This is a genomic window from Streptomyces sp. NPDC054770 (assembly GCF_053611985.1).
Window position 1 is genome coordinate 1 of sequence record NZ_JBSHBL010000036.1, and the last position, 40,721, is coordinate 40,721.

36 protein-coding genes, 1 pseudogene and 1 riboswitch are annotated in these 40,721 nt (G+C 72.1%); of the genes and pseudogenes, 30 read left to right on the forward strand and 7 right to left on the reverse strand.

The features are described from left to right. The first annotated feature begins 544 nt into the window (after nucleotides 1–544). The 4 genes from fmt to ACWGKQ_RS27935 all read left to right on the forward strand — a co-directional run bounded on the left by fmt (nucleotide 545) and on the right by ACWGKQ_RS27935 (nucleotide 5,035). Nucleotides 545–1,477: a methionyl-tRNA formyltransferase gene (gene fmt, locus ACWGKQ_RS27920; protein WP_453294721.1), complete on the forward strand. Its 933-nt coding sequence runs from the start codon at nucleotides 545–547 to the stop codon at nucleotides 1,475–1,477. A gap of 82 nt (nucleotides 1,478–1,559) precedes the next feature. Then, the gene (locus ACWGKQ_RS27925; RefSeq protein ID WP_453294722.1) at nucleotides 1,560–2,987 is read left to right on the forward strand and encodes an RsmB/NOP family class I SAM-dependent RNA methyltransferase; all 1,428 of its coding nucleotides are present in this window, start codon (nucleotides 1,560–1,562) and stop codon (nucleotides 2,985–2,987) included. Between the two features lie 239 nt (nucleotides 2,988–3,226). Beyond that, complete coding sequence (gene rpe / locus ACWGKQ_RS27930) at nucleotides 3,227–3,913, forward strand: ribulose-phosphate 3-epimerase (RefSeq protein ID WP_453294723.1); 687 nt, start codon at nucleotides 3,227–3,229, stop codon at nucleotides 3,911–3,913. 78 nt (nucleotides 3,914–3,991) lie between these two features. Beyond that, nucleotides 3,992–5,035 (forward strand): sugar-binding transcriptional regulator, encoded by a 1,044-nt coding sequence (locus tag ACWGKQ_RS27935; protein ID WP_453294724.1) that lies wholly within the window; start codon nucleotides 3,992–3,994, stop codon nucleotides 5,033–5,035. Nucleotides 5,036–5,113: 78 nt separating this feature from the next. Here the strand turns inward: ACWGKQ_RS27935 and ACWGKQ_RS27940 are convergent, their stop codons facing one another. Together ACWGKQ_RS27940 and ACWGKQ_RS27945 are read right to left on the reverse strand one after the other, a co-directional pair. Continuing rightward, complete coding sequence (locus tag ACWGKQ_RS27940) at nucleotides 5,114–5,704, reverse strand: TetR/AcrR family transcriptional regulator (RefSeq protein ID WP_453294725.1); 591 nt, start codon at nucleotides 5,702–5,704, stop codon at nucleotides 5,114–5,116. 55 nt (nucleotides 5,705–5,759) lie between these two features. After that, complete coding sequence (locus ACWGKQ_RS27945; protein ID WP_453294726.1) at nucleotides 5,760–7,094, reverse strand: MFS transporter; 1,335 nt, start codon at nucleotides 7,092–7,094, stop codon at nucleotides 5,760–5,762. A gap of 643 nt (nucleotides 7,095–7,737) precedes the next feature. Here ACWGKQ_RS27945 and ACWGKQ_RS27950 point away from each other — a divergent pair. The 4 genes from ACWGKQ_RS27950 to ACWGKQ_RS27965 all read left to right on the forward strand — a co-directional run bounded on the left by ACWGKQ_RS27950 (nucleotide 7,738) and on the right by ACWGKQ_RS27965 (nucleotide 11,807). Next, nucleotides 7,738–8,703: a Dyp-type peroxidase gene (locus ACWGKQ_RS27950; protein WP_453294727.1), complete on the forward strand. Its 966-nt coding sequence runs from the start codon at nucleotides 7,738–7,740 to the stop codon at nucleotides 8,701–8,703. A 3-nt stretch (nucleotides 8,704–8,706) separates the two neighbouring features. Next, a complete protein-coding gene (locus ACWGKQ_RS27955) occupies nucleotides 8,707–9,375 on the forward strand; it encodes an alpha/beta hydrolase (protein WP_453294728.1) in 669 nt (222 codons plus the stop codon). A gap of 184 nt (nucleotides 9,376–9,559) precedes the next feature. Beyond that, nucleotides 9,560–11,002, forward strand: a complete 1,443-nt coding sequence (locus ACWGKQ_RS27960; protein ID WP_453294729.1) for a GuaB1 family IMP dehydrogenase-related protein — start codon at nucleotides 9,560–9,562, stop codon at nucleotides 11,000–11,002. A 352-nt stretch (nucleotides 11,003–11,354) separates the two neighbouring features. Continuing rightward, complete coding sequence (locus ACWGKQ_RS27965; RefSeq protein WP_453294730.1) at nucleotides 11,355–11,807, forward strand: Lrp/AsnC family transcriptional regulator; 453 nt, start codon at nucleotides 11,355–11,357, stop codon at nucleotides 11,805–11,807. Between the two features lie 177 nt (nucleotides 11,808–11,984). Here the strand turns inward: ACWGKQ_RS27965 and ACWGKQ_RS27970 are convergent, their stop codons facing one another. Then, the gene (locus ACWGKQ_RS27970) at nucleotides 11,985–12,725 is read right to left on the reverse strand and encodes a GntR family transcriptional regulator (RefSeq protein ID WP_453294731.1); all 741 of its coding nucleotides are present in this window, start codon (nucleotides 12,723–12,725) and stop codon (nucleotides 11,985–11,987) included. A gap of 234 nt (nucleotides 12,726–12,959) precedes the next feature. On the opposite strand from ACWGKQ_RS27970, the gene ACWGKQ_RS27975 reads away from it, so the two are divergent. The 10 genes and pseudogenes from ACWGKQ_RS27975 to ACWGKQ_RS28020 all read left to right on the forward strand — a co-directional run bounded on the left by ACWGKQ_RS27975 (nucleotide 12,960) and on the right by ACWGKQ_RS28020 (nucleotide 24,615). Continuing rightward, complete coding sequence (locus tag ACWGKQ_RS27975; protein ID WP_453294732.1) at nucleotides 12,960–14,120, forward strand: ABC transporter substrate-binding protein; 1,161 nt, start codon at nucleotides 12,960–12,962, stop codon at nucleotides 14,118–14,120. Then, nucleotides 14,117–15,016, forward strand: coding sequence for an ABC transporter permease (locus ACWGKQ_RS27980; RefSeq protein ID WP_453294733.1), 900 nt, complete (start codon nucleotides 14,117–14,119; stop codon nucleotides 15,014–15,016). Before ACWGKQ_RS27975 ends, ACWGKQ_RS27980 begins: the two co-directional genes overlap by 4 nt. Next, nucleotides 15,001–15,819 carry an ABC transporter permease gene (locus tag ACWGKQ_RS27985; protein WP_453294734.1) on the forward strand — a complete coding sequence of 273 codons (819 nt, stop codon included), beginning with the start codon at nucleotides 15,001–15,003 and terminating at the stop codon, nucleotides 15,817–15,819. Before ACWGKQ_RS27980 ends, ACWGKQ_RS27985 begins: the two co-directional genes overlap by 16 nt. Nucleotides 15,820–15,825: 6 nt before the next feature. Continuing rightward, nucleotides 15,826–16,890 (forward strand): ABC transporter ATP-binding protein, encoded by a 1,065-nt coding sequence (locus ACWGKQ_RS27990; protein WP_453294735.1) that lies wholly within the window; start codon nucleotides 15,826–15,828, stop codon nucleotides 16,888–16,890. A 68-nt stretch (nucleotides 16,891–16,958) separates the two neighbouring features. Continuing rightward, entirely contained in the window at nucleotides 16,959–18,410 is a 1,452-nt protein-coding gene (locus tag ACWGKQ_RS27995; protein ID WP_453294736.1) for an HAD-IA family hydrolase, read from the forward strand. 94 nt (nucleotides 18,411–18,504) lie between these two features. Next, the gene (locus ACWGKQ_RS28000; protein ID WP_453294737.1) at nucleotides 18,505–20,865 is read left to right on the forward strand and encodes a nitrate- and nitrite sensing domain-containing protein; all 2,361 of its coding nucleotides are present in this window, start codon (nucleotides 18,505–18,507) and stop codon (nucleotides 20,863–20,865) included. A gap of 271 nt (nucleotides 20,866–21,136) precedes the next feature. Next, nucleotides 21,137–21,514, forward strand: a pseudogene (locus ACWGKQ_RS28005) (roadblock/LC7 domain-containing protein); the annotation flags it as partial. 8 nt (nucleotides 21,515–21,522) lie between these two features. Further along, a complete protein-coding gene (locus ACWGKQ_RS28010; RefSeq protein ID WP_453294738.1) occupies nucleotides 21,523–21,900 on the forward strand; it encodes a DUF742 domain-containing protein in 378 nt (125 codons plus the stop codon). A gap of 152 nt (nucleotides 21,901–22,052) precedes the next feature. Beyond that, the gene (locus ACWGKQ_RS28015) at nucleotides 22,053–22,841 is read left to right on the forward strand and encodes a carbon-nitrogen hydrolase family protein (protein WP_453294739.1); all 789 of its coding nucleotides are present in this window, start codon (nucleotides 22,053–22,055) and stop codon (nucleotides 22,839–22,841) included. A 61-nt stretch (nucleotides 22,842–22,902) separates the two neighbouring features. Continuing rightward, nucleotides 22,903–24,615 (forward strand): flavin monoamine oxidase family protein, encoded by a 1,713-nt coding sequence (locus tag ACWGKQ_RS28020; protein WP_453294740.1) that lies wholly within the window; start codon nucleotides 22,903–22,905, stop codon nucleotides 24,613–24,615. Between the two features lie 9 nt (nucleotides 24,616–24,624). On the opposite strand, the gene ACWGKQ_RS28025 is transcribed toward ACWGKQ_RS28020, so the two are convergent. The 3 genes from ACWGKQ_RS28025 to ACWGKQ_RS28035 all read right to left on the reverse strand — a co-directional run bounded on the left by ACWGKQ_RS28025 (nucleotide 24,625) and on the right by ACWGKQ_RS28035 (nucleotide 27,823). Continuing rightward, nucleotides 24,625–25,554: an LLM class F420-dependent oxidoreductase gene (locus ACWGKQ_RS28025; protein ID WP_453294741.1), complete on the reverse strand. Its 930-nt coding sequence runs from the start codon at nucleotides 25,552–25,554 to the stop codon at nucleotides 24,625–24,627. Nucleotides 25,555–25,649: 95 nt separating this feature from the next. Beyond that, nucleotides 25,650–26,336 (reverse strand): DUF5995 family protein, encoded by a 687-nt coding sequence (locus ACWGKQ_RS28030; protein ID WP_453294742.1) that lies wholly within the window; start codon nucleotides 26,334–26,336, stop codon nucleotides 25,650–25,652. 107 nt (nucleotides 26,337–26,443) lie between these two features. Further along, nucleotides 26,444–27,823: a uracil-xanthine permease family protein gene (locus ACWGKQ_RS28035; protein ID WP_453294743.1), complete on the reverse strand. Its 1,380-nt coding sequence runs from the start codon at nucleotides 27,821–27,823 to the stop codon at nucleotides 26,444–26,446. Nucleotides 27,824–27,954: 131 nt separating this feature from the next. Between ACWGKQ_RS28035 and ACWGKQ_RS28040 the strand changes: the two genes are divergently transcribed. Both ACWGKQ_RS28040 and ACWGKQ_RS28045 read left to right on the forward strand, forming a co-directional pair. Next, on the forward strand, nucleotides 27,955–29,214 hold the full coding sequence (locus ACWGKQ_RS28040; RefSeq protein ID WP_453294744.1) for an alginate lyase family protein: 1,260 nt from the start codon (nucleotides 27,955–27,957) through the stop codon (nucleotides 29,212–29,214). A gap of 86 nt (nucleotides 29,215–29,300) precedes the next feature. Further along, complete coding sequence (locus ACWGKQ_RS28045) at nucleotides 29,301–29,759, forward strand: acyl-CoA thioesterase (protein WP_453294745.1); 459 nt, start codon at nucleotides 29,301–29,303, stop codon at nucleotides 29,757–29,759. On the opposite strand, the gene ACWGKQ_RS28050 is transcribed toward ACWGKQ_RS28045, so the two are convergent. Beyond that, nucleotides 29,719–30,924, reverse strand: a complete 1,206-nt coding sequence (locus ACWGKQ_RS28050) for an MFS transporter (RefSeq protein WP_453294807.1) — start codon at nucleotides 30,922–30,924, stop codon at nucleotides 29,719–29,721. The genes ACWGKQ_RS28045 and ACWGKQ_RS28050 overlap by 41 nt on opposite strands. Before the next feature lie 141 nt (nucleotides 30,925–31,065). On the opposite strand from ACWGKQ_RS28050, the gene ACWGKQ_RS28055 reads away from it, so the two are divergent. The 10 genes from ACWGKQ_RS28055 to ACWGKQ_RS28100 all read left to right on the forward strand — a co-directional run bounded on the left by ACWGKQ_RS28055 (nucleotide 31,066) and on the right by ACWGKQ_RS28100 (nucleotide 40,335). Then, nucleotides 31,066–32,373, forward strand: coding sequence for an ROK family transcriptional regulator (locus ACWGKQ_RS28055; RefSeq protein ID WP_453294746.1), 1,308 nt, complete (start codon nucleotides 31,066–31,068; stop codon nucleotides 32,371–32,373). Nucleotides 32,374–32,622: 249 nt separating this feature from the next. Next, nucleotides 32,623–32,753, forward strand: a riboswitch (FMN riboswitch). 156 nt (nucleotides 32,754–32,909) lie between these two features. Continuing rightward, nucleotides 32,910–33,515: a riboflavin synthase gene (locus ACWGKQ_RS28060; protein ID WP_453294747.1), complete on the forward strand. Its 606-nt coding sequence runs from the start codon at nucleotides 32,910–32,912 to the stop codon at nucleotides 33,513–33,515. Beyond that, nucleotides 33,512–34,162 (forward strand): nicotinamide riboside transporter PnuC, encoded by a 651-nt coding sequence (gene pnuC / locus ACWGKQ_RS28065; protein ID WP_453294748.1) that lies wholly within the window; start codon nucleotides 33,512–33,514, stop codon nucleotides 34,160–34,162. Before ACWGKQ_RS28060 ends, pnuC begins: the two co-directional genes overlap by 4 nt. After that, the gene (locus ACWGKQ_RS28070; RefSeq protein WP_453294749.1) at nucleotides 34,159–35,451 is read left to right on the forward strand and encodes a bifunctional 3,4-dihydroxy-2-butanone-4-phosphate synthase/GTP cyclohydrolase II; all 1,293 of its coding nucleotides are present in this window, start codon (nucleotides 34,159–34,161) and stop codon (nucleotides 35,449–35,451) included. The genes pnuC and ACWGKQ_RS28070 overlap by 4 nt, the downstream gene beginning before the upstream one ends. A gap of 49 nt (nucleotides 35,452–35,500) precedes the next feature. Then, nucleotides 35,501–35,986: a 6,7-dimethyl-8-ribityllumazine synthase gene (ribH, locus tag ACWGKQ_RS28075; RefSeq protein WP_453294750.1), complete on the forward strand. Its 486-nt coding sequence runs from the start codon at nucleotides 35,501–35,503 to the stop codon at nucleotides 35,984–35,986. A gap of 34 nt (nucleotides 35,987–36,020) precedes the next feature. Continuing rightward, entirely contained in the window at nucleotides 36,021–36,293 is a 273-nt protein-coding gene (locus ACWGKQ_RS28080; RefSeq protein WP_030946750.1) for a phosphoribosyl-ATP diphosphatase, read from the forward strand. A gap of 56 nt (nucleotides 36,294–36,349) precedes the next feature. After that, nucleotides 36,350–37,198 carry an ATP phosphoribosyltransferase gene (gene hisG, locus ACWGKQ_RS28085; RefSeq protein ID WP_453294751.1) on the forward strand — a complete coding sequence of 283 codons (849 nt, stop codon included), beginning with the start codon at nucleotides 36,350–36,352 and terminating at the stop codon, nucleotides 37,196–37,198. Between the two features lie 14 nt (nucleotides 37,199–37,212). Then, on the forward strand, nucleotides 37,213–37,668 hold the full coding sequence (locus tag ACWGKQ_RS28090; protein ID WP_453294752.1) for a PH domain-containing protein: 456 nt from the start codon (nucleotides 37,213–37,215) through the stop codon (nucleotides 37,666–37,668). Between the two features lie 256 nt (nucleotides 37,669–37,924). Beyond that, nucleotides 37,925–39,253, forward strand: coding sequence for a hemolysin family protein (locus ACWGKQ_RS28095; protein ID WP_453294753.1), 1,329 nt, complete (start codon nucleotides 37,925–37,927; stop codon nucleotides 39,251–39,253). Continuing rightward, the gene (locus ACWGKQ_RS28100) at nucleotides 39,250–40,335 is read left to right on the forward strand and encodes a hemolysin family protein (RefSeq protein WP_453294754.1); all 1,086 of its coding nucleotides are present in this window, start codon (nucleotides 39,250–39,252) and stop codon (nucleotides 40,333–40,335) included. The genes ACWGKQ_RS28095 and ACWGKQ_RS28100 overlap by 4 nt, the downstream gene beginning before the upstream one ends. The last annotated feature ends 386 nt before the right edge of the window (nucleotides 40,336–40,721 follow it).

Sequence of the window (40,721 nt, forward strand, 5' to 3'; positions counted from 1 at the left end):
CGTCGGGCGTCAACTGTCAGGGGCCAGCCGCCGTCAGCCGTCGGCGGTCGGGGTCAGCCGCCGTCAGGCGTCAACTGTCAGGCGTCATGCGTCAGCCGCCGTCAGCTGTCAGCAACCGCCGTCAGCCGTCAGCCGTCAGCCGTCAGCCGTCAGCCGTCAGCCGTCAGCCGTCAGCCGTCGGGCGTCGGGCGTCGGGCGTCGGGCGTCAACTGTCAGGGGCCAGCCGCCGTCAGCCGTCGGCGGTCGGGGTCAGCCGCCGTCAGGCGTCAACTGTCAGGCGTCATGCGTCAGGGGCCAGCCGTCGTCAGCTGTCAGACGTCAGCAACCGCCGCCAGCCGCCAGCCGCCAGCCGCCAGCCGTGAGCCGTCAGCGGCCAGCGGTCAGCGGTCAGCGGCCAGCCGTCAGTCGTTGGCCCGTGGCGGTTGGCCGCTGGTTTGGTGGGTTGTGGTTGGTGGGCTGTGGGGTTGTGGGTGGTGGTTGGTTGGTGCGGCATAGACTTGTGTGTTGCCCGTGTTGCTGCCGTTCGAGAGGGTCTCAGTCGCCCATGAAGCTTGTCTTCGCCGGTACCCCCGAAGTCGCCGTTCCTGCTCTGGAGGCTCTCATCTCCTCCGGGCGGCACGAGGTGGCCGCCGTGGTCACGCGGCCCGATGCGCCGGCCGGGCGGGGGCGCAGGCTGGTCGCTTCGCCTGTGGCCGAGCGGGCGATGGAGGCCGGCATCGAGGTGCTGAGGCCGCTCAAGCCGCGCGATCCGGACTTTCTGGAGCGGCTGAAGGAGATCGGGCCGGACTGCTGCCCGGTGGTGGCGTACGGCGCGCTGCTGCCGCGGGTCGCGCTGGACGTGCCGGCCCACGGCTGGGTCAACCTGCACTTCTCGCTGCTTCCCGCCTGGCGCGGCGCGGCTCCTGTGCAGCACTCCATCATGGGCGGGGACGAGATCACGGGCGCCTCCACCTTCCTCATCGAGGAGGGCCTCGACTCCGGGCCCGTCTACGGGACCGTCACCGAGGAGATCCGGCCCACCGACACCAGCGGTGACCTGCTGACGCGGCTCGCCTTCGCGGGGTCCGGGCTGCTCGCCGCGACCATGGACGGCATCGAGGACGGCACGCTCAAGGCGGTACCGCAGCCGGCCGAGGGGATCACCCTCGCGCCGAAGATCACCGTCGAGGACGCGAAGGTGGAGTGGTCGGCCCCCGCGCTGCGCGTCGACCGGATCGTGCGCGGGTGCACCCCCGCCCCCGGCGCCTGGACCACCTTCCGCGGTGAGCGGCTCAAGCTGATCCAGGTCACGCCGGTGCCCGAGCGGACCGACCTCACCCCGGCCCAGATCGCCGTCGGCAAGAACAGCGTGCACGTGGGCACCGGGTCGTACGCCGTGGAACTGCTCTGGGTGCAGGCCCAGGGCAAGAAGCCGATGCGGGCCGCCGACTGGGCGCGCGGCGTGCGTATCGGCGCCGGGGAGACCCTCGGAGCCTGAGCGCCCTCTCCCAGCAGCGGCTTTCCGGTGTACGCGGCGTACGCTGGGAGTCGCCTCATTCCCATACCCGGAGCACCTTTTCGTGAGCGAGCAGTCCCGGCGGCCGCGCAGGCCAGCCAAGCCCTACCGCCGTCCCCAGCGGGACCCCGTCCGCATCCTCGCCTTCGAGGCGCTGCGCGCCGTGGACGAGCGGGACGCGTACGCCAACCTCGTGCTGCCGCCGCTGCTGCGCAAGGCCCGGGAGAAAGAGGGACCCGAGAAGTTCGACGGGCGGGACGCCGCGCTCGCGACCGAGCTGGTGTACGGGACGCTGCGCCGGCAGGGGACGTACGACGCGATCATCGCCGAGTGCGTCGACCGGCCGCTGCGCGAGGTGGACCCGCCGGTCCTTGACGTGCTCAGCCTGGGTGTGCACCAGTTGCTCGGCACGCGGATTCCCAGCCACGCGGCCGTCTCCGCCTCCGTCGAGCTGGCCCGGGTGGTGCTGGGCGACGGACGGGCCAAGTTCGTCAACGCCGTGCTCCGCAAGGTCGCGCAGGACGACCTGGACGGCTGGATCGCGAAGGTCGCGCCGCCCTACGACGCGGACCCCGAGGACCATCTCGCCGTGGTGCACTCGCATCCGCGGTGGGTCGTCTCCGCGCTCTGGGATTCGTTGGGGGGCGGACGCGCGGGGATCGAGGAACTGCTGGCCGCCGACAACGAGCGGCCCGAGGTGACGCTGGTCGCCCGGCCGGGGCGGGCCACCACCGAGGAACTTCTCCGCGAGGAGGCCGCCGTACCGGGGCACTGGTCGCCGTACGCCGTGCGCCTCACCGAGGGCGGGGAGCCCGGCGCCATCACGGCCGTGCAGGAGGGCCGGGCAGGTGTGCAGGACGAGGGCAGCCAGCTGGTCGCCCTCGCGCTGGCCGGCGTGCCGGTCGAGGGCCCGGACGAGAAGTGGCTGGACGGCTGCGCCGGACCCGGCGGCAAGGCCGCGCTGCTCGCCGCGCTCGCCGCCGAGCGGGGAGCCGTGCTGCTCGCCTCCGAGAAGCAGCCGCACCGGGCCGGGCTGGTCGAGAAGGCGCTGCACGGCAATCCGGGGCCGTACCAGGTCATCGCGGCCGACGGTACCCGGCCGCCGTGGCGCCCCGGCACCTTCGACCGGGTCCTGATGGACGTCCCGTGCACGGGCCTGGGCGCACTGCGCCGCCGCCCCGAGGCACGGTGGCGGCGGCGCCCCGAGGACCTCGACAACTTCGGTCCGCTGCAGCGGGCACTGCTGCGTACCGCGATCGACTCGGTACGGGTGGGCGGGGTGGTCGGTTACGCGACCTGTTCCCCGCACCTCGCGGAGACCCGCGCGGTGGTCCAGGACGTGCTCAAGCAGCGGCCGGAGACCGAGCTGGTGGACGCGCGTCCTCTGCTGCCGGGGGTGCCTGAGCTGGGGGAAGGGCCGGATGTGCAGCTGTGGCCGCATGTGCACGGCACGGACGCGATGTATCTGGCCTTGATCCGGAGGACTGGCTGAGGTGGGGGGTGGGGCGCTTACCGGCGCTGGCAGGGTGCCGCTGCGCCCACCCCCGCCGCCCTGCGGCACGCCTGCCCGCAGCTGAAGTGGCTGACACGGCCGCCCGCGGCTGGGCAGCGCCCCATAAGGGGCGCGGGGAACTGCGCGAGCAACCCCCACCGGCCCGCGGCCGACGCTCACCCGCAACCACCCCCGAACCCCACTCGGTCCTACCCGTCAGGGCATGGCACGCTTGGGGCATGGCCGTGCAGATCAACCCCAGCATCCTGTCCGCCGACTTCGCCCGCCTCGCGGACGAGGCGAAGGCGGTCGAAGGCGCCGACTGGCTCCACGTCGACGTCATGGACAACCACTTCGTCCCGAACCTCACGCTCGGTGTGCCGGTCGTAGAGTCCCTGGCCCGTGCTACGGACACCCCGCTGGACTGCCACCTGATGATCGACGCCCCCGATCGGTGGGCGCCCCAGTACGTCGAAGCGGGGGCCTCCTCCGTCACCTTCCATGTGGAGGCCGCCGCCGCCCCCGTGCGGCTCGCGCGGGAGATCCGGGCGAAGGGCGCCCGCGCGTCCATGGCGCTCAAGCCCGCGACGCCCATCGAGCCGTACGAGGACCTGCTCCCCGAGCTGGACATGCTGCTGATCATGACCGTGGAGCCCGGTTTCGGAGGTCAGGCGTTCCTCGACATCATGCTGCCGAAGATCCGCCGCACCCGGGAGCTGATCGGCAAGCACGGGCTGGAGCTGTGGCTGCAGGTCGACGGTGGAGTTTCCGCGTCGACAATCGAGCGGTGCGCGGACGCCGGAGCCGATGTTTTTGTGGCAGGTTCCGCGGTGTACGGGGCAAACGACCCGGCAGAGGCGGTACGTGCACTACGCACCCAGGCGGCGACGGCCACCGCCCAGGCGTCGTGGGCGTGCGACCACTGAGGTACGGGAACGTGAACGGCTCCGATCAGGGCTGATCAAGTGCGCCGGATCTGCAAGGATGAACGGCGTATCCAGAGTGTGAACAGCAGTGAGGAGATGGCCGTGTCGGGTATGTCGGCGGGCCGGTCAGCCATGCGGATGGGACCCGCAGAGCTGGTGCAGGCGGCGGCCATGGCCCGCCGCTTCTACCTCGAGGGCAAGTCCAAGATCCAGATCGCTGAGGAGTTCGGCGTCAGCCGCTTCAAAGTGGCCCGGGTACTGGAGACTGCCCTCGAAAGGGATCTCGTACGCATCGAGATCCGTGTACCGGCCGAACTGGACGCCGAGCGCTCGGACGCGCTCCGCGCTCGCTACGGCCTGCGGCATGCCGTGGTGGTCGAGTCCCCGGCCGAGGCGGAGGAGACCCCCGACCCGGAGAACCTCGGCGAGGTCGCCGCGGACCTGCTCGGCGAACTGGTCAACGAGGGGGATGTGCTCGGCCTCGCCTGGGGCCGGTCCACCATCCACATGGCGGCCGCGCTCGACCGGCTGCCGCCGTGCACGGTGGTGCAGCTGACGGGCGTGTACGACGCCGGGACCTCCGAGCGCGGCTCGGTGGAGGCCGTCCGGCGCGCCGCCCAGGTGTCGGGCGGCGACGCCCACCCGATCTACGCGCCGATGCTGCTGCCGGACGCGGCCACCGCGGCCGCGCTGCGCAACCAGACCGGGATCGCCCGCGCCTTCGAGTACTTCGACAAGGTCACGGTCGCCTGTGTCTCCATCGGCTCCTGGGAGCGGGGCATCTCCACGGTGCACGACATGCTCAGCGACGAGGAGCGCGCGCACTACGCCACGCTGGGCGTCGCCGCCGAGATGGCCGCGCACCTCTTCGACGCCGACGGCCGCCGGGTGGGACGGGACCTGGGGGAACGATGCATCACGGTCAAGGCCGACCAGCTGCGCCGTATCCCCGAGGTCGTCGCGATCGCGGGGGGCCAGCGCAAGGCGGCCGCGATCGACGCGGTGCTGCGGTCGGGGCTGGTCACCAGCCTCGTCACCGACACCTCGGCCGCCGACTTCCTGATGACGGCGGGCACCACGCCCAAGCCCGCGCTGAGCCGCGCGGACCCGGACGGTCCCTGACCGGGAGCGTGACACCGCCGCGGCAGCAGGCCTGACAACGCTGCCGCGGCGGCCGGGCGGACCCCGGGGAAGGGGTTCTCAGGACCCGGCCGGCAGTGCCGCGTCGATCAGGACGGCGGCCGTCTCCCGGGCGACCGCGCCCACCGACGGGTCGCGGTCCATCCGCGCGGACACCACGCCCCCGTCGTACAGCAGGTGCAGCCGGCGGGCGAGGGCCTCGGGATCCGGGGCGCCGGCGTCCCGGGCGAGACCGGTGAACAGGTCCCGGACCCAGGCGCGGGAGACGTCGGAGGCCTCCTCGATGGTGCTGCCGTGCTTGGTCTCGGCGCTGGCCGCCATGAAGGCGCACCCGTGGTAGTCCGGCTCGGTGAACAGTTCGGCCTGCGCGTCGAAGACGGCCAGCAGCCGGTCCCGCGGGGTGTCGGCGCCCTCCACAGCGCGCAGCAGCCGCTCGGTCAGCCTGGTGTGCCGGGAGTCCAGGTAGGCGCGGATGAGCTGTTCCTTGCCGCCGAAGGTGTTGTACAGCGAGGCCTTGGCGACCCCGGCGTGCTCGATGATCCGGTCGATCCCGACCGTCTGCACGCCCTCCGCGTAGAACAGCTCGTTCGCCGCCGAGAGCAGCCGCTCCCTGGCCGTGGGGGCCTTGGCAGCAGTCAACGTCTTCGTCATGCCACTCACCTTCCGGACACTTCCAGTCTACGGCTGACCAGACCGGTCTACTCGGTCATCGTGCCTGCGTGACGGACTCGGACCGGTCCGCCCGGTCCGCACGGGCCGTCACCGGCACCGTCTGCGGGCCGCCGGCCGCCACCTTCACCCCGGGACCGCTCTGCGGCCTGCCGCGCCGCAGCAGCAGGGCGGCCAGGGCCAGCAGCGCGAGGCCGATGACCACCGCGCCGTACTCCTCGGAGGTCGGGACCAGTCCGCCCCCGTGCACCACCAGCGCCCCGGCGGCCACGGACGGGACGCCCATGCCGAGGTAGGCGACGACGAACAGCAGGGACAGCACACCCGAGCTCTCGTGGGGCTTCGTCAGCGGCAGCACCGTGCGGATGCCGCCCTGGAAACCGCTGCCGAAGCCGACGCCGGCGACGGCCGTGCCGGCGAAGAACAGCGCCGGGGAGCTCAGGTCCACCGCGACCAGGGTCAGCGCCACTCCGGCCACGAGCGCGCCGATGCCGGTGTACATCACGGTCGTGGCCTGTGCCTTGCGCAGCGCGAGGACCGAGGCGGCCGAGACGAACGCGAGGACGAAGAGTCCGAGGCCGCCCCAGACGGCGGAGGTGGAGCCGACCAGGGTGCGGACCAGGGCGGGGCCCAGGGAACCGTAGAACCCGGCGAGCGCCCAGACGGCGAAGACGACGGGTGCCGCGGCCAGGACCGCGCCCCGGACCGTGCGCGGCAGCCTGATCTCGGGCACCAGGCTGGCCAGGGCGCCCTGCTCCTTGGTGACGGTCTCGTCGATCAGGGCGACGGCGACCGCCTGGGCCACGAACACGGCCAGCAGGCCGAGGAAGATCGTGTGGGTCGGGGCGGGCAGGAACTGCACGACGAAACCGCTGATCAGGGACCCTGTCGCGGTGCCGAGGCCGGGGGCGAAGGCGTTGGCCATGGTGCCGCGGGAGCGGTTGATGTCCATCATCGCGGCGCCGACCGCGCCGAGTGCGGCGCCGGTGGACAGGCCCTGGACGACGCGGGCGACGAGCAGTTCGCCGACCCCGCCGGCGGTGGAGAACAGCAGCATCGCGGCGGCCTGGGCGGCGATCGCGGCGATCAGGACCGGGCGGCGGCCGACGTGGTCGGACAGCTTGCCGAGGACCAGCAGGCCGGAGAGGACGGCGATCGCGTAGATGCCGAAGACGACCGTGGTGGTGATCGGGGTGAACCCCCACTCGGCCTGGTACGTCGCGTAGAGCGGGGTGGGCGCGCTGGAGGCGGCGAGGAAGGAGACGACGACGGAGGCCAGCAGGTAGAACGCCGCACGCGGCGGGATCGGCCTGCGCGCTGCCTTGCCGCGCTCGGTGAGATCGGTTCGCTCGTGCGGTGCGAGGTGGTTCATCGGAGATCCTTCGCGGGGACGGGGCCGAAGATCGTCGGTTCGGAGGTCCTTGGTGAGTAGACCGGTCTGTCTAGCATGCATGGTAAAACCATAGACAGGTCTGTCTATTCCGTCGAGCGAAAGAATTCTTGCCCGGCGTCCCCGGTCGTGCGGAACGCGCGGCGGTACCCGGCGGGCGTGGTGCCAACGGCGTCCCGGAAGCGGGCACGGAGGCTGGTGCCGCTGCCCGGGCCGCTCTCGCCGCGCACCCTCGTCCGCATGCGGCGGCAAGAGGCACAGGTCGATGCCGGCGGTCACCCCGTTGCCGTGCCGCCGACCGTGAACCCGGTACTGGTGGGGCGGCTCGCACCGCACCTGGCGGCCGGTCCTCGAACTCCTCTGCCCCACGCGGGCTTTCGTCTCCCATGGAGGCACCGGACCTGGTCGCCCGGCGCATCGGGGACTCCTGCGCGCCCCGTGATCCGGTCCGGGCTGGTCCGGGAGCCGCCGTCCTCACCCGTTCATGTGATGCCGCGACGGCCGGCACTCGTGCTGTGATCCGACCATCTCGACACCGTCGCTTGGAGCGTCTTCATCCGCTGAGCGCCGTCAACCCCGAGTATGTGTACGACAGACCGTGTGCCGATCGCATCGGGAGGACGCGTTGACCACCGAACCCCAGTCCGTGCCGGGGGCCGAACCGCAGCCGGTGCTCGGTCCGTTGACCACCGCCGCGATCTTCCTGGTGCTCACCGTGCGCCCCGGCGGCGAGGAGACGGCACGGGAGGTGCTCGGCGATCTGCGCGCGCTGGAGCGGAGCTTCGGGTTCGGTACCCCGGAAGCCGCGCTGAGCTGTGTGGCGGGGGTCGGATCCGCCGCCTGGGACCGTCTGTTCGACCACCCCCGCCCGGCCGGCCTGCACCCCTTCCAGCCGCTGGAGGGACCCCGGCACACCGCGGTCGCCACCCCCGGCGACCTTCTCCTGCACATCCGGGCCACCCGGTTCGACCTCTGCTTCGGACTCGCCGCCGAGCTCATGCACCGGCTGCGCGACGCGGTGACCGTCGAGGACGAGGTGCCGGGCTTCAAGTACCTCGACGCCCGCGACCTGCTGGGCTTCGTCGACGGCACCGAGAACCCGGTCGGCGCCGCCGCCCGCCGGGCCGTCCTGATCGGCGCGGAGGATCCCGGTCACGTCGGCGGCAGCTACGTGATCGTGCAGAAGTACCTCCACGACCTCGACGCCTGGAACGCGCTGCCCGTCGAGACGCAGGAGCGGATCATCGGCCGTACGAAGGCCACCAACCTCGAACTGGAGGAGCCGGCCTCCCACGTGGACCTGAACACGATCACCGGACCGGACGGCGAGGAACAGCAGATCCTGCGGGACAACATGCCGTTCGGCAGCCCCGGCGGCGGCGAGTTCGGCACCTACTTCATCGGGTACGCCCGGACGCCCGACGTCGTCGAGCAGATGCTGCGCAACATGTTCCTCGGCACCGCCGACGCCACCCACGACCGGATCCTCGACTTCTCCACCGCGGTCACCGGCACACTCTTCTTCGTGCCGTCCGACGACTTCCTGGACGACCTGCCCGCGCTCCCCGAAGCGGGCGAGAGGGGACAGTGACCGATGTCCGCGCATGTGATCGTGCTGCCGGGCGGCGGCTACGTACAGCACGCCGAGCACGAGGCCGAGCCGGTCGCCGAGTGGCTCACCGGGCTGGGGCTGGGCCTGGCGGCGAGCGTCTTCCGGTATCCCCTCGGCGTCCGGCATCCGGTGCCCCTCGAAGCGCTGCGCGCCGAGATCCGGCGGCTGCGGGCCGAAGGGGCCGACCGGATCGGGCTCGTGGGGTTCTCGGCGGGCGGGCATCTCGCGGGCCTGGCGGCCCTGACCGCGGACCACGACCCACGGACGTCCGTGCAGTTCGCCGTGCTCGGCTACGCGATCACCTCGATGGAGACCGAGACCTACCGGCCGTCCCGGATCGTCCTGCTGGGCGAGGACGCCTCGCCGGAGCTGCGCCGGGCCACCTCGCTCGACGCGCTGGTGACCCCGTCGGCGCCGCCGTTCTTCCTCTGGCACACGGCGGAGGACCCGTACGTCCTGCCGGAGCACACCTACCGCCTGGCCACGGCCCTGGCCGCGCACGACGTGCCCCACACCGTGCACGTCTATCCGCACGGCCCGCACAGCCTGGGCCTCGCCCACGGTGCCGGAGAGGCCTCGACCTGGACCCGCTCGGCGGCGACCTGGCTGGCCGAACAGACCGGCCCCGCGACCCCCTTCGGACGCCGCTGAGATGACGACGACCGGTGGGAGACCGGGCCGACCGCTCCCGTAGGTTCCTCCAAAAGGCCTCTGACCTGCCTGGACCTTCGTCCCGGGCATGACGTGCCGGTCCGCATGGGAGAATGAAGTACGTGCTTTTCCCCTTGGCCGGCCGGTCCGGGGGTCACCTCTGATCGACTGGGATGTGCGGCACGTGCGTTTCCTCAATGACCTCCAGCCCCCGTACGACCTGACGTACGACGACGTCTTCATGGTGCCGAGCCGCTCCGCGGTCGGCTCGCGTCAGGGCGTGGACCTCAACTCGCCGGACGGCACGGGCACCACCATCCCGCTGGTCGTCGCCAACATGACCGCGATCGCGGGCCGGCGGATGGCCGAGACGGTGGCCCGGCGCGGCGGACTCGTCGTGATCCCGCAGGACATCCCGATCGACGTGGTCACCGATGTCATCACCTGGGTCAAGAGCCGCCACCTGGTCCTGGACACCCCGATCGTGCTGGCCCCGCACCAGACCGTCGCCGACGCGCTGGCCCTGCTGCCGAAGCGGGCGCACAACGCCGGTGTCGTCGTCGACGAGGACGGCCGCCCGGTCGGTGTCGTCACCGACCGGGATCTCACCGGCGTCGACCGCTTCACCCAGCTCGCCGAGGTCATGTCCCGCGACCTGCTGCTGCTCGACGCGGACATCGACCCCCGCGAGGCCTTCAACAAGCTGGACGGCGCCAACCGCCGCTATGCCCCGGCGGTCGACCGGGACGGCAAGCTGGCCGGCATCCTCACCCGCAAGGGCGCGCTGCGCGCCACCCTGTACACCCCGGCGACCGACGCACAGAGCAGGCTGCGGATCGCCGCCGCCGTCGGTATCAACGGCGACTTCGCGGGCAAGGCGAAGCAACTGCTCGACGCGGGCGTCGACACGCTCGTCATCGACACCGCGCACGGCCACCAGGAGTCGATGATCAGCGCGATCAAGCTGGTCCGCGACCTCGACCCGCAGGTCCCGATCGCGGCCGGCAACATCGTCTCCGCGGAGGGGGTCAAGGACCTCGTCGACGCCGGCGCGGACATCATCAAGGTCGGCGTGGGCCCCGGCGCGATGTGCACCACCCGCATGATGACCGGCGTCGGCCGGCCGCAGTTCTCCGCGGTCCTGGAGTGCGCCGCGGAGGCGCGGAAGTACGGCAAGCACGTCTGGGCCGACGGCGGTGTCCGGCACCCCCGTGACGTCGCCATGGCGCTGGCCGCCGGTGCGTCCAACGTGATGGTCGGCTCCTGGTTCGCGGGCACGTTCGAGTCGCCGGGCGACCTTCAGCAGGACGCCGACGGGCGGCTCTACAAGGAGTCGTTCGGCATGGCCTCGGCGCGGGCGGTGCGCAACCGCACGTCGGACGAGTCGGCGTACGACCGGGCCCGCAAGGGGCTCTTCGAGGAGGGCATCTCCACGTCCCGGATGTTCCTCGACCCGGCCCGGCCGGGCGTGGAGGACCTGATCGACTCGATCATCGCGGGCGTGCGGTCGTCGTGCACCTACGCCGGCGCCGGCTCGCTGGAGGAGTTCGCCGAGAAGGCGATCGTGGGGATCCAGAGTGCGGCCGGCTACGCGGAGGGCAAGCCGCTGCACGCCAGCTGGAGCTAGGGCCTGTCGTTTGGATCATGCCGGCGTCGCGGGGCGTGGCACGCACTCCCCACTGCCTTAAAGGCGTGGGGGGACCCCAGCGGCGTTGTCGTCGGTTGTCGACGTCCCCCAGCCTTCGGCCGGGAGGTGCCCCCACCGCGTCGACTCCCTCCTCCGCCTTGCAGCTGTACGCACCACGCCCCGCTCGGGTCGGCCGACAGGCACCGTGAGCCAGGCCGGCCTGATCCAAACGACAGGCCCTAGGCGCTGCGCGGGGGCGCGGTGCGGGGCGGCCGGCCGCCGGGCCCGTGTTCTACTTCGTGTACGGCTGTCGCCGGTCCCGTCCTGCACCACCTGAGAGCTGAACGACCCCTTGCTGAACGATCTCGACGAACGCATCGTGCACGCCCTCGCCGAGGACGCCCGCCGCTCCTACGCGGACATCGGGCAACTGGTCGGCCTGTCCGCGCCTGCTGTCAAACGGCGCGTGGACCGGCTGCGCGCCTCCGGAGCGATCACCGGATTCACCGTACGGGTCGACCCGGCGGCCCTCGGCTGGGAGACCGAGGGGTTCGTGGAGATCTACTGCCGGCGCAACACGTCCCCGGAGACCATCCAGCGGGGCCTGGAGCGCTACCAGGAGGTGGTGGCCGCGTCGACGGTCACCGGTGAGGCCGACGCCGTCGTGCAGGTCTTCGCGTCGGACATGCGGCACTTCGAGAGGGTGCTGGAGCGGATCGCGGGGGAGCCGTTCGTGGAGCGGACCAAGTCGGTACTGGTGCTGTCGCCGCTGCTGAGGAGGTTTTCGTCAGGGGCGCCCGGGTGAGAGCGGCCTAGAGCTCGGGGGGTGCGGTGGTGTGCCGGGTGCGGGTGATCCGTGGCTGTTCGCGCAGTTCCCCGCGCCCCTTCAGGGCGCGGTTCCACCGCCAACCCAGGGGCGCGGGGAACTGCGCGAACAACCCCCACCGGCCCGCACCCGGCACACCGCCGCACCCCCCACCCCCTACTCCGCGGTCTTCCTCGCCAGCGCGTTGTTGCCGATGGAGTTGTGCACGCTGAAGCTCACCGCGTCCGACCGGTAGCGGTCGTCCGACCACTCCACCGGCCGGCCCTCCCGCGTCGTCGTCACGCGCCGCACCCGCAGCAGTGGACTCGTGCGGCGGATGCCGAGCAGCTCGGCGTCCTGCGCCCCCGCCGCCACCGCGTCGATGACGTGCTCGCCGTAGGCGAAGACCAACCCGGTCTCCTCGTACAGCCGTTGGGTGACGGACGGGCACTCCGGCTCTATCGCCTCGACCGCCGGGGAGATCCAGTCCGCGTACACGGTCCGCTCCAGCAACACCGGCTCGCCGTCCAGGCCGCGCACCCGGAGTACGTGCAACACCTCTGTTCCGGCGGGGAGTTGGAGGCGGACCGCGTCCTCCTGGGCGGCGGGCCGGTACTCCTGGGACACCACGTGTCCCGTCGCCTCGCGGCCCATCGCCTTCGCCCACTGAGCGAAACTGCGCAGCTCCGCGAAGCTCTGGCTGCGGCGGCTGGCCAGGACCACCCGGCGGGCGCCCTGGCGGGAGCCGATCAGTCCCTCGGCGGTGAGCGCGGCGACCGCCTGGCGGACCGTGCCGCGGGAGACGCCGTACTCCGCGGCGAGCTCCGTCTCCGAGGGCAGTCGGCTGCCGACGGTGTACTCCTCGCGGTCGATGGCGTGCCGCAGCTCGTCGGCGATCTCCTCGTGTCGCGCCGTCATGCTTCCCCTCTGGATAGGCCGCTGTGCACAGCGTGACCAGCCTAATCGACGTTCCCGGGTGATTCGTGTCAGCCCGGAACCGGCCAGGACTGTGCAGCGAATCAGGGTCCAGGGTTTTTCCGGAGTTCACAGTCCCGACACCCACACCGGGCGTACTGTGAGCCAACTTGTTCAGACAAGTTCGCCCGGCGCCGGCCACAGCGCCACCCACCCTCGTGCGTCCCTGGAGAGACCGTGACCGTGTCCCTGCCGAGAACCGCCCTCCTCGGCGGCTCCCTCGCCGCCGTAGCCGCGCTTGCCCTCAGCGCCTGCGGCGCCGCCCCCGACAACACGTCGTCCACCACCTCCGACGGCAAGAACGCCGCCACCGCCACCTCGGCCGCCGACCTCGGCGGCATGGACAAGCTGGTCGCCGCCGCCAAGAAGGAGGGCACACTGCACATCATCGCGGTGCCCCGCGACTGGGCGAACTACGGCGCCATCATCGACGGCTTCAAGAAGAAGTACGGCCTCAAGATCGAGGACGAGAGCCCCGACGGCTCCAGCCAGGACGAGATCACCGCCGTGACGTCGAGGAAGGGCCAGGACCGCGCGCCGGACGTGCTCGACCTCGGCTCGTCGTTCGCGCTCAGCGCGGCCCAGCAGGGGCTGCTCGCGCCGTACAAGGTCGCCTCGTACGACGACATCCCCACCGGGCAGAAGGACCCGCAGGCCCGCTGGTACAACGACTACGGCGGCTACATCTCCATCGGCTGCGACGCGAAGCGGGTCAAGACCTGCCCGACCACCTTCGCCGACCTGCTCAAGCCGCAGTACAAGGGCCAGGTCGCCCTCAACGGCAACCCGACCAAGTCAGGTTCGGCGTTCGGCGGCGTGTACGCGGCCGCGCTCGCCAACAAGGGCTCCTTCGACGACATCCAGCCCGGCCTCGACTTCTTCGCCAAGCTGAAGAAGAACGGCAACTACACGCCCGTCGAGTCCACCCCGGCCACCGTCGAGAAGGGCGAGACGCCCATCTCCATCGACTGGGACTACCTGAACGCCGGTTACGCCGACGAGTTCAAGTCCAAGGGCGTCGACTGGAAGGTCAGCATCCCCAGCGACGGCCAGTACGCCCAGTACTACTCCCAGGCCATCAACAAGGACGCCCCGCACCCGGCGGCCGCCCGCCTGTGGCAGGAGTACCTGTACAGCACCGAGGGCCAGAACCTGTGGCTCAAGGGGTACGCGCGTCCGGTCCTGATGTCCTCGATGGAGACGGCCGGCACGCTGGACAAGGCCGCCGCCGCCAAGCTCCCCGCGGTCACCGGCACGCCGTCCTTCCCGACCGAGGCCCAGCAGGACAAGGCCAAGACGGTCATCGCGACGGGCTGGTCGAAGGCCGTCTCCGGATGACGGCCACGCTCACGCGGGCCGACGTGGCGTCCGCCGCTTCCCAGAAGCGGCGGCGCCGCGCCCCCGGCTGGCTGGCCGTCGTCCCGCTCCTCGCCTTCACGGCCCTCGCCTTCGGGCTGCCGGCCATCGCCATGCTGAACGGTGCCTTCACGGTCAAGGACCCGGCGAGCGGGGTGTCCTCGTACACCGGGCGGAACCTCAGCGACTCCCTCCAGGGGCCGTACCTGACCGCCCTCGTCGGCAGCGTCAAGCTGTCCGCGCTCTCCGCCCTCATCGCCACCGCCCTCGGACTGCCGCTCGCGCAGGCCGTCGTCAGCTCGCGCTCCCGGGCACTGCGCGAGGCCGTGCTCACCGCCTCCGGCGTGCTCGCCAACTTCGGCGGCGTGCCGCTGGCGTTCGCGTTCGTCGCGACCCTCGGCAACGCCGGTGTGCTGACCACGCACCTGCACCTCACGGACCACGGCTGGAACCTCTACAGCTTCTGGGGCCTGGTCCTCGTCTACCTGTACTTCCTGATCCCGCTGATGGTCCTCACCATCACCCCGGCCCTGGACGGACTGCGCGCCCAGTGGCGGGAGGCCGCGCTCAACAACGGCGCCACCGGCGTGCAGTACTGGCGGTTCGTGGCCTTGCCAGTGCTCGCGCCCTCGCTGCTCGGCGGGTTCGTGCTGCTCTTCGGCAGCGCCTTCGCCGCCTACGCCACCGCCGCCGCGATGGTCGGCAGCGCGGTCCCGCTGGTCACCCTCCAGATCGCCGACGCCATCTCCGGCAACGTCCTGGTCGGCCAGGAGAACGTGGCCCTCGCCCTGAGCCTGGACATGGTGCTGGTGGCCGGCGTGGTGATGGCCGTGTACCTGCCCCTGCAACGACGGAGCGCCCGATGGCTCGACGCCTGACCCCGTGGCGCTGGGCCGTCCTCGGCCTGGCCGCCCTCTACTTCCTGGTCCCGCTGGGCGCCTCCGTCGTCTTCACGGTGGACGTGCCCGGCCAGGGCGTCACCTTCGACGCCTACTCCCAGATCCTGTCCGCCGACGGCTTCCTCTCCAGCCTGGTCCTCTCGCTGGAACTGGCCGTCGCCACCATCGCCGTCGTGCTGCTGCTGATGGTGCCCGCCATGGTCGCCCTGCGGCTGAGCGCGCCCAGGCTGCGCCCGGTGGTCGAGATCGTCTGCTCGCTGCCGCTGGTGGTGCCGCCGATCGCGTTCGTCGCCGGCATCGCGACCGTGCTCAAGTGGGGGCCGGACTACCTCTCCCGGACCCCGCTGTTCGAGACGTTCGTCGCCATCCAGAACCCGACCTTCCCGTTCGTGCTGGTCCTCGCGTACGTCGTGATGGCACTGCCCTTCGTCTACCGGGCGCTGGACGCCGGGCTGCGCGCGATCGACGTGCGCACCCTCGTCGAGGCCGCCCGCAGCTGCGGTGCCAACTGGCCGCAGGCGCTTGTGCGGGCCGTGCTGCCCAATCTGCGCGGGGCGCTGCTCAACGCGGCCTTCCTCACCCTGGCCCTGGTGCTCGGTGAGTTCACGGTCGCCTCGCTGCTGGGCTACCAGCCCTTCGCCGTGTGGATCTACAACGTCGGCGGCTCACAGGCCCAGATGTCCGTCGCCGTCTCCGTGCTCAGTCTCCTGGTGACCTGGGCCCTGCTCCTCGCGCTCGCCGGTGCCGGCGGCCGTGACCGAACCGCTTCCTCCCGGGGATGACACACCATGACCACCGCCACCCTTGAGAAGGCCGCGACCGTCGAATTCCGGTCGCTGCGGCGCGAGTTCGGCGCCACCGTCGCCCTCGACGGACTCGACCTGACCGTGCAGCCGGGCGAGTTCCTGGCCCTGCTCGGCCCGTCCGGCTGCGGCAAGACCACCGCGCTGCGCATGCTCGCCGGCTTCGAACACCCCGACTCCGGCGCCGTCCTGGTGGACGGCGAGGACGTCACCCACGTCCCCGCGCACCGCCGTGATGCCGGGATGGTCTTCCAGTCGTACAGCCTCTTCCCGCATCTGAACGCCGTGGACAACGTGGCGTTCGGGCTGCGCATGCGCAAGGTGCGCACGAGTGAACGGCGGTCGCGGGCCGCCGAGTTGCTTGACCTTGTCGGGCTCGGCGACAAGGGGGAGCGGTTCCCGCACCAGCTCTCCGGCGGCCAGCAGCAGCGCATCGCGCTCGCCCGCGCCCTGGCCCTGCGCCCCCGCGTGCTGCTGCTGGACGAACCGCTGTCCGCCCTGGACGCCAAGGTCCGGCTCAGCCTGCGCGAGGAGATCCGCCGCCTCCAGCAGGAACTCGGCATCACCACCCTGTTCGTGACACATGATCAGGAGGAGGCGCTGTCCATCGCCGACCGGGTCGCCGTGATGCGCGCCGGGCAGCTCGAACAGTGCGCGGAGCCGGCCGAGTTGTACGGCCGTCCGGCCACCGCCTTCGTCGCCGAGTTCGTCGGCACGATGAGCCGGATCCCGGGGACGGTCAAGGAGGACACCGTCGAGGTGCTCGGGCAGCGGCTGCCGATCGACGGGCAGGCGCCGGGCGCGGGCGAGGTCGACGTGCTGGTCCGGCCCGAGGCGGTCCAGGTGCGCGCGGACGGCGCCGGTACGGCCACCGTCGTCGGCACCGCCTTCCTGGGCGCGGTCGTCCGGGTCACCGTACGGCTGGCCGACGGCACCGAGGCCAAGGCCGACCTGCCCGTCCACGAGGCCGCCGAGCTGGGGGCCGGATCCGCGGCGACCGTGTCCCTGCCCGAGCGGCCGGTGCTCGTGGCGGAGCGTGCTCAGCAGTAACGCGTCCAGCGGCATCAGTCAGTCATCAGTCAGTCATCAGTCAGCCATCAGTGAGGAATGACAACAACGTGACCCCCCACCCACGACTCCCGCTCCAGGCCGTCCTGTTCGACATGGACGGAACGCTCGTCGACACCGAGCGACTGTGGTGGGAGGCGGTGGAACAGGTCGCCGGGCGGCCGCTCACCGCGGCCGACGAACCCGAGGTGCTCGGCCGGCCGGTGGAGTACACCGCCGGCTGGCTCGCCGGGGTCACCGGCCGCCCGGCCGCGGCTCTGGCGGCCGGGCTGCACCGGGAGTTCGCGGACCGCGTCCGCACCGGCATCGTGCCCCGCCCCGGCGCCCTCGACCTGCTGGACGCGCTGGCCGCGGCCGGCGTCCCCACCGCCCTGGTCACCGCGTCCCCCCGCGCGGTTGCCGACCTCGTCCTGGACGCCCTCGGCCCGAGCCGGTTCGCCGCCTCGGTCACCGCCGACGACACCGGACGCACCAAGCCGGCCCCCGACCCCTATCTCGCCGCCTGCCGTGCCCTCGGCGTCGACCCGGCGGCCTGTGTCGCCGTCGAGGACACCGAGACCGGGGTCGCCTCGGCCGAGGCCGCCGGATGCGCGGTCCTGGCCGTGCCCTCGCTCGCCCCGATCGGCGGCGCGCCCGGCCGGACCGTCCGTGACACGCTGGTCGGGGTCACCCCGAAGGAGCTGAGCGAGATGGCCGCACCGGAACTGCGGGTGATGTCCTGGAACCTGTGGCTGGGCGGCAGCCTGATCGACGACCACCGCGCCAAGCAGGTCAAGGCGATCATGGATGCGGGCGCGGACGTCGTCGGCCTCCAGGAGACCGCCGGGACCAGCGCGCGGGAACTCGCCGGGGCCCTCGGCTGGCACCACCACGCGGCGGGCGAGAACCTCGGGATCATCAGCCGCTTTCCGATCACCGCCCGCCTCGGCGACCCGGACGTCGGCTTCTACGGGGCCGCCGGGGTGCGGATCGCCGTCCGGCCCGGCCGCGAGGTCGAGATCTGGACCGTGCATCTGCACTACACGCCGTACGGGCCCTACGAGTTCCACTTCGACGGGCTCGGCGCCGACGAACTGGTCGCCCACGAGGAGGTCCGGCTCGAGCAGATGCGGGAGGCCCTGCGGCGGATCGGGGACACAGACGTGCCCGTGGTGCTGGCCGGGGACTTCAACTGCCCCTCCCACCTGGACTGGGCGGCCGTCGGGTGGCCGGTGACCAGGGACGCCGCGGAGGCCGGGTTCCGGGATTCCTACCGGGAGGCGCACCCGGACCCGGTCGCCGCGCCCGGCCACACCTGGTCGCCGGTCCACCCCGTCCACGAGGTCGGCGGCGGGCGGCCCGAACCGCAGGACCGGATCGACTACGTGCTGCACAGGGGGCTGCGCGTGCTCGACTCCCGGACCTGGGTCACCGGCACCCCGGCGCCCTGGCCCGAGGTGGCGGGCAACGACTGGCCCTCCGACCACGCGGCCGTCGTCACCACGTTCGCCGTCGAGCCGTAACCAGGAGTTACCCGGGGTAACCATTGCGGTGGGGGTGGCGATCCCGTAGTTTGTGCGGGCTCCCTTACTGACTGGTAACACCGGTAGGTAACCCATGCGCTGGCCCGGCCGCCCCACCACCGTCCGTGCGCGGATCGTGGCGCTCGCGCTCGCTCCGGCCGTCGCGCTGACCGCCCTGTGGAGCTTCGCCATGGTCTCCGTCACCGGCGAGCTACGCGCGTTGATCCGGCTCCAGGGGGTGTACGACGACTTCGGCACCCCCGTCGACACCGCCGTCGGGCAGATCCAGATCGAACGGCGGCTGTCGGCGGCCTACCTGGGAGCCCGCCCGGACCCGGCGGCCGCCGCCGGCCTGCTCGCCCAGCAGCGGCGCACCGACCGGGCCGTGGAAGCCATGCGGGACGCGATCCGGGACGGCGACCGCGGACGCCTCAGCGACCGGCAGCGCGAGGCGCTCGACGCGATGGTGACCGCCACCGGCAGGCTGGAGACACTGCGCGGGCAGGTGCTGTCCCGGAAGATCTCCTGGGACGGCGCCGTGACCGGCTACAGCGCCCTGGTGGAGCCAGGCTTCGACGTCGAGTCCACCCTCACCGCGCTCCAGGCCGGACAGCTGGCCCGGGAGTCGCAGGTCGTCATCGAGCTGGTGCGGGTACGGGAGTTCGTCTCCCGCGAGGACGCGCTGGTCGCCGGCGCGCGGGCGGCCGGACGGCTCACCGACGCGCAGTACGACACCCTCACCGCGACCGTCGAGGACCGGCGGGTCTTCGAGCGGACCTATGTCCCGGACCTGCCGGCGGACTCGCGGGCGCTGTTCGAGACCTTCCAGCGCGGCGCGCTGCACCGCTCGCTGGTGCGCGGCGAGGACGCGCTGCTGCGGGCGGGCCCGGACCGGGCCGGCGCGGCCGTCGCCGCGGACACCTGGCGGTCCACCACCGACCGGGCCGTCAAGCAGTACATGCTGCTGTGCACGCGGGCGGCCGAGAACTCCGCCGCCCGCGGACGGGCCTTCGCCTACCGGGAGTTGACCAAGGCGGCCGTCGTCGGCGCGGCCGGCCTCGCGGCGGCGGGCCTCTCGCTGTGGTTCGCGGTACGCGGGGCGCGCCGTATCTCCCGCCGCCTGGAGACCCTGCGGGACGCGGCCGATCTGCTGACCGCGCGCCAACTGCCCGCCCTGATGGAACGGTTGAGCGCCGGCGAGGACGTGGACGCGGTCACCGAGGCGCCGCCGCTGGCCGCCGGGGAGGCCGGCGACGACGAGATCGGTGACGTCGGCCGGTCCTTCAACCGGGCCCGGCTGGCCGCCGTCGAGGCCGCGGTCCGGCAGGCCGCACTGCGGCGCGGCCTGTCCGCGGTCCTCCTCAACATCGCCCGCCGCAACCAGGCCCTCGTCCACCGCCAGCTGAAACTCGTCGACACGCTGGAACGGCGCACCGACGACCCGGCCGTCCTGGGCGAGCTGTTCCGCATCGACCACCTCACCACCCGGATGCGCCGGCACGCGGAGAGCCTGATCATCCTCTCCGGCGCGGCCCCCGGACGGCGCTGGCGGCGGCCCGTACCGGTCGCCGACGTGGTGTCCTCGGCGGTCGGCGAGATCGAGGACTACCCGCGGGTCGTGGTGCCGCCGATGCCCGAGGTGGGTGTGGCCGCGGACGCCGTCGCCGATGTCGTGCACCTGCTCGCCGAACTGCTGGAGAACGCCACGGTGTTCTCGCCGCCGCACACCCAGGTGACCCTGCGCACCGGCCGGGTCGGCCACGGCTTCACCCTGGAGATCGACGACCGGGGCCTCGGCCTCGACGCCGACCAGCTCGACGAGGCCCGCCGCACCCTCACCGACCCCGGCGCCTTCGACCCGACCCGCCACGACCGGCTCGGCCTCTACGTCGTGGGCCGCCTGGCCGCCCGGCACGGCATCGAGGTGACCCTGCGGGGGTCGCCGTACGGCGGGACGACCGCGGTGGTGCTGCTGCCGGGGGCGGTGCTGGCGGAGGTGGAGCCGGAGGGCGGCCGACGCGGCAGCGAGCGAGGGCGGCAGACATCCGCGGCGGAGCACGGGCGGCCGCCGGCACCCGGGGGAGGCCGGTCGGCATCGGCGGTCGGCGTTCTGCCGGCGTCCGGCGGTACGGCGTCCACCGGGGAGGCCGCGACGCACGGCGCGGCGGGACCGGGCCGCGAGCCGGAGCCACTGCCGGGCCGGACGGGGGACCCGCCCCCCGAAGCGCCGCCGGCCCTGCCCACCCGCACCCGTCAGAGCTCCCTCGCCCCCGAGCTGCGCGCCGGGCCGCGGACCCCGGACCGGCCGGCCGCGCGCGATCTGGACGCCGACGAGATGCGGGCGGTCTTCGGCGCCTTCCAGCGGGGCCTGGACCGGGGCCGCAGGGGAGTGCCGACCGGACCCGAGGAGCCGAACCACACCGACGAAGGGCCGCGTGCCGACGATGACCAGTGACAACCACCCCCAGCAACCCGACCCGACCACCACCCCGGACACCACGTCGGCCCAGACGCCCGCCCCGGCCACTGCGTCGGCCTCGGCTCCGGCGTCGGCCTCGGCTCCGGCGTCCGCCCTGGACCCGGCGTCCGCCCCGGACCCGGCGTCCGCCCCGGACCCGGCGTCCGCCTCGGACCCGGCGTCCGCCCCGGTTCCGGCCTCCACCCCGGCCCCCGCCGCCGGCTCACAGCCCTCCGTCGGCCCAGGTCCCGCTGTCCAGCCCGGAAGCGACCTCGGCTGGCTTCTCGATGATCTCGTCGCCCGGACCGACCACGTCCGGCAGGCCGTGCTGCTCACCGCCGACGGGCTGCCGCTCAGCCACTCCGAGGGGATGCGGCGGCGGGACATCGAGCACCTCGCGGCCGTCTGCTCCGGCTTCCACAGCCTGGCCCGCTCGGCCGGGGACCGGTTCGCCGCCGGGGAGGTGCGGCAGACCATGGTGATGCTCGACGACGCCTATCTCTTCGTCACCCCGGCCGGACACGGCAGCCGGCTCGCCGTGCTCAGCGACGTCCGCACCGACGTCGGCCAGCTGGCCCACGAAATGGCCCTGCTCGTCCGGCGCCTCGGCGGGCACCTGGACGCCGCCGCGCGCTCGGCCCCCTGACGACCGCGGTGAGCGACGAGCACTGGTACGAGGACGAGACCGGCTCGCTGGTCCGCCCCTACACCGTGACCCGGGGCCGTACCGAACCCTCCGGCCGGCACGCCATCGATCTGATGTCCCAGGTCACGGCGGTGGACGCAGACCCGGCGCCGGACGTCGACCATGCCCGCGCGGCCCTGCTCGCCCTGGTGCGGCGCGGCGCCCGGCCGGTCGTCGAGCTCGCCGCGGACGCCGACCTGCCGCTCACCGTCGTACGCGTGCTGCTCGGGGATCTCGCCGAGGCCGGCCTGGTACGGATCGACGCGCCGCGCCGGGTGCAGCCGGCCGGCCCCGGCGCCGACCCCGAGCTGCTCAAGGAGATCGTGGAGCGGCTGCGGGAACTCTGAGCTCCGGTCCCGCGCAACGAATCGCCGCCGGGTCCCCGGCGCACGCAACGAACCGCTCACCGGCACGCAACGGCTCCTTCTTGTCCGGCCCGGCCCGCCGACCGTACGGTCTAACTGGCCCCCAGACCCCTCCGTACCCGGTGAGGACCCGCATGCGCACCGCCCTGCTCCAGAGCTCCGGCCGCCCCGGCTCGACCGTCGAGAACCTCAAGGTGCTCGACGAGACCGCCGGCCGGGCCGCCGCCGCGGGCGCCGCGCTGCTCGTCGCCCCGGAGATGTTCCTGACCGGCTACGCGATCGGTGATGACATCGCCCGCCTCGCCGAGCCCGCGGACGGCGACAGCGCGGACGCGATCGCCGGGCTGGCCCACCGGCACGGCCTGGCGATCGCCTACGGCTACCCCGAGCGCGACGGCGACCGCGTGCACAACTCCGCCCAGCTGATCTCCGCCGACGGGACCCGGCTCGCGAACTACCGCAAGACCCACCTCTTCGGCGGCTTCGAACGCGACCACTTCACAGCGGGCGAGCAGCCGGTCGTCCAGGCCGAGCTGGGCGGTCTCACCGTCGGGATCATGATCTGCTACGACGTCGAGTTCCCGGAGCTGGTCCGCGCCCACGCCCTGGCCGGCACCGACCTGCTCCTCGTCCCCACGGCGAACATGCACCCGTTCCAGCTCGTCGCCGAGTCCCTGATCCCGGTGCGGGCCTGGGAGAACCAGATGTACGTGGCCTACGCCAACCGGGTCGGCCACGAGGGTGAGTTCGAGTTCTTCGGGCTGTCCACGCTGGCCGGACCCGACGGGGTCGCCCGCACCCGCGCCGGCCGCGGCGAGGAACTCGTCCTCGCCGACCTCGACCCCGCCCTCCTCGCCGCCTCCCGCGCGGCGAACCCGTATCTGGAGGACCGCCGCCCCGGCCTCTACGGGTCCCTGAGCTGACCTCCACCCCCGCTCTTCTCTTCTCTTCCTCTCTCAGCTTTTCGCAAGGAGTCCGTACCCCATGACGTCCACGGTGCCCAACGCCGTCGAGCACGCCGACGCGCAGCAGCCGCCGATCACCATGTTCGGCCCGGACTTCCCGTACGCCTACGACGACTTCCTCGCCCACCCGGCGGGCCTCGGCCAGATACCCGCGACCGAGCACGGCACCGAGGTCGCCGTCATCGGCGGCGGGCTGTCCGGCATCGTGGCCGCGTACGAGCTGATGAAGATGGGCCTGAAGCCGGTCGTCTACGAGGCCGACAAGATCGGCGGACGGCTGCGGACCGTGGGCTTCGAGGGCTGCGACCCCTCGCTGACCGCCGAGATGGGCGCGATGCGCTTCCCGCCCTCCTCGACCGCCCTCCAGCACTACATCGACCTGGTGGGCCTTGAGACCCGGCCCTTCCCCAACCCCCTTGCCGAGGCGACCCCTTCGACCGTCGTCGACCTCAAGGGCGAGTCGCACTACGCCGAGACGGCCGACGATCTCCCGCAGGTCTACCGGGACGTCGCCGCCGCCTGGAACAAGTGCCTCGACGAGGGCGCCGACTTCTCCGACATGAACCGCGCGATGCGCGAGCGGGACGTGCCGCGCATCCGCGAGATCTGGGCGAAGCTGGTCGAGAAGCTCGACAACCAGACCTTCTACGGCTTCCTCTGCGACTCCGAGGCCTTCAGGTCCTTCCGGCACCGCGAGATCTTCGGCCAGGTCGGCTTCGGCACCGGCGGCTGGGACACCGACTTCCCCAACTCCATCCTGGAGATCCTGCGGGTCGTCTACACCGAGGCCGACGACCACCACCGCGGCATCGTCGGCGGCTCCCAGCAGCTGCCGCTCAGGCTCTGGGAGCGCGAGCCGGAGAAGATCGTGCACTGGGCGTACGGGACGTCGCTCGCGAAACTGCACGAGAACGGCGAGCCCCGCCCCGCCGTGACCCGGCTGCACCGCACCACCGGCAACCGGATCACGGTGACGGACGCGAACGGCGACATCCGCACCTACCGGGCGGCGGTCTTCACCGCCCAGTCCTGGATGCTGCTCTCCAAGATCGCCTGCGACGACTCGCTCTTCCCGATCGACCACTGGACCGCGATCGAGCGCACCCACTACATGGAGTCCTCGAAGCTGTTCGTGCCGGTCGACCGGCCCTTCTGGCTCGACAAGGCCGTCGACGACAGGGGAAATCCGACCGGCCGGGACGTCATGTCGATGACGCTCACCGACCGTATGACACGCGGGACCTACCTTCTCGACGACGGCCCGGACAAGCCCGCCGTGATCTGCCTGTCCTACACCTGGTGCGACGACAGCCTGAAGTGGCTGCCGCTGTCCGCGCACGAGCGGATGGAGGTCATGCTGAAGTCGCTCGGCGAGATCTACCCGAAGGTCGACATCAGAAAGCACATCATCGGCAACCCGGTGACCGTGTCCTGGGAGAACGAGCCCTACTTCATGGGCGCGTTCAAGGCCAACCTGCCCGGCCACTACCGCTACCAGCGGCGCCTGTTCACGCACTTCGTGCAGGACCGGCTGCCCGCGGACAAGCGGGGTGTCTTCCTCGCCGGCGACGACATCTCCTGGACGGCGGGCTGGGCCGAGGGGGCCGTCCAGACCGCGCTGAACGCGGTCTGGGGCGTCATGCACCACTTCGGCGGCGAGACCGACGCGTCCAACCCCGGCCCCGGTGACGTCTACGACGAGATCGCGCCGGTCGAGCTCCCCGAGGACTGACCGGACCGGTCAGAAACCGGCCGCCCGGGCCGCCGAGTACACCTCGGCGGACACGTCCTTCAGCTCCTGAGCGTCCCGCGCGGCCCAGGAGAGGTCGACCAGGAACTCGTCGAGACCGATCTCGGCGTACCCCATCAGATCGGTGACGATCTGCTCGACGTCGCCCTGGAAGGGCCGGCGGTCCGGCCCCTCGAACCGCTTGGCGGTGTAGTCGGGGTTCACGCGCACCACCGTCCGCAGCGGCCGGGTGCGTCCCCGCTCGGCGGCGAGGTCCTGCAACCGGCGCCGGCTCTCGGCCACCTGCTCGGGGCCGTCGGCGTACGGCAGCCAGCCGTCGGCGTGGTCGACGAGCCGGCGCATCGCCCGCGGGCTGTTGGCCGGCAGCAGGATCGGGATCGGCCGGGCCGGCTTCGGACCGACCACGGCGGAGGCGATCTTCGTGATCCGGCCTTCGTGGACCACCGGGTCCGGTCCCCACACCGCCCGGCACACCTCCAGCACCTCGTCCATGACCTTGCCGCGCTCCTCGAACGGACGGACACCCTGGGCCGCGTATTCGTCGAGGGACCAGCCGCTGCCGAGGCCCGCGACCACCCGGCCGCCGCTCGCCGCGTCCAGCGTGGCCAGGGACTTGGCCAGCTGGAAGGGGATGTGCAGCGGGGCCACCAGCACGGCGGTGCCCAGTTCGGCCCGCTCGGTGGCCGCCGCCGCGAGGGTCAGCGTGACCAGCGGTTCGGCGACGCCCCGGTAGGCGTCGGGCCAGGGCAGGCCCGGGATGCCGTACAGCGGCTGGGTCTGTGGCTCCGGGAACAGGGCCCGTTCGTACACCCAGAGGCTGTCGTAGCCGATCTCCTCGGCGGCGCGTGCCACGTCGGGCACGTCCTTGCCGAGGTCGTACTGCCGATTCTGCGGGAGACCGATTCCGAGCCGGGTCGTCATGGCGTGCGCTCCTTGGTAATTGGTTGCGCAATCAAGTTAACGTTATCTCGGTGGAGTCATGGGCGACTCGGCCGGGGTTGGCCTGATCGGATCTGTCAGTCGCACAGCGGCGTGAGCAGCATCCGGCCCGCCAGGCCCACGGCCGCGTCCAGCCGCTCGGCGAACTCCTCGGCCAGGTCCTCGACCCCGCGCAGCGCCCACAGCGCCCGGGCCGCCGCCCAGGTCGCGTCCCGGGCCCGCTCCAGGCTCCAGGAACCGAGCAGATGGGTCAGCGGGTCGGCGATCTGGAGCACGTCGGGACCCGGCATCAGATCCTCCCGGATACGCTCCTCCAGCGAGACGAGCAGGTCGCCCACGTGGTCGAACTCGTCCTCCAGATCGGCGGGTTCGCAGCCGAGCGACCGGCAGGCGTCCACCACGGCCAGCGCCAGGTCGTGCCCGATGTGCGCGTTGATGCCGGCCAGCGCGAACTGCAGCGGTCGTACCCCGGGATGGCGGCGGAACTGGAACAACGGCCGCCAGCAGGCCGGGGGCCGGCGGCCCGCCGCCTCCGTGTCCACGGCGGCCAGGTACCGTTCGGCGAACCGCACGTCGAGGGTGGCCACGGCCCCGGGGTCCGTGAACCGGCCCGCCGCCAGGCGCCGTTCGACCTCCTCGGTGACCGTGAGGTAGACCCGGTTGAAGACCGCGATCCCGTCCCGCTCGGGCAGGACCGCGTCCAGGGCGCGCATCCGGGAGACGACGGTGCCGACCGGAGCGGTGAGTTGTTCCAACTGCGCCATGGGGGAAGGGTCCCAGCCCCGGGCCGGGGCGCGCGCCGACGGGCCCGGCGCTTCCCCGGAACGGGGGAACGGGCCCTCGCGCGGAAGCGGGCCGGATCGCACGCCACCTAGGGCCGGTTGTCGTCGTAGGAGCTGGTGCCCTCGTCGAGGAGGGGTTCGTGTCCCTTGAGGTGGGCCGGGGCCATGGCGCGCAGGGCGTGGTAGCCGATGATGACCACCAGGGTGCCGAGGGCGATGCCGCTGAGGGAGAAGGTGTCGGTGAACCTCACGCTCACGTTGCCGACGCCGATGATGATGCCGGCGGCGGCCGGTACCAGGTTCAGCGGGTTGCGCAGGTCGACCTTGCCGTGCAGCCAGATCTGGGCGCCGAGCAGGCCGATCATGCCGTAGAGGATGACCGTGATGCCGCCGAGGACCCCGCCCGGGATGGCGGCCACGATCGCGCCGAACTTGGGGCAGACGCCGAAGAGCAGCGCGAAGCCCGCGGCTGCCCAGTAGGCGGCGGTGGAGTAGACACGGGTCGCGGCCATCACGCCGATGTTCTCGGAGTACGTGGTGTTGGGCGGGCCGCCCACCGCGGTGGAGAGCATCGAGGCGACGCCGTCGGCCGAGATGGCCGTGCCGAGCTTGTCGTCCAGCGGGTCGCCGGTCATCTCGCCGACCGCCTTGACGTGCCCGGTGTTCTCGGCGACCAGGGCGATGACCACGGGCAGGGCGACCAGGATCGCGGACCACTGGAAGGACGGGCCGTGGAAGGACGGCAGCCCGATCCAGTCGGCCCTGCCGACACCGGAGAGGTCCAGGCGCCAGTGGTCGGTGACCTTGCCGCTCGGCCCCATGGAGTGGATCTTGCCGAAGATCCGGTCGAGGGCCCAGGAGAGGACGTACCCGAAGACGAGGCCCAGGAAGATCGCGATGCGTGACCAGAAACCACGCAGACAGACGACGGCCAGACCGGTGAACGCCATCACCAGCAGCGCCGTCCACTGGTCCTGCGGCCAGTAGGTGGAGGCGGTGACCGGCGCGAGGTTGAAGCCGATCAGCATCACCACCGCGCCGGTGACGATCGGCGGCATCGTGGCGTGGATGATCCGGGCGCCGAAGCGCTGGACGGCCAGACCGACCAGGAACAGCGCGGCGCCGACCACGAAGACCGCACCGGTCACGGTGGCGCTGGTGCCGCCCTGGGCGCGGATGACGGCGGCCACCCCGACGAAGGACAGCGAACAGCCCAGGTAGCTGGGCACCCGGCCGCGGGTCGCCAGCAGGAAGAGCACGGTCGCGACGCCGGACATCATGATCGCGAGATTCGGGTTCAGACCCATCAGTACCGGGGCGACGAAGGACGCGCCGAACATCGCGACCACGTGCTGGGCGCCGAGCCCGACCGTGCGCGGCCAGGAGAGCCGTTCGTCGGGGCGTACCACCGCTCCCGGCGCGGGCGTCCGCCCGTCGCCGTGCAGTTTCCAGTGCACGCCGAGATCCATGGGGGCTTCGCTTTCTTTGTACGTGAAGACGGTCCGAACCATTGTCACGGCCACCTGGTGGTTCTACGCTCGCACGGTCCTACTCATGAACTGAGTTCACATATCTGATTTTATGTTGATCGGAGTGCTCGATGAGTGGAAGATCCCGCGCGGCCGTGCTGCTGACGGCTCTGGTGGCGTTCGGAGCGGTCCTCGTCCCGTCGGCGCATGCCGCGACCAGGGCCCCGGACACCGCCGTCCTCGACGGCGTCCGGCTGCAGCGCACCAAGGCCGAACTGCGCGCCGGCGACCCGCGACTGCGGCGCGCGCTGCGCGACCTGACGACCCGCGCCGACACCTGGCTGGACCAGGGCCCCTGGACGGTCGTCGACAAGCCCAGGCCCGCCCCGGGCGGCGACGTCCACGACTACCTCAGCCAGGCCCCGTACTGGTGGCCCACCACCGCACCCACCGCCGACAACCCCTGGGGCTGCCCCTACGTCCAGCGCGACGGCCAGCGCAACCCCGAGGTCGACAGCGGCACCGACCGCCAGGACGTCGAGAAGGTCTTCGACTCGACCTACGACCTCTCCCTGGCCTGGTACTACACCGGCAGGCGGGAGTACGCCGAGAAGGCCGGACAGATCCTGCGCACCTGGTTCCTCGACCCGGCGACCCGGATGAACCCGAACCTGAACCACGCCCAGTTCATCCCGTGCAAGTACGACGGCCGGGCCATCGGGATCATCGACTTCTCCCAGTCGTACACGAGCGTGGTCGACGCGCTGGCCATCCTCGGCACCGGGGCACCCGGCTGGAGCGCCGGCGACCGGGCGGGGATGCGGAGCTGGAACACGGACTTCCGCGACTGGCTGGAGAACAGCGCCTTCGGCAAGGAGGAGGGGGCCGCCGCCAACAACCACGGCACCTTCTACGACATGCAGCTCGCCGCCCTCGCCTACGCGACCGGCGACAAGGCGCTGGCCAGGAAGACCGTGCTGGACGCGCGGACGAAGCGGATCGACCCGCAGGTCGCGGGGGACGGCAGCCAGCCGCAGGAGCTGGCCCGCACCAGGAGCTGGCACTACTCGACCTTCGACCTGGTCGCCTACACCCGGCTCGCGGCCATCGGCCGCCATGTCGGCGTGAACCTCTGGGCCTACCAAGGGCCGGACGGGCAGAGCCTGTTCAAGGCCGTGGACTATCTGCTGCCCGCCGCCACCGGCGCGGCCGCCTGGCCGTACCCCGAGCTGGAGTTCTACCGCTACGCGGCGAGCGACGTCGTGCACGCGGCGGCCGACGCCGGCGACAAGGCGGCCGAGCGGGCGGTACGACGACTGCAGCCGCCGCCCGGCGGAGACCTATGGGCGCTGCGGCCTGCCGCTGAGCAGCTGGACTCGATCGCGGGCTGACCAGCCCCTTCCCGGCCGGGGCTCCTGAGCACCCGCTTAGGATGGAGTGTCCCCACCGCTTCGTCCAGTGCCCAGGAGCCCCACCCGTGACCGCCGAAGCCCTGCCCGCCCCCGCCCTCTCGCACGGCCGGCTGCTGCCGGTCAGCGTCCACTTCGACGACCTCGACGCGCTCGGGATGCTGCACAACGCCCGCTACCCGCTGCTGGTCGAGCGCGCCTGGACCGAGCTCTGGCAGGAGCACGGCGTCCGCTTCGACGGCGACTGGGCCACCGCCGGGGACGCCTGCAACGTGGTCAGGGAGCTGCTGATCAGCTACGAGGCGCCGGTCACCAGGTCCGGCACCTACGCCGTGCACCTGTGGCTGGAACGGCTCGGCAGCACCGGCCTGACCTACGGCTTCCGGTTCTGCTCGCCGGACGGCGCGACCACCTACGCGCGGGGCACTCGGGTGCTCGTCCGGCTGGACCCGGCCACCCTGCGCCCCGCGCCCTGGAGCGAGACGTTCAGGGCCGCGGGTCGGGAACTGCTGCGGCCTGCGGACTGACTTCGGCGCGAGCGCCCCGCGCCCCGGCGCGCAGCACCCCCGCGAACACCACCAGCCCCAGCGCCAGCGCCGTGACCAGGCAGAACGACACCACCAGACTGGTCGCCTGGGCGATTCCGCCGATCAGGCTGGGCGCGATCAGGCCCGAGGTGTAGGTGATCGTCGCCACGCCCGCGATCGCCTGGCTCGGGTTCGGCCCGGCGTGCCCGGCCGCCGCGAAGCACAGCGGTACGACGACCGCGATGCCGAGGCCCATCAGCCCGAACCCGGTCATCGCCACCGCCGGCTGCCCGGCGAGGACCACCAGCAGCCCGCCGAACGCGGCCAGCACACCCCCGGCGCGCACGGTACGGACCGCGCCGAAGCGGTTCACCACCGCGTCCCCGCCGATCCGGGCCACCGCCATGGCCAGCATGAACCCGGTGGTGGTGGCCGCCGCGAGCCCGGCCGAACTGCCCATCCGGTCCCGCAGGAACACCGCCGACCAGTCCAGGCTCGCCCCCTCCGCGAACACCGCGCAGAAGCCCACCGTGCCGATCAGCAGTGCCGACCGGGGCGGCAGCGTGAACCGCGGCGGCGGCTCCTCGTCCTCGGCGGGCTGCACGTCCAGGACCCAGCCGGCGGTCAGTACGCCGAGCGCGGTGAGGACGGCCGCCGCCAGGGCGAAGTGCAGCCGCGCGTCCGTGCCCAGGTGTGCGGCCAGGGTGCCCGCCGCCGAGCCGATCAGGGTGCCCACGCTCCACATCCCGTGCAGCCCCGACATGATCGACCTGTCGAGCAGGCGCTCGATCTCCACGCCGAGCGCGTTCATCACCACGTCCGCCATGCCCGCGCTCGCGCCGTAGACGAACATCGCCAGGCACAGCAGGTACAGGTTCGTGGCGAGGGACGGCAGGATCAGCGACAGCGTCCACATGGCGATCAGTCCGCGCAGTGCCGTACGGCTGCCGAAGCGGTGGCTGATCCGGCCGGCCAGCGGCATCGAGCAGGACGCGCCGAACGCCGTGAACGCGAGCGCGAAGCCCAACTGCCCTGCGCTGAGCGAGGCATGGTCCTGGATCCACGGCACCCGGGTCGCGAACGAGCCGGTGACGGCACCGTGCACGGTGAACACGGCCGCGACGGCGTACCGCGCGCGCTTCACCCCGTGCTGCTCGTAACCCATGTCTTTCATGGTCCTGCCCCTCCCCGGGTGGGTGCCGCCCCGCTGCCCCCGCTGTCCGCCGTAAACTATCAGGGACCCTGCCTGATAGATAGAGAGTTATGTGGCCGTCCTGGGCCATACGGATCTGGGAGGATGCCCGTCATGCCCGCATCACCGAGCACCGCCCGGGCCATCAACGACCGGCTCGCGCTGAGCCTGCTCCAGCAGGAAGGCCCGCTGACGGCAGGGCAGTTGAAACAGCTGACCGGACTGTCCCGGCCGACCGTCGCCGACCTCGTGGAACGGCTCACCGCGTCCGGACTGATCACGGTGGTCGGCGAGTCGGGCGAGCAGCGCCGCGGGCCGAACGCCCGGCTGTACGGCATCGTCGCCGACCGCGCCTGTCTGGCCGCCCTCGACGTACGCACCGACAGCGTCTCGGTGCTGGTCTCCGACCTGGTGGGGCGGGTGCTGGCCGACGGGTCGGTGCCGGTCGCCCCGGAGGCGGGGGAGGCGGCGGCCGTGGAGCGGGCGGTGGAGCTGGTGGAGCGCGCGGTCAAGGAGGCGGGGGCGTCCGGGGGCGGGGGGCAGCTGCACACCGTGGGCATCGGGGCGCCGGGACTCGTCGATCCGGCCACCGGTGAGCTCCGCGACTCGGCAGGCCTGCCCGCCTGGCATCGCCGGCTGGTCGCCGCCCTCCAGGAGTGCTTCCCGCAGGCCCGGGTCGGCGTCGAGAACGAGACCAATCTGGCCGCCCTCGCCGAGCAGCGGGAGGGCGCCGCCCGGGACCGCGACACCTTCGTCCTGCTCTGGCTGGGGAACAGCTGCGGCGCCGCCGTGGTCCTGGACGGCAGCCTGCGCCGGGGCGCCTCCGGCGGCACCGGCGAGATCGGCTTCCTGCCGGTACCGGGCACGACCGGCCTGCCCACGGCGACGGACTGCTCCGGCGGCTACCACTCACTGGTGGGGGCGGCGGCGATCGTGGAGTTGGCGCGGGAATGCGGGGTGGACCCGACCGGACCGACCGCCGCGAGTGTGGTGGCCGAGGCGGCGCGGCTCGCGGGCGACGCCGGCTTGGTCGCGCCCCAAAGGGGCGCGGGCCGTATCGATATGCGGCTCCGCCGCGTGGGCGCGACCAGCCACGACGACGCCGCACCCGACCACCGACCGCACCCGGCACCCCCCACCGCACACGCCCGTTTCCTCGACGCCCTGGCCGACCGCATCGCCGTAGGCGTCGCCGCCGTCGTCGCCATCCTGGACCCCGGCTGCGTGGTCCTCGGCGGTGAGATCGGCCCCGCCGGCGGAGCCGCGCTCGCCACGCGGGTCGAGGCGCGGCTGCGCGGTATGTCCCCCCTGGCCACCGAGGTACGGGCGAGCACCCTGGGCGGCGCGGCCGTCCTGCGCGGCGCCCTGCTCACCGCGCGCGAGCGTGCCCAGGACGAACTCTTCGCGGCGCCGGACCGCTGACGCCCGCGCTGGGCGGGCCCGGCGACGGGCAAGGGCCGTCGTCACCGCCACCGGGTCCGCTCGAACCCTAAAAGGACTAGACCAGTAGGGTCAATAGGTGTGACTCAAAGTCAAGAGTCCTGGTCCGGGCGCCAGTTGCGCACACCGCGGTCCGTCCGGGAAGTCCGGCGGCACGAGCTGTGAGGCAGCCCACACGGTTCCCCTGTATGGACCACGACCCGGCGTGGCACACTGGCCATGTACCAGAAGCAGCGCACTCCGGGGTCGGTGAAAGTCCGAACCGGCGGTTATAGTCCGCGACCCGTCCGCTTCCAGCGGCCGGTTGACCAGGTGAAATTCCTGGACCGACGGTTAAAGTCCGGATGGGAGGCAGTGCGCGGCGGGCGAGCATGTAGGTGTGCGCGCCGCCGTATCTGGTCTCGTCCATTGTGGGCGGGGCCTTGTCGGCGTCGCCCCCGGTGTGCTTGTCCGTAGATTCTGTCGTCCGTCGACAGGCCCCGGAGTCCGTGCCCTATTGAGGCAGGAGGACCCGGGAAGTGTTCACCGGAATCGTCGAAGAACTGGGTGAGGTCACCGCCGTCGAGAACCTCGGCGACGCCTCCCGTTTCCGGCTCCGTGGCCCCGTAGTGACCGAGGGCGCGCAGCACGGCGACTCCATCGCCGTGAACGGCGTCTGTCTGACCGTCGTGGAGCACGAGGGCGACGAGTTCACCGCCGACGTCATGGCGGAGACCCTCAAGCGTTCCTCCCTCGGCGCCCTGGACGTCGGCTCCCGAGTCAACCTGGAGCGCCCCACCGCGGTCGGCTCCCGCCTCGGCGGCCACATCGTGCAGGGCCACGTCGACGGCACCGGTCAGGTGCTGGCGCGCACGCCCTCCGAGAACTGGGAGATCGTCAAGGTCTCGCTCCCGGCCGACCTCGCGCGGTACGTCGTCGAGAAGGGCTCGATCACGGTCGACGGCATCAGCCTCACCGTCGTCGAGGCCGGCCCCGACTACTTCAGCGTCAGCCTCATCCCCACCACCCTCGACCTGACCACGCTCGGCCGCAAGCAGCCCGGCGACCCGGTCAACCTCGAGGTCGACATCGTCGCCAAGTACGTGGAGCGCCTGCTCGCGAACACGCAGGGAGCAGGCCGGTGAACTGGCTGAACTCCGAGGCCTTCGTCATGTTCGGCCAGCACATCCTCTGGTCGGACATGATCGGCAACATCCTCGGCCTGATCGCCCTCGCCCTCGGCTGGCGCCGCAACCTGTGGAGCTGGCCGGTCCAGTTCGCCTCCGGCCTGATCCTGTTCGGCGCCTTCTTCGGCCACCTCACCGGCAGCGCCGGAAAGCAGGCCGTCGTCATGGTCGTGGCGCTGTACGGCTGGTGGCAGTGGAACCGCAACAGGGGCCGGGCCGAAGACGGCGGTGACGGCCACATCGTGCCCCGCTTCGCCACCTGGCGGGAGCGCGGCGCGATGGTCGCCGCCGCGGCCGTCGGCACCGTCGCCGTCGCCCTGATCTTCAAGGCCTTCCCGTCGCTGTCCTGGGACCCCTGGCCGGACGCCTACATCTTCGTCGGCACCGTCGTCGCCATGTACGCCCAGGCGCGCGGCATGGTCGAGTTCTGGATCGCCTGGCTCTTGGTCGACGTGGTCGGCGTCCCGCTCAACTTCGCCAACGGTTACGCCTTCTCCGGCTTCGTCTACGTCATCTACGGCGCGCTCGTCCTGTGGGGCATGCGCGACTGGTGGCTGCGCTCCCGCCAGGGCACGCGGCCCGCTCTGGAAGGAGCACCCGCATGACCGCGGCACCCATCCTCTACAGCACCGACGGCGTCGAGGACCTCACGCTCGACCCGGTCGAGCAGGCCATCGCCGACATCGCGGCCGGCCGCCCCATCGTGGTCGTCGACGACGAGGACCGCGAGAACGAGGGCGACCTCGTCATCGCGGCGGAGAAGATCACCCCCGAGATCGTCGCCTTCATGATGAGCGAGTGCCGCGGCCTGATCTGCGCCCCGATGGAGGGCGAGGAGCTGGACCGGCTCCAGCTGCCGCAGATGGTCGGCGACAACACCGAGTCGATGAAGACCGCGTTCACCGTCTCCGTGGACGCCTCCGGCGCGCACGGCGTCACCACCGGCATCTCGGCCGCCGACCGCGCCACCACGCTCCGGCTGCTGGCGAGCGGCCGGGCCGAGCCGACGGACCTGGTCCGCCCCGGCCATGTCTTCCCGCTGCGTGCCCGCCCCGGCGGCGTCCTGACCCGCAACGGCCACACCGAGGCCGCCGTCGACCTCGCCCGCCTCGCGGGCCTGCGCCCGGCCGGCGCCATCGTGGAGATCGCCGGCGAGGACGGCCGGATGCTCCGCCTCCCGGAGCTGATCCCGTTCGCCCGCAAGCACGGCCTGACGATCATCTCCATCGCGGACCTGGTCACCTACCGCCGCCGGGCCGCCGAGCCGACCGTCCGCCGCGAGGCCGAGGTCAACCTGCCCACCAAGCACGGCACCTTCACGGCGTACGGATACCGCTCCACCACCGACGGCGTCGAGCACGTCGCCCTCGTCCACGGGGAGATCGGCGAAGGCGAGGACGTCCTGGTCCGCGTCCACTCCGAGTGCCTCACCGGGGACGTCTTCGGCTCCGCCCGCTGCGACTGCGGGCCGCAGCTCGACGCGGCCCTGGAGCGCATCCAGGACGAGGGCCGGGGCATCGTCGTCTACCTGCGCGGGCATGAGGGGCGGGGCATCGGGCTGCTGTCCAAGCTGCGCGCCTACGAACTCCAGGAGCGCGGCCGCGACACCCTCGACGCCAACCTCGAACTCGGCCTGCCCGCCGACGCCCGCGACTACGGCGCCGGCGCCCAGATCCTGACCGACCTCGGGGTGCGCAGCGTCCGGCTGATGACCAACAACCCCGACAAGAGCGACGCGCTGCTGAGCCACGGCCTCAAGGTCAGCGGGCGCGAGCCGATGCCCGTACAGGCGGGCGAGCACAACCTCCGCTACCTGCGCACCAAGCGGGACCGGATGGGCCACGACCTGCCCTGGCTGGACACCCCCGCGGTGTCCACCTGCGGCAACCAGTAGACCGTGGCCCCAAGCGGCCACCAGTAGAGAAACAGCACTGAGGAGAGACGTGAGCGGCAAGGGTGCACCTGAACTGTCCGTACGCAATGTCAGCGACCTGCGGGTCGCCGTCATCGCGTCCCAGTGGCACGAGAAGGTGATGGACGGACTGGTGGACGGCGCCCTGCGCGCCCTGCGCGACCTGGGGATCGACGAGCCGACCCTGCTCCGGGTCCCCGGCAGCTGGGAGCTCCCGGTCACCGCCAAGGTCCTCGCCGGGCGCGGCTACGACGCCATCGTCGCCCTCGGTGTCGTCATCCGCGGCGGCACCCCGCACTTCGAGTACGTGTGCCAGGGCGTCACCCAGGGCCTCACCCAGGTCACCGTGGAGACCGGCGTCCCGGTCGGCTTCGGGGTGCTCACCTGCGACGACGAGGAGTCGGCCCTGGACCGGGCGGGCCTTGAGGGCTCCAACGAGGACAAGGGCCACGAGGCGGTGACGGCGGCGGTGGCGACGGCGGCCACCCTCCGCTCAGTATCTGAACCCTGGCACTGAGCGACGCGGCGATTGGCGTAGTCTGGCGCTCACCATGTCCAACAAGACTTTCGAGGAGCTCTTCACCGAGCTCCAGCACAAGGCCGCCCACGGCGATCCCGCCACCTCCCGCACCGCCGAGCTGGTGGGCAAGGGGGTCCATGCCATCGGCAAGAAGGTCGTCGAGGAGGCCGCCGAGGTCTGGATGGCCGCCGAGTACGAGGGCAAGGAAGCCGCCGCCGAGGAGATCTCGCAGCTGCTCTACCACGTCCAGGTGATGATGGTCGCCCGCGGCATCTCGCTGGACGACGTCTACGCCCACCTGTAAGAACCGCTTTCAGACACCCCAATCCGCCCCCTTTCGAAGCGAAGGAAGCCGACCTCATGCTGCGCATCGCCGTCCCCAACAAGGGTTCCCTCTCAGGCCCTGCGGCGGACATGCTGCATGAGGCCGGCTACCGGCAGCGCCGGGAGTCCAAGGAACTCCGCATCGTCGACCCGGTCAACGACGTCGAGTTCTTCTACCTCCGCCCCCGCGACATCGCGATCTACGTCTCCTCCGGCCGCCTCGACATCGGCATCACCGGCCGTGACCTGCTGGTGGACTCCGGCGCCAACGCCGAGGAGATCCTGCCGCTGGGCTTCGCCCGCTCCACCTTCCGCTTCGCCGCCAAGCCCGGCGAGGCGAGCGGCCTGGCGGACCTGAAGGGCAAGACGGTCGCCACCTCCTACGAGGGCATCGTCGCGGGGCACCTCGCCGACAACGGCGTGGACGCCTCCGTCGTCCACCTCGACGGCGCCGTCGAGACCGCCATCGAGCTGGGCGTCGCCGAGGTCATCGCCGACGTCGTGGAGACCGGCACCAGCCTGCGCAACGCCGGCCTGGAGGTCTTCGGCGAGCCGATCATGAAGTCCGAGGCGGTCGTGATCCGCCGCACCGGCGCGGACGCCGAGGAGCCCAAGGTCCAGCAGTTCCTGCGCCGCCTCCAGGGCGTCCTGGTCGCACGCACGTACGTGATGATGGACTACGACTGCCGGGTCGAGCAGCTGGAGAAGGCCGTCGCGCTCACCCCGGGCCTGGAGTCGCCCACCGTCTCCCCGCTGCACAACGAGGGCTGGGTCGCCGTCCGCGCCATGGTCCCCGCCAAGGACGCCCAGCGGATCATGGACGACCTGTACGACATCGGCGCCCGGGCCATCCTGACCACGGCCATCCACGCCTGCCGCCTCTGAGGGACCCGCGCGAGATGTCCGAGCTCCCTTCGCTGCCCGTCACCTTCCGGCCGGGCCACACCCGCGTGATCCTGCTCACCGCAGGCCTCGCGATCTTCGCCACCATATCCGGGGTCGCACTGCTCCTGGAGCAGCTCGGCCCGGGGGAGAAGCTCAGCTTCGTCGTCACCGGCGCGCTGATCTTCTGGGTGCTGGCCCAGCTGGCCCGGGTGAAGGTGGTCGCCGACGAGTCCGGGGTCACCGTCGTCAACATCGCCGGCAAGCGGCGGCTGGAGTGGGCGGAGATCCTCCAGGTGAACCTCCGACCGGGTGACCCGTGGGTGTTCCTCGACCTCAGCGACGGCACCAGCCTGCCCGCCCTCGGCATCCAGCCGGGCATCGCCAAACAGCGTGCCATCGCCGACGCCAGGGCCCTGCGCGCCCTCGCCGAGGCCCACACGGTCCGCGACCCCGAACAGCATCAGGGCTGAAATCACGCAACTTCGGGGACGTCTCCGGGCCGTCGCCCCTGCCGCACTGGCCCCTGTCTTGATTAATCTGTTGGCGGAGGCTTTTCACGTCCCGCCTCCACCCCTGTCGCGCGCCCGGCGCACAGGGGTTCCTGCTACCCGAGGAGTGACCCTCTCCGGCGATGGACGGATCGTCCTGTAGTACCTGCGCCGCCCCCTGCCGACATACCGCGGACTGCCTCTCCGGAGTCCGCGAAGCTTCGGAGGCGGCGGCATCATGACCACCCCCCTGCTGCTCCTGGCAGCCGCGTTCCTGCTCATCCTCGCCAACGGCTTCTTCGTGGCGGCCGAGTTCGGCCTGGTGACCGTGGAGCGGCCCGAGGCCGAGAAGGCCGCCGCCGACGGCGACAAACGTGCCCGTACGGTCGTCGAGTCGGTGAAGGAGCTGTCCTTCCAGCTCTCCGGCACCCAGCTCGGCATCACCATCACCTCCCTCGTCGTCGGCATGCTCGCCGAACCGGCACTGGCCGAGCTGCTGCGCGGCCCGCTCACCGCGACCGGCCTCCCTGACGGTGCCGTGTCCGGCATCGCCGTCGTGGTCGGCATGCTGCTCGCCTCGGCGATCCAGATGGTGATCGGCGAACTCGTGCCCAAGAACTGGGCGGTCTCCAAGCCGCTGCAGGTCGCGCGCTTCGTCGCCGGCCCGCAGGCCCGCTTCTCCCGCCTGTTCCGCCCGGTCATCGCCGCGCTGAACACGGTCGCCAACCGGCTGGTCCGCGCCCTCGGCGTCGAACCCACCGAGGAGCTGGCCTCCGCACGCACCCCCGGCGAGCTCGTCTCGCTGGCCCGGCACTCCGCCCGGGCGGGCGCACTGGAGCAGGACACGGCCGACCTGTTCGTCCGCACCCTGTCCCTGGGCGAGCTGACCGCCCAGCACGTCATGACCCCCCGGGTGAAGGTCAGCGCGCTCCAGGACACGGCGACCGCCGAGGACGTCGTCAACCTCACCCGGGCCACCGGCCTGTCCCGTTTCCCGGTCTACCGGGAGAAGATCGACGAGATCGTCGGCATGGCCCACCTCAAGGACGCGCTGGCGATCCCGGTCCACGACCGGCTGCGCACCCCGGTCGGCCGCATCGCCCGCAAGGCCCTGCTGGTCCCCGAGACCCTGCCGGTCCAGCCGCTCCTCGCCCGGCTGCGCTCCGAGCAGCCCATCGCGGTCGTCGTCGACGAGTACGGCGGTACGGCCGGCGTGGTCACCCTGGAGGACATCGTCGAGGAGCTGGTCGGCGAGGTCCGCGACGAGCACGACAGCCCGGACGCGCCCGAGCTCGCCGCCGCCCCCGCCCAGGACGGCAAGCCCGCCTGGGACGTCGACGGCAGCGTCCGCGTCGACATCCTCCAGCGGATAGGCCTCGACGTGCCCGAGGGCCCGTACGAGACGGTCGCCGGCCTGGTCGCCGACCTGCTCGGCCGCATCCCGGCGCCGGGCGACCGGGCGGAGCTGCCCGGCTGGCGGCTGTCGGTCCGCCGGGTCGGCCACTACCGCGCGGAACGGGTCCGCCTGGTCCGCACCGCCCCCGCCGTCGCGGAGGCCGCCCGATGAGCGTGCTCCAACTGGTCTTCGCCGCGCTGCTGGTGCTGGCCAACGGCTTCTTCGTGGGCGCCGAGTTCGCCCTCGTCTCCGTCCGACGCAGCCAGATCGAGCCGCTCGGCACGGCCCGGGCCCGCCAGGTCCTCTACGGCCTGGAACGCCTCCCGCAGATGATGGCCGCGGCCCAGTTCGGCATCACCGTCTGCTCGCTGACGCTGGGCGCGGTGGCCGAACCGACGGTGGCCCACCTGCTGGAGCCGCTGTTCGAGGCCGTCCACCTGCCCGACGGCATGATCCACCCGCTGGGCTACGTCATCGCCCTGGCCGCGGTGGTCTTCTTCCACCTGGTCATCGGCGAGATGGTGCCGAAGAATCTCGCGATGGCGGCGCCGGAGAAGGCGGCGCTGTGGCTGAGCCCCGGCCTGGTGGCGTTCGCCCGTGTCTGCCGGCCGATCACGGTCGCCCTCGGCGCCTGCGCCCAGGGCATCCTGAAGCTGTTCCGAGTGGAGCCGAAGGACGAGGTCGAGGCCGTCGTCACCAGTGAGCAGCTCAACCGGCTCCTGGAGGACTCCGGCCAGGCGGGCCTGCTCGACCCCGAGGAGCGGGAGCGCCTGGAGGACGCGCTGGAACTGGGCTCCCGCCCGGTGACGGACGTGCTGCTGCGACGCGAGTCCCTGATCACGGTCCCGCCGTCGGTCACCCCGGGCCAGATCGTCGAGCTCACCGCACGCACCGGCTACTCCCGCTTCCCGGTCGCGGCCGAGTCCGGTGCCTTCATGGGCTACGTCCATGTGAAGGACGTCCTGGACCTGGAGGACTCCGACCGTGCGGTGCCGCAGCAGATATGGCGCCCGATGACGACCCTACGGGCCGAGCTGCCGCTCGACGACGCGCTGACGGTGATGCGCCGGGCGGCGACCCACCTGGCGCAGGTCGCCGACGCGAACGGCCGGGTGCTGGGGCTGGCGGCGCTGGAGGACGTTCTGGAGCTGCTGGTCGGCGAGGTGACGGACCCGGCGCACCGGGAGCGGCGGCCGCCGAGGCCGCCGGAGCCCCGGGCCAGCGGAGAGCCGGAGGAAGTGGTGGTGGGCTGAGCGCCAGGGGGAACCGCGGCCCGCACGGGGCACCGCAATCTGAACCTGGACGCACCGGCGGCGGCCCGCCCATCAGGGTTGCCGTCGGCGTGTACACGAGACCTGACACATACCCTCCCAGTCCGCGAGTGCATACGCCGATATACCGCGCTTGCAATTAACCGGCGTCTGCAAGTATCGTGGTCGATGTCTTCGGCGCGGCCGAAATCGTCATCAAAGGCCTGCTGCCCGATGTGCCGCCGGCTTCGGTCGCGGCCGTGCGCCGAAGACGCACAACACGGACCATCGACTACGTACCCATGGACGATGGCGCCCCGCGCCCCCCCCCGCGGCCCGCGCGCTCGTAAAAGACACGGGGTACAAAGTGTACGACATACCAGGAGTGG

Coding starts and splice junctions, on each gene's coding strand:
- ACWGKQ_RS27940 (WP_453294725.1), bottom strand. CDS start 5,704: ATGACGAAGACGTTGACTGCTGCCAAGGCCCCCACGGCCAGGGAGCGG.
- ACWGKQ_RS28000 (WP_453294737.1), top strand. CDS start 18,505: ATGCGCTGGCCCGGCCGCCCCACCACCGTCCGTGCGCGGATCGTGGCG.
- ACWGKQ_RS28095 (WP_453294753.1), top strand. CDS start 37,925: ATGACCACCCCCCTGCTGCTCCTGGCAGCCGCGTTCCTGCTCATCCTC.
- ACWGKQ_RS28080 (WP_030946750.1), top strand. CDS start 36,021: ATGTCCAACAAGACTTTCGAGGAGCTCTTCACCGAGCTCCAGCACAAG.
- ACWGKQ_RS28015 (WP_453294739.1), top strand. CDS start 22,053: ATGCGCACCGCCCTGCTCCAGAGCTCCGGCCGCCCCGGCTCGACCGTC.
- ACWGKQ_RS27980 (WP_453294733.1), top strand. CDS start 14,117: ATGACGGCCACGCTCACGCGGGCCGACGTGGCGTCCGCCGCTTCCCAG.
- ACWGKQ_RS27990 (WP_453294735.1), top strand. CDS start 15,826: ATGACCACCGCCACCCTTGAGAAGGCCGCGACCGTCGAATTCCGGTCG.
- ACWGKQ_RS28050 (WP_453294807.1), bottom strand. CDS start 30,924: ATGGGTTACGAGCAGCACGGGGTGAAGCGCGCGCGGTACGCCGTCGCG.
- hisG (WP_453294751.1), top strand. CDS start 36,350: ATGCTGCGCATCGCCGTCCCCAACAAGGGTTCCCTCTCAGGCCCTGCG.
- ACWGKQ_RS27985 (WP_453294734.1), top strand. CDS start 15,001: ATGGCTCGACGCCTGACCCCGTGGCGCTGGGCCGTCCTCGGCCTGGCC.
- fmt (WP_453294721.1), top strand. CDS start 545: ATGAAGCTTGTCTTCGCCGGTACCCCCGAAGTCGCCGTTCCTGCTCTG.
- ACWGKQ_RS27955 (WP_453294728.1), top strand. CDS start 8,707: ATGTCCGCGCATGTGATCGTGCTGCCGGGCGGCGGCTACGTACAGCAC.
- ACWGKQ_RS28035 (WP_453294743.1), bottom strand. CDS start 27,823: ATGGATCTCGGCGTGCACTGGAAACTGCACGGCGACGGGCGGACGCCC.
- ACWGKQ_RS28055 (WP_453294746.1), top strand. CDS start 31,066: ATGCCCGCATCACCGAGCACCGCCCGGGCCATCAACGACCGGCTCGCG.
- ACWGKQ_RS28020 (WP_453294740.1), top strand. CDS start 22,903: ATGACGTCCACGGTGCCCAACGCCGTCGAGCACGCCGACGCGCAGCAG.
- ACWGKQ_RS28100 (WP_453294754.1), top strand. CDS start 39,250: ATGAGCGTGCTCCAACTGGTCTTCGCCGCGCTGCTGGTGCTGGCCAAC.
- ACWGKQ_RS28040 (WP_453294744.1), top strand. CDS start 27,955: ATGAGTGGAAGATCCCGCGCGGCCGTGCTGCTGACGGCTCTGGTGGCG.
- rpe (WP_453294723.1), top strand. CDS start 3,227: ATGGCCGTGCAGATCAACCCCAGCATCCTGTCCGCCGACTTCGCCCGC.
- ACWGKQ_RS27945 (WP_453294726.1), bottom strand. CDS start 7,094: ATGAACCACCTCGCACCGCACGAGCGAACCGATCTCACCGAGCGCGGC.
- ACWGKQ_RS28030 (WP_453294742.1), bottom strand. CDS start 26,336: ATGGCGCAGTTGGAACAACTCACCGCTCCGGTCGGCACCGTCGTCTCC.
- ACWGKQ_RS28090 (WP_453294752.1), top strand. CDS start 37,213: ATGTCCGAGCTCCCTTCGCTGCCCGTCACCTTCCGGCCGGGCCACACC.
- ACWGKQ_RS28025 (WP_453294741.1), bottom strand. CDS start 25,554: ATGACGACCCGGCTCGGAATCGGTCTCCCGCAGAATCGGCAGTACGAC.
- ACWGKQ_RS27970 (WP_453294731.1), bottom strand. CDS start 12,725: ATGACGGCGCGACACGAGGAGATCGCCGACGAGCTGCGGCACGCCATC.
- ACWGKQ_RS28070 (WP_453294749.1), top strand. CDS start 34,159: ATGACCGCGGCACCCATCCTCTACAGCACCGACGGCGTCGAGGACCTC.